The sequence below is a fragment of the Micromonospora arborensis genome (assembly GCF_003205615.1).
Classification (GTDB): Bacteria; Actinomycetota; Actinomycetes; order Mycobacteriales; family Micromonosporaceae; genus Micromonospora; species Micromonospora arborensis.
Genome location: NZ_PYBV01000034.1, coordinates 1 through 50,642 on the forward strand (window position 1 = coordinate 1; position 50,642 = coordinate 50,642).

Consider the following 50,642-nt stretch of genomic DNA (forward strand, 5'->3'; position numbering starts at 1 on the left):
ACCTGACCGACCCCCACCCCACCCACCCACCCCACCCACCCACCCCACCCCGCCCGCGCTGTCCGCGCTGCCCCCCTTTCCCCGGTTGATCAAGAGCTTTCCGTCATGCCGAGCCCGATTTCTGACCCAAACCTCTTGATCAACAGTGGGGGCGGGGGAGGGGGTGAGGGGAGGGGGAGAGGGGGGTGGGGGTGGGGCGCGGGGCACTTGCCGGGTACGGCGGATCGCCGTACGTGAGAGAGAGGCGTGCCCCGCGCCGCCGCGGTCCGGGCGGTCCGAGCGCCCGGGGGTGGCCCGATGAGGTCGGGCCTGGTCACGGGGTCAAGGATGGGGCCCGCGTCGGCCTGACGGCAACGTATTTAGCCGCGACGGCGGTGAGATTCCCACCGTCATCGTATTGACCGCCTTGATCGGCCGGGACGACACTTTGCGCACTCGCACGCGGAACCACCTCAGGGAGGTGTGCAGTGGCAACGACCCCCGTGCCAACCGCCGAGCAACCGATGGACGACGACGCCCGACGGCTCGCCGAACTCGGCTACAAACAGGAGCTGCGCCGCAAGTGGAGCGGCTTCTCCAACTTCGCCATCTCGTTCTCGATCATCTCGATCCTGGCCGGCTGCTTCACCACCTTCGGTCAGGCGTGGAACAACGGCGGGCCGGTCGCCATCTCCTGGGGCTGGCCGCTGATCTCGCTGTTCATCCTGATCATCGGTTTCTGCATGGCGGAGTTGGTCTCGGCGTACCCGACTGCGGGCGGGATCTACTGGTGGGCGGCCACCATGGGTCGCCCGGTGCACGGCTGGTTCACCGGCTGGTTGAACCTGATCGGCCTCGTCGCGGTCACCGCCTCGGTCGACTACGGCTGCGCGACGTTTCTCAACCTCACCCTGTCGGCGCTCGTCGACGGCTGGGCCGGGACGCTGCGTCAGGCGTTCGTCCTGTTCGTGATCATCCTGGCGCTGCACGGTCTGATCAACATCTTCGGGCACCGGATCATCGACGTACTCCAGAATGTCTCGGTCTGGTGGCACGTGGCCGGCGCGGCCGTCGTGGTGGCCATCCTGGTCTTCGTGCCGGACAACCACCAGAGCTTCCAGTTCGTGTTCACCGAGCGGTTCAACAACTCCGGCTTCGGTGCCGGGGACACCGGTGGTCTGACGTTCTGGTTCTACGTGTTGCCGCTGGGCTTCCTGCTGACCCAGTACACGATCACCGGCTTCGACGCCTGCGCGCACGTCTCCGAGGAGACCCGGGGCGCCTCGCAGGCCGCGGCCCGTGGGCTCTGGCAGTCGATCTTCTATTCGGCGATCGGTGGCTGGATCCTGCTGCTGGCATTCCTCTTCGCGGCCACCGACGTCGAGGCGGTCAACGCCGCGGTCGGCTTCTCCGGTGCCATCTTCGAGTCCGCGCTGACGCCGGTCTTCTTCAAGATCGTCATCATCATCTCCACCATCGGCCAGTTCTTCTGTGGCATGAGCTGCGTGACGTCGATGAGCCGCATGGCGTACGCGTTCAGCCGCGACCGGGCGGTGCCCGGCTGGCGGCTCTGGTCGACGGTCGACCGCAACGGCACCCCGGTCAACGCGATCATCGGCGCCACCCTGGCCGGCCTCGTGCTCACCCTGCCGGCCCTCTACGAGAGCGCGGCCGGCATCCCCATCGCCTTCTACGCGGTGGTCTCCGTCGCGGTGCTCGGGCTCTACCTGTCCTTCCTCATCCCGATCGCGCTACGACTGCGGATGGGCGACAGGTTCGTTCCGGGGCCGTGGACGCTGGGACGGAAGTACAAGCTGCTCGGCTGGATCGCGGTCGTCGAGATCGCGGTCATCGCGGTCTACTTCGTGCTGCCGATCGTGCCCTCCGGGGTGCCCGGCAACGACGGGTTCACCTGGTCGGCGGTGAACTACGCGCCGCTGGCCGTCGGCGGGGTGCTGCTGGTGGTCGCCGTCTGGTGGTACGCCTCGGCCCGTCGCTGGTTCACCGGCCCGGTCCGTACCGTCGAGGAGCCGGCCGCCAGGTCAGAACCGGCGGCGGCCGACGGGTCCGATTGACCCGTGCCCGGCCGGGTCAGGGCCGTGTGGGGTTCGCGCGACGGAATCCGGCGCGACCGGCGGGCGGCGGCTGCCGCTCGCCGGTCGTGAACCGGAGGATGCGATCGTCCGGTGGCCTCGGCGTGCCATTGCCGTCGCGGTTGCTGGTGGCCACCCACAGCGAACCGTCCGGGGCCACCTCCACGGTACGAAGCCGGCCGTAGGCACCCACCAGCTCGGCGGACGGTGTGCCGACCGTGCCGGCGGGGCTGACCGGAACGGCCCACAGCCGAGCTCCCCGCAGCGCGGCGACGAACAGCGTCCCGCCTGCGAAGGTGGCACCGCTCGGCGACGCCTGTGCCGGGGGCCAGACGACCACCGGGGCACGGAACCGGGGGTCGCTGCTCGGGCCCTCCACGATCGGCCAGCCGTAGTTGCCACCGGCGACGATGCGGTTCACCTCGTCCCACGTGTTCTGGCCGAACTCGGTGGCGAACAGTCGGCCCTGCGCGTCCCAGGTCAGACCCTGCACGTTGCGGTGGCCGTAGCTGAACACGGGCGAGCCGGGGAACGGATTGCCCGCCGGGATGCGCCCGTTCGGCCGGATCCGCAGGATCTTGCCGTTCCGGCTGGCCAGGTTCTGCGCGTTGGCAGGGACGCCCGCGTCACCGACGCCGACGTAGAGCAGCCCGTCGGGGCCGAAGGCGATCCGGCCGCCGTTGTGGATCGACGCCCGCGCGAGGCCGCTGAGGATCACCTGCTGGTACTGCGGCGCGTTCAGTCGGAACCGCGCGATCCGGATGTCGGACGCGGTGGTGAAGCAGACGTAGACCCACCGGTCGAGGCGGTACGTGGGCGAGACCGCCAGGCCGAGCAGACCCCCCTCGCCGCCGCCGACCACTCCGGTGATCCGGGCGACCGGCGCGGGTGGTCGACCCGGTCGTATTCGCAGCACGGTGCCCTGGTCGCGCTGGGCCACGAGTGCGCTGCCGTCGGGCAGGAAGTCGAGCCCCCAGGGGACTTCGAGCCCGCTCGCGACGACCTCCGGTTGGGCGAAGTCGAAATCGCCCGCGCCCAGTGCGAGGACCGACCCGCCCTCCGGCCGACCGCCCGCCGAGACCCCCGCCGTGCCCGCCCCGGCGCTCGCTGTCGTGCCTGCCTCGCCACTCGCCGTCGTGCCTGCCTCGGCGCTCGCTGTCGTGCCCAGCCCGAGGGCGAGGAGAGCGGTCAAGATGACTCGAAGACGCATGACTTCTCCTCGCGTGGTTTGCCGTCGGCCGGGCCGGGGGCATTGACGGTGATCCGGATTGCCAGTAGACCTTGGTGATGGAGGCCCGCTGATGAGCAGAACGCCGTTTTCGCTGGAAGAGTTGCGGGTCGCCGTCCAAGCCGGTGAGATCGACACCGTGGTGCTGGCCCTCGTCGACATGCAGGGCCGCTTGCAGGGCAAACGGTTCCACGCGCCCTACTTTCTCGACCAGGTGGTCGCCAACGGCAGCGAGGGTTGCAACTATCTGCTCGCCGTCGACGTCGACATGAACACCGTCGACGGGTACGCGATGTCGAGCTGGGAGCGCGGCTACGGTGACTTCGCGATGGTGCCGGATCTCGGCACGTTGCGCCGGATGCCCTGGCAACCGGGCTCCGCGTTGCTGCTGGCCGACCTGACCTGGCTCGACGGGTCGGGTGACGTGGTCGCCTCGCCCCGGCAGATCCTGCGCCGCCAACTGGACCGGCTGGCCGAGCACGGGCTGACCGCGTACGCCGGCACCGAGCTGGAGTTCGTGCTGTTCCGCGACTCGTACGAGGACGCCTGGCGGCGCGGCTACCGCGACCTCACCCCGGCCAACCAGTACAACGTGGACTACTCGCTGCTCGGCACCGCCCGGGTGGAGCCGCTACTGCGCCGGATCCGCACCGAGATGGCCGGCGCCGGGCTGACGCCGGAGAGCGCCAAGGGTGAGTGCAACCTCGGCCAGCACGAGATCGCCTTCCGCTACGACGAGGCGGTCGCCTGCGCCGACCACCACGTGATCTACAAGAACGGCGCCAAGGAGATCGCCGCCCAGGAGGGCATGGCGATCACCTTCATGGCCAAGCCGAACGCGCGGGAGGGCAACTCCTGCCACATCCACTTCTCGCTGCGGGACACCACCGGGGCCTCGGCGATGCTCGGCGACGGGCCGGCGCACCTGTCGCAGACCGGGCAGCGGGTGCTCGCCGGGCTGCTCGCCACCATGCGGGAGTTCAGCCTGCTCTTCGCCCCCAACATCAACTCCTACAAGCGTTACCAGCCGGGTTCGTTCGCCCCGACTGCGCTGCGCTGGGGTGTGGACAACCGCACCTGCGCCCTGCGGGTGGTGGGGCACGGGCAGGGCATGCGGGTGGAGAACCGGGTGCCCGGCGCCGACGTCAACCCGTACCTGGCCATCGCCGGGCTGGTAGCGGGCGCGCTGCACGGCATCGATGGCGAGCTTGCGTTGGGGGAGGAGTGCACCGGCAACGCGTACGACGACCCGGAGGCCGAGCGGGTCCCCGGCACCCTGCGCGACGCCCTGACCCTGTGGGAGGACTCCACGGTGGCTCGGGACGCGTTCGGCGCCGAGGTGGTGGCCCACTACGCCAACCAGGCGAGGGTGGAACTCGCGGCCTTCGACGCCGCGGTGACGGACTGGGAGCTGACCCGTGGCTTCGAACGCCTCTAGAACCCCCACCCCCGCGATCTTGCATTTTGTGTCGTCGAGCTGTGGTGAATCGTCGCTGATGTCGGGGCAGCAACTGCAAGATCGCGCGGAGGAAGGGCGGGTCAGGACGTGACGGTTGTGGTGGATCCGGCTTCTGGGGTTGGGTTTCGGGAGGTTCCGGGGGCCTCCGCCGACGAGGTCGACGCGGCGATCGCGCGAGCCGCGAAGGCCTTCGAGACGTGGCGGAACGTGGCTCCGGGGGACCGGGCGCGGCTCCTGCGGCGGTTCGCCGCTGTCGTCGACGCGCGGCTGGACGAGTTGGCCGCGTTGGAGGTCCGCAACGCGGGTCACACCATCGGCAACGCCCGGTGGGAGGCCGGCAACGTCCGCGACGTCCTGGACTACTACGCCGGGGCGCCGGAGCGGCTGACCGGGCGGCAGATCCCGGTGCCCGGCGGGCTGGACGTCACCTTCCACGAGCCACTCGGCGTGGTCGGGGTGATCGTGCCGTGGAACTTCCCGATGCCGATCGCCGCGTGGGGGTTCGTCCCGGCCCTGGCCGCCGGCAACACGGTGGTGCTCAAACCCGCCGAGTTGACGCCGCTCACCGCGCTGCGGCTGGCCGAGTTGGCCCGCGAGGCGGGCCTGCCCGACGACGTGTTCATCGTCGTACCGGGTGCGGGCGCGGTGGTGGGTGAGCGGTTCGTCAGCCACCCGGCGGTCCGCAAGATCTGCTTCACCGGCTCCACCGAGGTCGGCACCCGGATCATGGCCGGTTGCGCCGCCCAGGTGAAGCGACTCACCCTGGAGCTGGGCGGCAAGAGCGCCAACATCGTGTTCGCCGACGCCGACCTGGAACGCGCCGCCGCGACCGCGCCGGGCGCGGTCTTCGACAACGCCGGCCAGGACTGCTGCGCACGGTCGCGGATCCTGGTCCAGCGTTCGGTGTACGACCGCTTCCTGGCCCTCCTCGAACCAGCGGTACGCGCGGTGCGGGTGGAGGACCCGTCCCGGGAGACCGCCGAGATGGGTCCCCTGATCTCCGCGGCTCACCGGGACCGGGTCGCCGGCTACCTGGCCGGGGCGACTGTCGCCTTCGCCGGCTCGTGCCCCGACGGCCCCGGCTTCTGGCACGCGCCCACCGTGCTGCTGGCCGACTCGCCGGCCGACCGGCACTGGCGGGAGGAGATCTTCGGCCCGGTGGTCTCGGTGCTGCCGTTCGACGACGAGGCCGACGCGGTCCGGCTCGCCAACGACACCGAGTACGGGCTCTCCGGCTCGATCTGGACCCGGGACGTGGGTCGCGCGCTGCGCCTGGCCCGCGCCGTCGAGTCGGGCAACCTCAGCGTCAACTCGCACTCCTCGGTGCGCTACTGGACCCCGTTCGGCGGGATGAAGCGCTCCGGGCTCGGCCGTGAGCTGGGCCCGGACGCGCTGCACTCCTTCACGGACGTCAAGAACGTGTTCATCGCGACGGAGGAGTGACGCCAGTGCAGGGTCGTTTGCAGGACCGGGTGGCCGTGGTCACCGGGGCGGGCAGCGGGATCGGGTTGGCCACCGTGCGGCGGTTCGCCGCCGAGGGGGCCCGGGTGGTCTGCGTGGACATCGACACGACCGCCGGCGAGAAGGCCGCCGAGGAGTGCGGCGGCGAGTTCGTGGCCACCGACGTCGCCGACGAAGCAGCGGTACGTGACCTGTTCGACGGGGTGGCCGACCGGCACGGGCGGGTCGACATCGCGTTCAACAACGCCGGCATCTCCCCGCCGGACGACGACTCCATCCTGGACACCGGCCTCGACGCCTGGGAACGGGTGCTGCGGGTCAACACCACGAGCGTCTACCTCTGCTGCAAGTACGCCATACCGCACATGCGCCGTCAGGGCCGAGGATCGATCATCAACACCGCCTCGTTCGTGGCGTTGATGGGTGCCGCGACGTCGCAGATCGCGTACACCGCCAGCAAGGGCGGCGTGCTGGCGATGACCCGGGAGCTGGGCGTGCAGTTCGCCCGTGACGGCATCCGGGTCAACGCGCTCTGCCCCGGCCCGGTGGCCACTCCGTTGCTGCTGGAACTGTTCGCCGCCGACCCGGAGCGGGCTGCCCGTCGACTGGTGCACGTGCCGATGGGTCGCTTCGGGCAACCGGAGGAGATCGCCGCCGCGGTGGCGTTCCTGGCCAGCGACGACGCCTCGTTCATGACCGCCGCGCAGTTCGTGGTCGACGGCGGCATCACGGGCGCGTACGTCACCCCGCTGTGAGCGCGGAGAGTGAGCCGGTTCTGCGAGCCCCGCAGTCGCGAACGGTGCCGGCCCTGTGAGCGCGAGGAGTGAGCCGGTTCTGCGAGCCCCGAAGTCGCGAACGGTGCCGGCCCTGAGGCGGCGGCCACTGATCGGGATCAGCGCGTACGTCGAGCCCGCCGACTGGGCGGTCTGGCGGGGCGTGCCGGCGGTGCTGGTGCCCGAGGCGTACGTGCGGGCGGTCACGGCCGCGGGTGGCCGGGCGGTGGTCCTGCCGCCGGACGACGTGGACGGCGACGTGCTGGCCGTCCTCGACGGGCTGCTGCTGGCCGGGGGCGCCGACGTGGGCCCGGGGCGGTACGGCCAGCCGCCGCACCCGCGTACCGAGGACCGACCGGATCGGGATGCCGGTGAGCTGACTCTGCTGACCGGCGCGCTCGCCGTCGAGCTGCCGCTGCTGGGCGTGTGCCGGGGCATGCAGCTGCTCGCCGTGGCCTACGGCGGCACCCTGCACCAGCACCTGCCGGAGGTGGTCGGTCACGACGCGCACCGTCCGGCACCCGGCGTCTACGGCTCCCACGGGGTGCGGTTCGCGGCGGGCAGTCTCGCGGCGACGGTGTTGGCCGGGGTGGACCGGGTCAACTCGTACCACCACCAGGCGGTCGCCGACGCGGGCCGGCTCGCCGTCACGGGTTGGGCCGAGGACGGCGTGATCGAGGCGGTGGAGGACCCGGCCCTGCCGTTCGTGCTCGGCGTGCAGTGGCATCCGGAGAACGAGCCGGACCCGCGTCCGATCACGGCGCTGGTCGAGGCGGCTGCTCGGCGCGCGTCGGTCGTCGCGGCCCGGGACGAAGCCGTACGCCTCGCGCGGCGTCACCGGGTGTGACGCACATCGCACCCGTCCGGTGAGCGGGCCGGTGGGAGGATCGCCGCATGGGGAAGGTCTATCCGGAGATCGACGGTCGCCTACGGGATTTCATCGTGGGTCAGCCGGTCTTCTTCGTGGCCACCGCGCCGTCCGGCGCCGAGGGGCACGTCAACGTCTCACCGAAGGGCATGCGGGGCACGTTCGTGCTTCTCGGCCCGCACCGGGTGGCCTACCTCGACTATCACGGCAGCGGGGCGGAGACCATCGCCCACCTGCGGGACAACGGTCGGATCACGCTGATGTTCTGTGCCTTCGACGGGCCACCGAAGATCGTCCGGTTGCAGGGCCGGGGCAGCAGCGTCGCGGTGACCGAGGAGACCTTCGCCGACCGGATCGCCGAGTTTCCCGCACCGCCGGACGTGCACGCCGTCCGGGCGGTGATCACCGTCGAGGTGGACCGGATCAGCGACTCCTGCGGCTACGGGGTGCCACTGATGGACTTCCGCGCCGATCGTGACCTGTTGCTCACCGCACACTCCCGTCGTACCGCCGACGATCTGGCGATCTATCGGGCCACCAGGAACGCGGCGAGCATCGACGGGCTACCGGTCTTCTGACTCGTCAGGGCGCTCCGGCGACCGCCGCTCGACATCGTCGGCACCCGCTCTGTCCGGTGCCCGACCGCGCAGGTGTACGTAACCAGCGTCCAAAGGTCCTGATGCGTTACGTTGCTGGTCCGCTGGGGTACAAGTCGAAGCACGGCGGGGTGAAGATCAACGGTCGCGGGGTACGGCCGGAGCGGGGAGGCTGCATGAGCTCGGCCCAGGGGGGTGCGGACATCGGGCATCCCGTCGCGCCTGCCCGGGAGACCCCCCCGATGCTGACGGCCGCGTTCGCGGCCGGCGGCGAGATGGGCGAGCTGCTGAGCGGCTTCGACTGGTCCACCGGCCCGCTGGGCGGGCCCGGTAGTTGGCCGGCGGCGCTCTGCAACGCGGTCGGCATGATGCTCGCCTCCAGCGCCCAGATCGTCATGTTCTGGGGCGACGAGCAGCTCGCCTTCTACAACGACGCCTACCGGCCGACCATCGGCGACAAACATCCGGAGGTGCTCGGCCAGCCGGCCCGTCTGCACTGGTCGGAGACCTGGGCGGTGCTCGGCCCGCTGCTCGACGGCGTCCGGAGCACCGGGCGTTCCTATCGCGGCGACGACCACCCCTTCCTGCTGGACCGGCACGGCTATGTCGAGCAGACCTACTTCAACGTCTCGTACGACCCGATCCGGGGTGACGACGGCTCGGTCAGTGGCGTCTACTGCATCGTCAACGAGACCACCGGCCGGGTGCTCGGCGAACGCCGGCTGCGGGCACTGGCCGAACTGGGTGCCGAGCTGAACGACATCGGCAGTGCCGCCGAGCTCGGCCGGACCGCCGCCGGGGTGCTCGGCCGGCACCGGGCGGACGTGCCCTTCGCCTTGATCTACCTGACCGATGAGAGTGGTCGTCTCACCCTGGCCGGGCCCACCGGTGCCGCCCCGGCCGCCGTCGGCGACAGTGCCGAGCTGCTGGCCCGGGCTATCGTCGATGCCGCGCCCGCCGAGGTCGACGTCGCCGATCTGCTCGACCGGCCGCCGGTCGACGCCGCCGACCAGGCCCTCGTGCTGCCCCTCATGGCGAGCAACCAGAAGGTCGGCGCGCTGGTCGTCGGCGTGGCCCGCCTGCTGCCGCTCAGCGACGACTACCGCAACTTCCTCGAGTTGGCCGCCGCGCAGATCTCCCGTGCGGTCGGCACGCAGCGGGCCTACGAGCATGAGCGGGCCCGCGCCGCCGAGCTGGCCGCGCTGGATCTGGCGAAGACCAGCTTCTTCGCCAACGTCAGCCACGAGTTCCGCACCCCGCTGACCCTGGTGCTCGGCCCGCTGGAGGACATGCTGGCCGACCCGGCTCTACCCGCGGAGGAGACCAACCGGCTCACCGTGATGCACCGCAACGCGCTGCGCCTGCTCAAACTGGTCAACACCGTGCTGGACTTCTCCCGGCTGGAGTCTGGTCGGCTCGCCGCCCGCTACCAGCCCACCGACCTCGCCGGCTACACTGCCCGGCTGGCCAGCACCTTCCGCTCAGCCACCGACCGGGCCGGGTTGCGGCTGGTGGTGGACTGTCCGCCGCTGCCGGCGCCGGTCTTCGTCGACCGGGACATGTGGGAGAAGATCGTCCTCAACCTGGTGTCGAACGCGGTCAAGTTCACCTTCGACGGCGACATCCGGGTGCGGATCCGGGCCGTCGACGGCGCGGCCCGGCTGGAGGTGACGGACACCGGCATCGGCATCGTGCCGGACGAACTGCCGTACGTCTTCGAACGGTTCCACCGGGTGCCCGGGGCGCGGGCGCGCACGCACGAGGGCACCGGGATCGGCCTGGCTCTGGTCCGGGAGCTGGTCGAGATGCACGGCGGCGAGGTCGGGCTGACCAGCCAGGTCGACGAGGGCAGCACCTTCACGGTGACCGTGCCGTTCGGGTCGGCACACCTGCCCGCGGACCGGGTGGCGGCGTTCGGTCCGTTGTCCGCGGACGAGTCCGAGCAGGCCCGGCTCCACGTGGCGGAGACCGCGCTGTGGATCGGCGTCGAGCCGGCACCCGAGTTCGACGGCCGACCGACGACGGACGTACCGGCCGGCCGGATCCTGGTCGTCGACGACAACGTGGACCTGCGCGAGCACGTCACCCGCCTGCTCTCCCCGACCTGGGACGTGGTCACCGCGAGCGACGGGCTGGCTGCCCTGCCGCTGGCCCGCGAGGGCGGGTTCGACCTGGTGCTCACCGACGTGATGATGCCCCGACTCGACGGTTTCGGGCTGGTGAGCGCGCTGCGCGCGGACCCGCGTACCCGGCACGTGCCGATCGTGCTGCTCTCGGCCCGGGCCGGCTCCGCGGAGGCCGTCGCCGGCCTCTCCGCCGGTGCCGACGACTACCTCACCAAGCCGTTCTCCAGCCAGGAGCTGATCGCCCGGGTCCGGGCCAACGTCGAGCTGGGCCAGCTCCGTGGGCAGATCATCCGTCGGCTCCGGGCACTGGCCGACGCGGCGGTGGCCGTGAACACCGCCCGCTCGACCGGCGACGTGCTCCAGGTCGCCGCCCGGCACGCGCTGAGCCTCGCCGAGGCCGCGCGGGTGGTGGTGACCACCCCCGGGGCCCGGTCCGAGGCGGACGCCGGCGGCGCCACCGCCACCGATCCGTCCTTCGTGGCCGAGCTGACCGGCACCACCGGCGGCCCGCTCGGCGAGTTGCGGGTCTGGCGGCCGGCCGGCGACGACGCGCAGGCCGACGAGGCCGCGTTGACCCAGCTGGCCCGGCTGGTCGGGGTGCGGCTGGAGAACGCCCAGCTCTACGAAGCCGAACACCGCATCGCCACCACGCTGCAGCACAGCCTTCTGCCCCGGTCGCTCCCGCAGCTGCCCGGAGCGGTGTTGGCCGGCCGGTACCTGCCCGGCAGCGCCGACGTCGAGGTTGGCGGTGACTGGTACGACGCGATCGTCCTCTCCGACGACGACCTGGTGCTGGTCATCGGGGACGTGGTCGGTAAGGGCGTCCAGGCCGCCGCGGCGATGGGGCAACTGCGCAACGCGCTGCGGGCGTACCTGCTGGAGGGCTACGACCCGGGCGAATCGCTGACCCGGCTCAACCGACTGGTCGGGTCCACCGACCACCGCTCCTTCGCGACGGTGGTCTGTCTGCTGTTCAACCCGCGCACCGGCCGGCTGCGGTACGCGAGCGCCGGTCACCCGTCCCCACTGTCGATCAGAGGAGGTGACGTGGCGTTCCTGCACGACCGTGCGCTCGGCCCACCGGTCGGGGCCATCCCGGGCGCGACGTACGAAGCGGTCGAGGGGGAGTTGGCAGCCGGCAGCCGACTGCTGCTCTACACCGACGGCCTGATCGAGGACCGTCAGCTCGGCATCGACGCCGCGCTGGCCCAGCTCCGTGTCGACGCGGCGACCCCCAGTGAGCACGTGGCGGACCTGATCGACGCGGTCGTCGAGCGGGTCAACGGGCGGCCGCGCCGCGACGACGTGGCGCTCCTCGCCCTCGAGGCGGCCGAGCCGAACCGTTTCGCGTTGCGGCTACCGGCGGACCCGACCCGGCTGAGCGTGCTGCGCAAACGCCTGGAGGACTTCCTGGTCGCGCACGCGGTCGACGAGACGGACGTGTTCGACCTGACCGTCGCGGTCTCCGAGGCCGCGGCGAACGCCATCGAGCATCCGGTCCACCCCGTCGAGGCCGTGATCAGCGTGGAGGTGTCCATCGAGGATCGGACGGTGACGGCCACCGTGCGTGACAGCGGGCAGTGGCGTGAGTCGACCGGCTCCGGATTCCGGGGGCGTGGCCTGGCCCTGATCAGGGCGTTGGGCGAGCTGACGGTGCGGCGTACCGATGAGGGCACCGAGGTGACGCTGCGCCGGCAGCTGCGGGGCTGACCGTGCGCCCGACGGCGTCGGGGTTTCTCAGGCCGGCCTGAGCCAGCTCTGCTCGCCCAGGCCGGAGATCTCCAGCACCCGGCGGACCTGCCGCGACGGCAGGACGGTGAGCGTGCCCGGAAACTGCTGGGCGAGCCGGACCAGGGCATGGATGGCGGCCGAGTCGAAGAAGGTGACGGCACTCAGATCGAGGGTGATCCGCTTGGCGGGCTCGCGGAGCGCGGTCTGGAGCATGGTGTCGGCGGTCGCCATGTCCACCTCGCCGGCCACCAGCACCTGGAGGTGGTCACCGTCCATCTCCGCGCTGGCGGAGAAGACGGGCGGTGCTCCCCCTTGATCCACGCTCACACCATGGCACAGCCGACCTGGCAGGGCAACAACCCCTCCGGAGCGCCCGTGGCGCGGATCACCAGCCGCCCCGGCGATAGGCTTGCGGCATGACCGTCCGTCCGCCGCTGACACCAGGCGCGCTCTCCCCGATGCGACAGGTGCCACCCCAGATCGCCCGACCGGAGTACGTGGGCAAGAAGCGCCCGCAGGAGTGGCGCGGCTCGCACGTGCAGACGCCGGAGACCATCGAGAAGATGCGGATCGCCAGCCGGCTCGCCGCCCAGGCGACCCAGCTCGCCGGCGAGCACTGCAAGCCCGGCGTGACCACCGACGAGATCGACAAGGTGGTGCACGAGTTCCTCTGCGACCACGGCGCGTACCCGTCGACGCTGGGCTACCGGGGTTTCCCGAAGTCCTGCTGCACCAGCCTCAACGAGGTCGTCTGCCACGGCATCCCGGACTCCACCGTCCTGACCGACGGCGACATCATCAACGTCGATGTGACCGCGTACATCGGCGGGGTGCACGGTGACACCGATGCCACCTTCTGCGTCGGCGAGGTCAGCGAGGAGGCCCGGCTGCTCGTCGAGCGGACCCACGAGGCCATGATGCGCGGCATCCGCGCGGTCGCCCCGGGTCGGCAGATCAACGTGGTGGGCCGGGTCATCGAGTCGTACGCCAAGCGGTTCGGCTACGGCGTGGTCCGCGACTTCACCGGCCACGGCATCGGCGAGTCCTTCCACAGCGGGCTGTACGTGCCGCACTACGACAGCCCGCGCCCCACGGACGTCATGGAGCCGGGGATGACGTTCACCATCGAGCCGATGATCACGCTCGGCACCTACGAGTACGACATGTGGGACGACGGGTGGACCGTGGTCACGAAGGACCGGAAGTGGACGGCCCAGTTCGAGCACACCATCGTGGTGACCGACGATGGCCACGAAATCCTGACCCTTCCGTGAGCGCGAGGAACGCAGCGAAGCGAAGTCCCGCAGTCGTGAACGAAGGGCAGGCGCCGTGACCGAAACCCCGGCGGCGCTGCGCGAGGCGCACCACGCGGACGTCTCCGGCGGCTGGCTGCGCCCGGCCGTCTTCGGCGCGATGGATGGTCTGGTCACCAACATCGCCCTGATCGCCGGTGTCGGCGGCGGTGGTGTGTCGTCGCACAGCATCGTGCTCACCGGTTCGGCCGGTCTGGTGGCCGGTGCGATCTCGATGGGGCTCGGCGAGTACACCAGCGTGCGCTCCGCCAACGAGCAGGTCGCCGCCGAGGTGGCCAAGGAGCGACGGGAGTTGGAGCGGCACCCCGAAGCGGAGGCCCGGGAGTTGGCCGACGCCTGGGTGGCGCGCGGCCTACCGCGGGACCTCGCCACCCAGGTCGCCGAGGCGGTGCGGCGCGACCCGGAGGAGGCGCTGCGCGTACACGTCCGCGAGGAGTTGGGCGTCGACCCCGACGACCAGCCCAGCCCCTGGGCCGCGGCGATCTCGTCGTTCGTGTTCTTCTCGCTGGGCGCGCTGGTCCCGCTGCTGACGTACCTGTTCGGTTCCACCGAGCTGTGGCTGGCGCTCGCCGTCGGCGGGCTCGGCCTGTTCGCCGCCGGTGCGGTGGTAGCTCGCTTCACGCGGCGGCCCTGGTGGACCAGCGGGCTGCGCCAACTGTTGCTGGGCGCGGCGGCGGCCGGAGCCACCTACCTCATCGGCTCGCTGATCGGCGTACAGGGCGGGCTGTGACGCCGCAGCCTAGCCAGCCGACGGCGCGGGCCACTCGCTGACGAACGCCGGCGACGTCAATCGAGCTGCCGCTCGATCGGCAGTCGGGCGCGGGTGAACAGGCCCGCCCCGAGCATCGACACCACCGGCACCAGCACCAGGACCCCGAGCGCGGGCCACGGCACCAGAAACGGGTACGGATCGGGTACCGGCCAGCTGGTCGCGTACTGCCGGTTGACCGAGAACAACACGATCGCGGCGGTGCCCAGCCCGGCCACGATGCCGAGCACCGAACCCAGTCCGGCGATGACCCCGGCCTGGCAGATCGCCAGCATTCGGCGTACCGCCGGTGCCGCGCCGACGGCCGCGAGAGTGGTCAGCTCGGCGCGTCCCTCGGCGGCAGCGAGCGCGGTGGCGATCCCGGCCGCACCCAGCGTGATCACCCCGGCGGCCGCCGCGAGCAGCAGGAGCAGTGGCGAGATGTCGCGGGGGCCACCGCCGTACTCCACGCTCAACGAGACCGTGCCGACGTTCCGCAACGCGGCGACGAACCGCTCCTGTCGATGCCGGTCCGGCGGTGTCGAGGTGCCGATCACCCAGCCGGAAGGTGACCAGGTCAGGCCGAGTTGCCGGGCTGCCGCCGGGGAGAGCAACAGTTGCGCCTGGCCGATCGGTTCCGGCAGCGCGTACCCGGGAAGGTCGGCGGCAGCGGTTGGCCGGTCCGTCCCGGGATCCACCTGGTTCACCCGTACGGTCACCAGGCCGTCGTGCAGGTAGCGCGGGTCGGTCACCACCACGCCCCCGGCGCGCAGCACCGCCGTGGCGGCGGCGGTGGCGGCCGGGTCCGCGCCGGTGAGCAGTGGCAGCGCGCCCCCGTCGTCCACCCCGGTCTGCACGTAGCCGCCGTAGTAGTCCGTCGCATGGGCCCGGCAGCGCGGGTCGGCCCGAGCCTGCCGCCGGTGCGCCGCGGAGAGGTTGTCCCCGGGCTGCCAGGGGCAGGTCTGCTCCGGCGGCAGCGCCGGCGCGACGTCGCAGTAGCCCATGCCGGGCGGCGCGCACCTGACCGCGTGCAGTGGGGCGATCGCGTCCGTACCCAACTGGTCCCGGGCTGCGGTGGCGACCTGGGCCAGCGTGGGCTGCCGGGCCGGATCGTGAAGGTGGACCAGCACATGACCCGCCGGCAGCATCGGCCGGTAGGCGCGCGAGTCGCGGGCGTCGTCGCTGGCCAGGAACCCGCCGAGCGCCACGCTGCTGGCGACGGCGGCCATCACGGCGCAGATGGCGGGCGCGGCGGACGCCCGGTTGCGGCTGGCGTCGCGCAACGCGATGCGCGGCGCCAACGGCAACACGCGACCGAGCCGGGCAAGTGCGCCGATCAGCGTGGGTGTGCAGCACACCAGGCCCAACTCGCCGAGGATCAGGCCGGTGAGGATCACCGCCGAGGAGGTGCGGGCGGCCCCGAACGCCGCCAGCCCCGCCCCACCGGCCACCAGCGACAGCCCGAAGGCCAACCACCGGATCCGGGACACCGGTGGGGTGCGTCGCCCGGCGAGCCCGGCGCTGACGTCCTGCCGTGCGGCGGTCCACGCCGGTGCCAGCGCGGCGAGCACCCCGGCCAGCACCGCGACCCCGCCGAGCAGCACCAGCGCGGCCGGCCAGCAGCGGTACCCACCGAAGCGGGCGCCGTAGACGTACTGCTCCACCAGCGGACGACCGACGAACGCCGCGCCGCCGCCGACCAGCAGGCCGGCGGCGGCGCCCAGCACACCCAGCACCACACCGTCCGCCAGCACGACCCGACGAAGCTGGGCGGCGTCCCCACCGGCCACCGCGACGAGCGCCAGATCCCGGCGTCGACGACGGACGCCGACCGCGAAGGCCGGCCCGACCAGCAGTACCACCTCCAGCAGCCCGAGGCCGGCGATCAGCACGCCGGTGCTCAGATCGTTGCCGCTCGGGTCGATGGAGCCGAGCCACGTCCTCGTCCGCTCCGACGTCGAGTCGGCCGGAGGGCGCGCGGCCACCACCACCCCCCGGTCGTTGAGTCGGGACACCAGTGCGGCATCGACGGTGCCGGGCACGTCCGCCAGCCAACTGCTCTCCGTCCCGGGACCGGTCGAGGGCGCGGCCCCCGGGTGCAGCGCCACCACCGTGCCGAGATAGTCGGGGAACTCGACCACCCCGACCACGGTGTACGCCCGGCTCCCGTCCGCGAGGGCCACGGCGTGACCGAGGCGCAGGTCCAGGCGGCGTAGCGCCGCGGGGCTCACCGCGACCTCGCCGGGTTGCTGGGGCGCCCGACCGGCCCGGAACCGCACGAGCCCGCGGGCCAACGGGTCGCTGAGGTCCAGCACCCGCCCTTCGACGTCCTCGTCGCGGTGTGGACCCCGCAGGGTCAGCGGGAGGTCGGTGCGAACCTCGGTGACCCGGCTGCCCGGTCCGAGCAGCGCGGTCACCTGAGCGGCGGTGGCCGGAGCAGTGGGTTGCCGCTCGCCCTCTCGCGTGTACCAACCCTCGCCCCACTCGTCCTGCCCCACCGGGGTGTCGGCGATCCAGCGCAGTTCGGCGTCGGCCACCCCGAGGCGGCGGTCCAGGCGTTCCTGCGGGGTCAGCTCGGCCATGTCGTAGCTGACCGCCAGGAACGCCAGCGCGGCCACCGGCAGGGCGATCATCGCGAGCACCAGGGCGGTTCGTCGCATGGCCCGGCGGGACTCCCGCCGAGCGATTCGTAACGCCGCCCGCCAGGAGCCGGCCAGCTCGGCGATCCGCCGCCGGCCGCGGTGGGCGGGTGCCACGATCGGCCGTGCCACACCGGTGTCGACCCGGCCAGGGTCCCGCATCGTACGGCGGGTGGTCACCGCTCGCTGCCGGACAGCAGCTGCTCGACGCTCCCCAGGGGCGCCGTCGTGTCGACCAGCACGCCGTCGCGGAGGAACACCACCCGATCGGCCCAGCCGGCATGTCGCGCCTCGTGCGTCACCAGCACCCCGGCGGCACCCGCGTCGATCCGGCGGCGCAGGAGGTGCAGCACCGCCTCACCGGTCTGCGAGTCCAGAGCCCCGGTGGGTTCGTCGGCGAGCACCAGCCGGCGCTCGCCCACCAGCGCGCGGGCGATGGCCACCCGCTGCTGCTGCCCGCCGGAGAGCTGGTCGGGAAAGCGGTCACCCAGTGCGGGCAGGCCCACCTCGGTGAGCGCCGCCATGGCCAGCGCGCGGGCCCGGCGTCCGCTGGCGCCGTCGAGCTCCAGTGGGAGCGCCACGTTCTCCACTGCGCTGAGGCTGCCCAGCAGGTTGAGTTGCTGGAAGATGTAGCCGATCCGGCGGCGGCGCAGCTGGGCCAGCCCGCGCCGGTCCAGTTCCCCCAGCGGTTGCCCCTCGACCCGGACCTCGCCGCTGGTCGGGCGGTCCAGCCCTCCGGCGAGGGCCAGTAACGTCGACTTGCCGGAGCCGGACGGGCCCATCACGGCGACCAGCTCGCCGGGCCGAACCACCAGGCTGACGCCGCGCAACGCCTGCACCGCCGCCGGTCCGGCCCCGTGGGTGCGGTGGACGGCGCGTAGTTCCAGCACCGCGTCGTCCGATCCGCTCACCGTCGTGCCTCCTCGCCGGCCCATCGCGCCGCATGACTCGCGTCGGCGTCCGCCGGGAGGGGAGGGGGAGGCGCCGGGTCACTGGGCTGGTGCCGGACCAGGCTGGTCTCGCAGTGGTCCAACCAGCGCACCTCAGCCTCGGCCTGGAACACCATCGAGTCCAGCACCAGGCGCCAGGGGAGGTCCTGCGGTCGGTCGCTGCCGTACTTCAACCGGGTCAGCTCCTGCAGAGCCCGGATCGTCGCGCTGCGCTGGGCCTGCACCACCGAGCGGACGTCCACTCCGGGGGTGGTCAGCGCCAGCGCCAGCTTGATCGCCAGTTCGTCGCGGGGCCGGTCGGTACGGCTGACCGGGGTGGTGAACCAGAGCGTCAGGTCGGCCCGGCCGGCGTCGGTGATCTCGTACGGGCGCTGCCCGGCCTCGCTCTCCGGCAGCGGGCGCACCAGACCGTCCCGTTCCAACCGGGACAGCGTGGTGTAGACCTGCCCGATGTTCAGCGGCCAGGTCGAGCCGGTCGACTCCTCGAACGCGGCCCGTAGCTGGTAGCCGTACATCTGGCCGCGTTCGAGCAGGGCGAGCAACCCGTGACGGATGGACATGGCAACGGAGTATGCATACCTGGTATGCGTATCGCAACCGGAGCGGGCCGGTTCAGGTCGGTCGACCGGGAAACGGGACAGTCAGCGGGGTCAGCCCGGCCGTCTTGCGCCACCGGGTGGCCCGTACCGCGTACTCGACCAGGGCGGCCAGGGCCTGGTCCCGGTCGGCGCCGGTGGTGGACGCCAGAGCCGCCCGCCAGTGCGCGGCCGTGCGCTCCTCCACCTCCGCGGCGAGCCGTAGTGCGCTGGCCCGGTCGGTGACCGGGAACGGCAGCGCGTACCCGGCGCGGTCCGGCGGCACGACGCCACCGGCCGTACTCAACTGCACCACCAGCGTGTCGCGCCGGTTGCGATGGGCGGCCTCCGCCTGGCGTGCGGCGTCCCGCGGCGCCCCGGTGAGCCGGACACCGATCCGCCCGTAGGCGTAGATGGCCGCGTACTCGGCGGACAGGGCGGCGGACAGCGCCTCCCCGGCGGACGGCTGCCTCACTTCAGTGCCTCCTGGTGGGTGGCTCGGGCCGCGGTGATCGACCCGAGCAGTGCGGCCCGTTCCGCGGGCGCCGCCGCGCAGGCGGCGGTGGCGGACTGCTGGGCGGTCTTCTCGAGCCGGCGCAGGGCGGCGAGCGCGCCGGCCGGGTCGTTGGCCGGGTCGGTGGGGGCGGCGGCGACCGTCGACGGTAGGGCGACACCGATCACCCGGGCCAACTCGGTGGCGTGCGCGGTGTGCGCCTCGGCGATCGGGCCGAGCCGGTCGGCCAGGTCCGGATGCGCGGTCGCGCTCGCCTTGTACGCGGCGGCCAGCCCGAGCGCCTCGTCGACCATCGGCCGTAGCGGGTCCGGTGGTGGCGCTGGTTGGTCGTCACGGTCGAAAAGATCACAGCCGGTCAGCGGCGCTGCGGCACCGCCGAGTGCCAGTAGCGCCCCGGCGCGCAGGAGCTTTCGCCGGGAATGTCCGGATGCTTGGTCGCGCTGTGTCGTTCTGCCGGTCCCCACCGGGCAAGTCAACACCATCCGCGCCGGCGTGGGGGCCACCGACGTCGGTGCGCCGCCCGGTCCGCCGCCGGGCAGGCGCGTTACGCTCTGCGCAGCCACCGGCGCGTCCGCTCCGGTGGCGTGCCGGCATGGCGGGACGACCGAACGCCGTCGACCAGGGAGAGGTGCGGAGATGACGCAGCGTGGCCGTGCCACCAGGTCGACAGGTAGACCCCGTGATGGCGCGGGCCCCCGCGGCGGTGACCTCGCCGCGCGGCGAGCCCGGCTGCGGACCGTGATCGAGCCGGTGGTCAACGACGCCGGCTACGACCTGGAGGACCTGACGGTTTCCCGGGCCGGCCGACGACACGTGGTGCGGGTGCTGGTGGACGCCGACGGCGGGATCGACCTGGACGCCGTCGCGGACGTCTCCCGCGCGGTGTCGACCGCGCTGGACGCTGCGGAGGAGACCGGTGGCGACATCGTCGCCGGGGAGTATCAGCTCGAGGTCAGCTCACCGGGCGTCGACCGGCCACTCACCCTGCCCCGCCACTGGCGGCGCAACGTGAGCCGGCTGGTCAAGGTCACTGTCCGGGGCGCTGCCGCGTTGCCCGGCCAGCGTGGCGAGCAGCCCGCCGGTGACCGCCAGCTGACCGGCCGGGTGGTCGCGGCCGACGACGAGGGCGTGCAGCTGGAGACCGAGAGCGGCCGGGCTTCCCTGGCGTACGCCCAGCTCGGCCCGGGCCGCGTGCAGGTCGAGTTCACCCGGCTCGCCGAACTCGGCGAGCCGGACGAAGAGTTCGACGACGCGGACGATTCAGACGAGATCGACGATTCAGACGACATCGACGACGAAGATGATGTGGAGGACGAGGAGAGGTGAACATCGACCTCGCGGCGCTGCGCGCACTCGAGCGCGAGCGGGAGATCCCGTTCGACACGATTCTCGCGGCGATCGAAACCGCGCTGCTGACCGCCTACCGGCACACCGACGGCGCCGAACCGCACGCCCGGGTGGAGATCGACCGCAAGTCGGGCGCCGCCCTGGTGTACGCGCAGGAGATGGACTCCGACGGCAGCCTGGTGCGGGAGTGGGACGACACCCCGCACGACTTCGGTCGGATCGCCGCCATGACCGCCAAGCAGGTGATCCTCCAGCGCCTGCGGGAGGCCACCGACGAGGTGCACTTCGGTGAGTACGTGGGTCGCGAGGGCGACCTGGTCACCGGCGTGGTGCAGGCGCACGAGACGCGTACCGAGAAGGGCATCGTCAGCGTCGACCTCGGCAAGCTGGAGGGCGTGCTGCCGCAGTCCGAGCAGGTGCCCGGCGAGCGGTACGCGCACGGCGAGCGGGTCCGCTGCGTCGTGGTGCACGTCGCCAAGGGCATGCGCGGGCCGCAGATCACCCTGTCCCGGTCGCACCCGGCGCTGGTCAAGAAGCTGTTCGCGCTGGAGGTGCCGGAGATCGCCGACGGCACGGTGGAGATCGGCGCGATCGCCCGTGAGGCAGGTCACCGCACGAAGATCGCCGTCCGCTCCACCACCCCCGGAGTGAACGCCAAGGGCGCCTGCATCGGCCCGATGGGCCAGCGGGTGCGCGCCGTGATGAGTGAGCTGCACGGTGAGAAGATCGACATCATCGACTGGTCGGACGACCCGGCCACCTTCGTCGGCAACGCGTTGTCGCCGGCCAAGGCGTTGCGGGTCGAGGTGGTCGACCTGGCCGGTCGAGCCGCCCGGGTGACCGTTCCGGACTTCCAGCTTTCGCTCGCGATCGGCCGGGAGGGGCAGAATGCCCGACTGGCGGCGCGATTGACCGGTTGGCGGATCGACATTCGGTCCGACGCGGAGCAAACCGCCCCGGCCGCGCGGGAGGCAGCTGATCACGTGCGGGAGCCGGGCGGCGCGATCTCGGGCAGCTAGGGGTAGACTTCCTCCAGTGGTACGACGCGCAATGCCGGAACGCACCTGTGTGGGTTGCCGGCAACGTGCGCCGGCCAGCGAATTGCTGCGGATCATCGCGGTCCGGGACGAGGCTGGTCTCAGTCTCCGGCCTGATCCGCGCCGCAGGCTGCCGGGTCGGGGAGCGAACATGCACCCGGATCCGGCCTGCTTCGCGCTGGCGGTGCGTCGCCGCGCCTTCGGGCGCGCGCTGCGCATCACCGAGGTCCTCGACCACGGTTTGCTGGCAGAGCACGTCGATGCGCCAACCACTACGTCCGGTCAGCCCGACCGGGCGAGGGTCGCTAGCAGGGTAGGACGACCGACATGAGCACACGATGAAGTCCCTGAAATGACCAGGCTTCAAGTGCACGAGTGAGGTCGCTGCGGGTGCTGCCCGCACGACCTCGGAGTGAGGAGTGCAGTGGCAGGCAAGGCCCGCGTACACGAGCTTGCAAAAGAGCTCGGGGTCGAGAGTAAGACCGTTCTCGCCAAGTTGAAGGAAATGGGCGAGTTCGTGAAGTCCGCGTCCAGCACCGTCGAGGCGCCCGTCGCCCGGCGGCTGCGTAACGCATTCGTCGCGTCCGCCGGTGCTCCGGCACCGGCCGCCCCGTCGGCGCCCGCGTCGACGCCGGCTTCGAATCCGACCCCGACGCTGTCCCCGACCCCGGGCGCGCCCCGGGTCTCGGCCAAGCCGATGCCGCCTCGGCGGCCGGCCGCGCCGGCACCCGGTCCGAAGCCGAAGGGTCCGGTGCCCGCCGCGCCGCAACCGGCGGCCCCGGTCGCCAAGCCGGCGAGTGCCCACGACATCGAGGTGGCGGCCGCGGAGGCGCGTGCCGCCGCGCTGAAGGCTGAGCAGGAGGCCGCGGTCAAGGCCGCGCAGGCCGCCCGCCAGCAGCAGCGGGACAACCCCGTTCGCCGGGAGCCTCCGGCAGACGGCAACCGTCCCGGCCCCGGCCCTCGGCCGGGTCCCGCCGCGATGCCCCCTCGTCCCGGTTCACCGGCAGCTCGTCCGAGCACGCCGGCACCGGGTCCGGGTGCCCGGCCGGGCGGTCGCCCGCCGGCGCGCGGCGCCGGTAACAACCCGTTCGGCATCCAGGGTGGCCAGCAGCAGCAGCGGCCCCCGGCCGCCGGTGCGGGTGGCCCCCGGCCCAACACCCCGGCGGGTATGCCGCCGCGGCCGAGCCCGAACTCCATGCCGCCGCGGCCCAGCCCGGCGTCCATGCCGAGTCAGCGTCCGGCTGCCGGTCGTCCCGGTCCCGGTGGCGCTGGTCGCCCCGGTGGCGGTGGCGCTGGTCGTCCCGGCGGTGGCGGCGGTGGTTTCCGTGGCGGTCCCGGCGGTGGCGCCGGCGGCGGTGGCGGTTACCGCGGCGGCCCTGGTGGCGGCGCGGGTGCCGGCGGTGGCGGTGGCTACCGTGGCGGTCCCGGCGGCGGTGGCGGTGCCCCCGGTGGCGGTTTCCGTCCGGGTGCTCCGTCCGGTGGCGGCGGTCGTCCGGGTGCGGGCGGTCGTGGCCGTGGCGGCGGCGCCGCGGGTGCCTTCGGGCGTCCGGGTGGCCGGCCGACGCGCGGTCGCAAGTCCAAGAAGCAGCGCAGACAGGAGTTCGACAACCTGTCGGCTCCGACCATGAGCTCGGGTGCTCCCCGGGGTCAGGGTCAGGTCGTCCGGCTCTCCCGTGGCGCCTCGCTGTCCGACTTCGCCGACAAGATCAACGCCAACCCGGGTTCGCTGGTCCAGGAGATGTTCAACCTGGGCGAGATGGTCACCGCGACCCAGTCCTGCTCTGACGACACCCTGCAGCTGCTGGGTGAGCACCTGGGCTTCGACATCCAGATCGTCAGCCCGGAGGACGAGGACCGCGAGCTGCTCGCGCAGTTCAACATCGACCTCGACGCGGAGGTGGCCGAGGAGCGTCTGGTCAGCCGTGCGCCGGTGGTGACCGTCATGGGTCACGTCGACCACGGTAAGACCAAGCTGCTCGACGCGATCCGTAAGGCGAACGTCGTTGCCGGTGAGGCGGGTGGCATCACCCAGCACATCGGTGCGTACCAGGTGCACGTTCCGCACGATGGTGTGGACCGCGCGGTGACCTTCATCGACACCCCGGGTCACGAGGCGTTCACCGCCATGCGTGCTCGTGGTGCCCAGGTGACGGACATCGTGATCCTGGTGGTCGCGGCCGACGACGGCGTGATGCCGCAGACCATCGAGGCGTTGAACCACGCCAAGGCGGCCGATGTGCCGATCGTGGTCGCGGTCAACAAGGTCGACAAGCCCGACGCGAACCCGGACAAGGTCCGCCAGCAGCTCACCGAGTACGGCCTGGTCGCCGAGGAGTACGGCGGCGAGACCATGTTCGTCAACGTGGCAGCCAAGCCGGGCATCGGCATCGAGGAGTTGCTCGAGGCTGTCCTGCTGACCGCCGACGCGTCGCTGGAGCTGACCGCTCCGATCGACGGGCCGGCGCAGGGTGTGGCCATCGAGGCGCACCTGGACAAGGGTCGCGGTGCGGTGGCGACGGTGCTCGTGCAGAAGGGCACCCTGCGGGCGGGCGACTCGATCGTCGCCGGCGGGGCGCACGGCCGGGTCCGGGCCATGCTCGACGAGAACGGCAACCAGCTCTCCGAGGCTGGGCCGGCCCGTCCGGTCATGGTTCTGGGTCTGACCGCGCCGCCCGGTGCGGGTGACACGTTCCTCGCCGCGGCGGACGACCGCACGGTGCGGCAGATCGCCGAGCAGCGGCAGGCGCGGCGGCGGGCGGCGGCATTCGCCAACTCCCGTGGTCGGGCCACTCTTGAGACGCTCATGGAGCAGCTCAAGGAGGGCGAGAAGACGTCGCTCAACCTCATCCTCAAGGGCGATGTCTCTGGTTCGGTGGAGGCCCTGGAGGACGCGCTGTTCAACCTCGACATTCCCGAGGAGGTCCAGCTCAAGGTCCTCGACCGGGGTGTCGGCGCGATCACCGAGAGCAACGTCATGCTCGCGAGTGCCTCGTCCGAGCCGGTCACGATCATCGGCTTCAACGTGCGGGCCTCGAACAAGGTCCGTGAGATGGCCGACCGCGAGGGCGTGGAGATCCGGTATTACACCGTCATCTACCAGGCCATCGAGGAGATCGAGGCAGCGCTCAAGGGCCTGCTCAAGCCGGAGTACGAGGAGGTCGAGCTGGGCAGCGCGGAGATCCGCGACGTCTTCCGCTCGTCCAAGATCGGCAACATCTCCGGTTGCATCGTCCGGTCGGGCATCATCCGACGCAACGCGAAGGCTCGACTGCTTCGGGACGGGACGGTCGTGGCGGACAACCTCACGATCACCTCGCTCAAGCGGTTCAAGGACGACGCCACCGAGGTCCGCGAGGGCTTCGAGTGTGGTCTGACCCTGGGTGGTTACAACAACGTCCAGGTCGGCGACGTCATCGAGACCTTCGAGATGCGGGAGAAGGTTCGCGCCTGATCCGGCAGTGACACGCTGATCAAGGGGTTTACGCCGAACGGCGTAAACCCCTTGATCATGCGGGGCGGGTTGGCGGTATCGTCCGGGGCGATGTTTACCGGAACCGCGGTCTTCGACCTGCTGCTGCCGGGTGACTCCCGGTCGCTCAAAGCCAAGAGATCATATGTACGGCCGATCGTGGCGGCGCTACGCCGCTTCGAGGTGTCGGCCGCCGAGGTGGGGGCGCTCGACCTGCATGGTCGAGCGCAGATAGCGGTGGCCGTGGTGGCCGCCGAGACGGGGCACGTCCGCGAGGTGCTCGACTCCTGTGAGCGTCTGGTGGCCGGCCGCCCCGAGGTCGAGTTGTTGTCGGTGCGGCGCCGGCTGTACGGCGTGGACGACGACTGACCACGGTGCCGGCTGTGCCGGGCGACCGGTGCGGCCGCGAAGGTAGTGTTCGAGATGTTGGCCGGTCGGCCGGCGGCCTCCGGGTCGCCGGGTCGACCGGGAGCAGGACGCCGTGGAGGTGGCGAGATGTCTGATCCGGCCAAGGTACGCCGGCACGCGGAACGGGTGCGTGAGCTGGTCGCGTCGGTGGTGCGGAGCCAGATCAAGGACCCGCGGCTCGGGATGATCACCATCACCGACGCCCGGATCACCGCGGACCTGCGTGACGCGACGGTCTTCTACACCGTGCTCGGTGACGCGGTGGCCCAGGCGGACACCGCCGCGGCGCTGGAGAGCGCCAAGGGGCTGTTGCGCAGCACGGTCGGCAAGGCGCTCGGGTTGCGGCATTCGCCGACGCTCACGTTCGTCCTGGACGACGTGCAGGACCAGGTCAAGCACATCGACGACCTGCTCGCCGCCGCGCGCAACGCCGACGCCGAGGTGCAGCGGCTCGCCGCCCAGGCGAAGTACGCGGGTGAACCGCAGCCGTACCGGGTGGATGACGAGACGGATGAGGCCGATGAGACGGAGGAGGCCGACGAGGCCACCGACGTCAAGGACACCCCGCGGGGTGGGGAAACGCGGTGACCAGCACCGCCCGTGTCCCGCTCGCCGGGGCGGCCGGGGCCGGCCCCGTCGAGACGGACTGGGCTGCGGCCGAGGCGCTGGTGCGGGCTCTCCCGCCGAGCGGTCGGGTGCTGCTGATCTGTCACGTCAACCCGGACGGCGACGCGCTGGGCAGCATGCTCGGCTTCGGTCTGGGTCTGCGGCAGTTCGGCGTACGCGAGGTGCAGGCAACTTTTCCCGGGCCGCCGGAGGTGCCCGAGCCGTTCCGCGGGCTGCCCGGGCTGGACCTGCTGGTCCCGGCGAGCGCCGCGGATCCGGCACCTGATCTGGTGATCTGCTTCGACGCGGCGAGCGAGTCACGCCTCGGTGAGCTGGCCGGGCGGTTGTCGACCGCTCCGGCGGCGCTGGTGCTCGATCACCACGCCTCCAACGCCGGCTTCGGCACGGTCAACCTGGTCGACCCGGGTGCCGCGGCGACGTCGGTGGTGGCCGAGCAGTTGCTGGCCCGGCTCGGGGTGGTGGTGGATCCGGCCATCGCCGAGTGCCTCTACGTGGCGCTGACCACGGACACTGGTTCGTTCCGGTTCGAGGCGACCACGCCGGCGGTCCACCAGTTGGCCGCCCGGTTGCTGGCGACCGGCATCTCGCCCGGTGACATCTCCCGGCGGGTCTTCGACACCCGGCCCTTCGGCGCGGTTCGCCTCTTCGGTGAGGTGCTCGGGCGGGCACAGTTGGAGCCGGCCGCTGCTGACGGCCGAGGGTTGGTCTGGACCTTCGCCACCCTGGACGACCTGGCCCGGCACGACCAGAGGCCGTACGTGCTGGAGGCGTTGATCGATTCGGTACGGTGCACCGCCGAGGCGGATGTGAGCTGTGTGTTGAAGCAGACCACGCCCGGCGAGTGGGCGGTGTCGATGCGCAGCAAGGGCGCGGTGGACGTCAGCCGGGTCGCGGTCACGCTGGGCGGTGGTGGTCACCGGTTCGCGGCCGGTTTCACCGGTCGGGGCAGCGCCGAGCAGGTGGTCGAGTCGATTCGCGGCCAACTGGACGCGGCACTGATCCACCCCCGCGGCTGACACCGGCGAATCGAATCGCCGCCGTCGATCGGTTGGCCCGGAAGATCAGGGTCAGTTCCGGGGAGTGTTGGTCTTCCCGCGCTCCGTGAGACCGGGAAGAATTGCGGGATGGAGCAGCCGCACGACCTCACCGTGGAGGCCCCCCGCGCCTGGGACCGGCCCGCCGTCTCCGTTCCCGTCCTCGTCTGTCTGTCGCTCGTCGGTGGTCGGTTCGTCTCGTTCTCCACCGAGGCGAATTTGTTCACCCTCGGCACCGGTGGGGTGCTGATCTGGCTCGGTCTGAGCAATCGGGTGCCCCGCCGACCGGCGCCGCGTCGCCTGGGCGCCGGGGCGGTCTGGTGGGCGGTGCCGGTGGTGGTCTTCGGGGTCTTCGAGGGCGTGACCTTCGTGCTGGCGGTTGGTGACGACTTCCCCACCTTCTCCCGGCTGGCCGACCCTCTCCTGGAGGATCACCTGACCCGGTCGGCGGCGTGGTTCGCCTGGCTGGCCGCCTTCTGGGGGCTGGTGCGGCGATGATGCGAGCGCTCGCGATAGGCGGTTTCCTCACCGCGCTGGCCCTCTTCGCGTTGGTGGAGTGGATGGCCCGGCGGGAGGGCTCCCGGATCCCCACCCTGGGTGAGGTCTGCGCGTACGTGATGCGCTATGAGGTCGGCCCGGTGCCGGTGGGCCGGATCGGTCTGTTCGGGTTCTGGTGGTGGCTGGGGTGGCACTTTTTGGCCCGTTGAGCCGGGTCGCCACCTGTCCAAATGGCGGGAACCGGAAGCAGCATGTGGACCTGAACGATAACTTGGGAGACGGGCCGGTGCCGCGTGGCGGTGCAGGTCATGGGTGGTGGTGCCACACCTCGTGCCGCCTCCCTCCAGGGTCGGACCGACCCGGGCTCACGTTGCCCAGCCGGCTGCTCCGGTAACCCCGGACCGCCGTGGGGCGCTCAGCACGACCGCCCGCGAGGGTCGCCGCGTGTCGGCGGCTCGCGCCCTGGAAGGAGCGCCACCATGCCGAACAAGCCCAAGCCCGAGACCAGCACCGACGACGCCCGTGAGCAGGCTCGCCGCGCCCTGCAGACCTCGATGGACACCCGTCAGTAGGCCAAGTCCGCGGTTGACCGCCACCCACCGACGGGAGTAAGCCCTCGGCGGGATTGCGATCCTTACCGCGCTCGTGCCAGGATCGGCGGCGATGAGCCACACCGCCACCGCTGCCGCCCAGCGATCCGCCTCGCCTCGCCGGATCGCCAGCCTCGCCCTACCGGCCCTCGTGGTGCTCGCCGCCGAGCCGCTCTACGTGCTTGTCGACACGGCCGTGGTCGGTCACCTCGGCCGGGTGCCGCTCGCCGCGCTCGCCGTCGGCGGCACGGTGCTGACGCTCACCGCCTGGGTCGGCACCGTCGTCGCGTACGGCACGACCGGGCGCGCGGCCCGCCGCTTCGGCGCAGGCGACCGGGCGGCCGCGGTGGCCGAGGGCGTCCAGTCGTCCTGGCTGGCGTTCGGTGTCGGTCTGCTGGTCGCGATCGGGATGCAGTTCGGCGCGGGCGCGCTCGCGCGTACCCTCGCCGGCGGTGGTGGCGACGTGGCCGACGCCGCCGCGCACTGGCTGCGGATCGCGGCCCTCGGCGCCCCCGGTCTGCTGCTCGCCGCCGCCGGCAACGGCTGGTTGCGCGGTGTGCAGGACACTCGCCGCCCGTTGTTCTTCGTGCTCGGCCCCAATGTGCTCTCCGCGCTGCTCTGCCCGCTGCTGGTCTACCCCGGTGGCCTGGGCCTGGTCGGTTCGGCGGTGGCCAACGTCGTCGCGCAGACGCTCTGCGGGGTGCTCTTCGCCGCCGCGTTGGTCGCCGAGCGGGTGTCGCTGCGGCCCCGGCCCCGCGTGATCCGCCAGCAGTTGGTGCTCAGCCGGGACCTGCTGATCCGGGGGCTGGCGTTCCAGGCCAGCTTCCTCTCCGCGACCGCCGTCGCCGCCCGCTTCGGCGCCGCCGCCGTCGGGGCCCACCAGATCGCCCTGCAGCTCTGGTTCTTCGCCGCGCTGGTGCTCGACGCGCTGGCCATCGCCGCGCAATCGCTGGTCGGCGCCGCGCTCGGCGCCGGCGACGACGCGGCCGCCCGGGCGCTCGCCCGCCGGATCGGGCTGCTCGGCGGCGTCTGCGGCGTCGGCTTCGCGCTGCTCGTCGCCGCCGGCGCCGGCGTCGTGCCGTCGTGGTTCAGCTCCGATGCGGCGGTACGCGAGCAGGCCATGGTGGCCTGGCCGTGGTTCGTCGTCATGCTGCCGCTGGGCGGAGTGGTGTTCGCCCTCGACGGTGTGCTGATCGGCGCCGGCGACGTTCGGTACCTGCGCAACCTCACCATCGTGGCGGCGTTCGGCGGCTTCCTGCCGGCCATCTGGCTGACGTACTGGTTGGATCTCGGGCTGGGCGGCATCTGGGCCGGGCTCACCCTGTTCGTGGTGATCCGACTGGTCGCGCTGCTGCTGCGCCTGCGTAACGGCAGCTGGGCGGTGACCGGCGCGGTCCGCTGACGCCGCCGCCCCGCCGGTCAGCAGCGCGTGGTCGTCGGCGCGGGCGCGTCGAGGTCGAAGATCGTGCCCGGGTCACCCGCGGGAATCCGGTCCCGGTGCACGTCGGCCACCCAGAACTGCTCGTGTACCCAACCGTCCCGCAGCGCGTCACAGTCCGCGTTCCAGGTCACGGCATCTGCCGAGGTGATCCAGAGGCCTCGGGCGGAGGCCGGCACGTCGTCCGGGTGCGGCACCTGCCACACCACGCGGTCGCGCAGCGCCACCACGCTGGCGCCGGCGGGTGCCCGCAGGTCCACGTCGAACGGGTACGCCCAGACGAACTCCGTGGAGACCTCCAGTACCCGGATGCCGTTCGCCTTGGTGGCCCGGTAACTGATCCGGCCGTCGGCGCGGGCACCAGGCTCCCACTCCGACGGCGACGCCATCCGGGTCGCGTACCGCAGGAAGCTGTTGTTGGAGAAGTCCGCCCGGATCTGCTCGCGGGTGTCCGGGGCGAGCAACGCGAGGAACGGCTCCGGGTCGCCCATGAACATCGAGATGTCGATCCGGCTCTCGACCAGTGCCTTGCGCACCGATTCCAGCGCGGTCCGCACCTGGGTCTCGGTGAACGGCCCGGTCCCCTTGGCCGCCGGCATCCGCACGGCCTCCTCGGCTGGCGCGAAGGAGGCCGCCGGCGACCCGGCGAACAGGTCCCGTGGCTCGCCGACCCTGCTCAGCGGTGGCGTCGGGCTCGCTGTGGGGCTCGCCGAGGCGGACGCGCCGCCGCCACCGGTGATCCGGCCGACAAGCACCACGCCGCCGACGACCATCAGCAGCGCCAGCACCAGCCCGAGGCCGACCAGCAGTGCCCCGTTGTGCCGGGCCGAGAAGAAGCGGACGCGGTCCCATCCGGTGGGTTGGTGCTCGGTCTGCGAGGACCGCATCCACTCCGGTAGCTGCACCGGGTTGACCTGCGCGACCGCGGCCGGTGGCGGCTCGACCGGGTCCTTCGGCGTGGGCTCGTTCGGCGACGTGTGTTCCATCGTTCCTCCGTCAGTATTCGCCGCTGGTGGCCAGCGCAAGCAGGTAGTAGGCGCCGGTCACCAACGCGGTCCCGAGGACGGCGGCCACGACGAACGACAGCACGGCGACGAGGTTCGGATGCGATTCGCTCCACCGGGTCCGGTCGCGCCAGTGCCACACGGCCCGGCGCACGGTCCGCAGCGCCGGCCAGCTCTCGATCAGGTCGTCGACGTAGCGCGCCGGGGTCCGTCGCCTCCGCGCCGGATGCCGCATCCACTCCGGCAGGTCGACCCGCACGCGGTGCTGATGGGCCGGACGGCGGTCGGGGCTCATCGGCGGTCCGATCTTGGGTCGACGTCAACGGGCGGATGATCTTCGCACCCGTAGGGTCGGCCGGATGCCCCTGCCTGACAAACCGCCTGATCGACGCCTCGTCCCGACAAAGCCGCTCACCCCGCAGGGCGGAGGCTCGGGTCACGCCGGGCGTGCCCAGGCACTCCCGGGTACGGGCCATCTGGCAGGCTTGGCCGACGTGAGCACCGATGGTCTGATCGTGGTCGACAAGCCCGGCGGCATGACGTCGCACGACGTGGTGGCGCGGATCCGCCGGTTGGCGAAGACCCGCCGGGTCGGGCACGGCGGCACCCTCGACCCGATGGCCACCGGCGTGCTGGTGATCGGTGTGGGCCGGGCCACCCGCCTGTTGACCTACGTCATCGGCGCGGGCAAGAGCTACACCGGCACCATCCGGCTCGGTCAGGCCACGGTCACCGACGACGCCGAGGGCGACGTGATCGCCACCACGCCGACCGGTCAGATCACCGACGAGGCGATCCGGTCGGCGCTGGGCGCACTGCGCGGCGAGGTCGACCAGGTGCCGAGCGCGGTCAGCGCCATCAAGATCGACGGGCAGCGGGCGTACAAGCGGGTCCGCGACGGGGAGAGCGTCGAACTGCCCGCACGGCGGGTCACCATCTCCCGGTTGGAGGTGCTGGCCATCCGCCGCACCGAGCCGGACGTGGTGGACGTGGACGTCGACGTGACCTGCTCCTCCGGCACGTACATCCGGGCCATCGCCCGGGACGCCGGCCTGGCGCTCGGCGTCGGTGGGCACCTGACGGCGTTGCGGCGGACCGCGGTGGGTGGCTTCACCCTCGCCGAGGCGGCGACCCTCGACGAGTTGGAGCAACGCGCCCCGGACGTGGTGAACCTGCCGCTGGACGCGGCGGCCGACCGGTTCTTCGCCCGCCGGGAGGCCACGCCCGACGAGGCCCGGGTGCTCGCCCACGGCGGACCGCTCGACCCGACCGGCCGCACCGGGCCGTACGCCGTCTTCGGACCGGCGGGCGGCCTGATCGCTATCGTCAGCGAGCGGGACGGACGGGCCCGCGCGGAGATCGTGCTCGCCCCGGCCTGACGGTGGGGGCGTAGGTCCGTCGGCCCGTGGCCGACGGAGTCGACCCGCCGGCCGGTGGGACAGCAGGGGAGGAACGGCATGCAGCGGTGGCGGGGGTACGACGCGGCGCCCGGTGGGTGGGGGCGCTCGGTCGTCACCATCGGCGTCTTCGACGGCGTACACAAGGGGCACCAGGCGACCATCGGGCACGCCGTGGCCCGAGCCCGGGAGTTGGGTGTGCAGTCGGTGGTGGTCACCTTCGACCCGCACCCGGCCGAGGTGGTTCGCCCCGGTTCGCATCCGGCGGTGCTCACCGAGCCGGCCCGCAAGGCGGAGCTGATCGAGGCGCTCGGTGTGGACGTACTCTGCGTGGTGCCGTTCTCCCCGGAGTTCTCCCGGCTGACGGCCGAGCAGTTCGTGCACGACATCCTGGTCGAGCACCTGCACGCCGCGTTGGTGGTGGTCGGCGGCAACTTCCGCTTCGGGCACCGGGCCGCCGGCGACGTGGCGTTGTTGGAGCGGCTCGGTCAGACCTTCGGCTTCGGCGTGGAGGGCAGCCCGCTGGTCGCCGAGGACGGCACTGTCTTCTCCTCCACGTACATCCGCTCCTGCGTCGACGCGGGTGACGTCGGCGCGGCCGCCGCCGCACTGGGCCGCCCACACCGGCTGGAGGGCGTGGTGGTCCGCGGCGACCAGCGGGGACGGGAGCTGGGCTTCCCCACCGCCAACCTGCTCTGCCACCGGTACGCGGCGGTCCCGGCCGACGGGGTGTACGCCGCCCGACTGATCCGCCGTGGGCAGCACGAACCGCTGATGGCGGCGGTGTCGGTGGGCACCAACCCGACCTTCTCCGGCCGGGAGCGGCGGGTGGAGGCGTACGCGCTCGACTTCTCCGGCGACCTCTACGGCGAGCGACTTGCCCTGGACTTCGTGGCGCACCTGCGCGGCCAGATCCGGTACGACTCGATCGAGCCGTTGATCGCCCAGATGAACCAGGACGTCGCGCGTGCCCGGAGCGCTCTGGCCTGATCGTCGCGGGGTGACGTGGCCCCGCCGAGGCCCTTGGCCGGGTGTTACCGGTGAGTGCTGGTAGTCTTGCCGAGACGTCGGGTGACCGGCGTGGGGCCTCGCGTGCCTGCTCGACGCCGCGGGTGCGAGGTACCGGTCCGTTCCCGGTCCACCGGGACGACGGACATTTACTGATCAACCCACCGAAACAGGGAGAACATGGCGCTCGATCAAGAAGCCAAGGCCAGCATCCGCGCGGAGTACGCGACCGCCGAGGGCGACACCGGTTCGCCGGAGGTTCAGGTCGCGGTCCTCACCAAGCGGATCGCCGAGCTGACCGAGCACCTGAAGGTGCACAAGCACGACCACCACAGCCGTCGTGGTCTGCTGCTGCTGGTCGGCCGGCGCCGTCGGCTGCTCAACTACGTCCAGAAGAAGGACATTGCCCGCTACCGGTCGCTCATCGAGCGGCTCGGCCTGCGCCGGTGACGTGACGGGGGAGTGGCCGGACGGCCGCTCCCCCGTACGGCGTCCCACCTGAAGAACACGGGCCGCGCGACCACCCGAGAGGGAGCCGGTCAGCGTACCGGTCTCCGGTAGTGGCCCCCGGGAACCCGGCATTTCTGCCGACCACCCGGGCGCTTCGATCGAAGACCGGCCGGCTGAGCAGCTCCCCGACGTCGTGGGCCCACGACGCGAAGGAGCACGACAGCACATGACCGAGACCAAACTCGGCACCGAATCCCGTACCGCCGTGATCGACAACGGGGCCTTCGGCACCCGCGAGATCACCTTCTCCACCGGTCGGCTGGCTCGCCAGGCCGCCGGTTCCGTCATCGCCCAGCTGGGCGAGACGGTCGTTCTCTCCGCCACGACCGCCGGTAAGCACCCGAAGGAGCAGTTCGACTTCTTCCCGCTGACCGTCGACGTCGAGGAGCGGATGTACGCCGCCGGCCGCATCCCCGGCTCGTTCTTCCGCCGTGAGGGCCGGCCCAGCGAGGACGCGATCCTCACCTGCCGGCTGATCGACCGGCCGCTGCGCCCGTCCTTCGTCAAGGGCCTGCGCAACGAGGTCCAGGTCGTCGAGACCATCCTCGCGCTCGACCCGCAGCACCCGTACGACGTCGTGGCGATCAACGCGGCCTCGATGTCGACCAAGCTCTCCGGCCTGCCGTTCTCCGGCCCGATCGGTGCGACCCGCGTCGCCCACATCGACGGCCAGTGGGTTGCCTTCCCGACCCTGGAGGAGCTGGCCCGGGCCACCTTCGACATGGTCGTGGCCGGCCGCACGCTCGAGGACGGCGACGTCGCGATCATGATGGTCGAGGCCGAGGCCACCCCGAACGCCGTCGCCCTGATCTCGGCCGGTGCCACCGCCCCGACCGAGGAGATCGTGGCCAGCGGCCTGGAGGCCGCCAAGCCGGCGATCCGTGAGCTGTGCCGCGCGCAGAGCGAGCTGGCCGAGGTCGCCGCCAAGCCGGTCACCGAGTTCCCGGTCTTCCTGGACTACCAGGACGACGTGTTCGCCGCCGTGGCCGACCTGGCCCGTGGCGAGGTGGCCGAGGCGATCACCATCGCCGGCAAGGCCGACCGCGAGGAGGCCCTGGACCGGGTCAAGGCCCGCGTCGCCGAGGAGCTGGGTGCCCAGTTCGAGGGCCGGGAGAAGGAGCTCAGCGCTGCCTTCCGGTCGCTGACCAAGTCCGAGGTGCGCAACCGCGTGCTGCGCGAGCAGGTCCGCATGGACGGGCGCGGCCCGCGCGACATCCGGGCGCTGACCGCCGAGGTCGGCGTGCTGCCCCGGGTGCACGGTTCGGCGCTGTTCGAGCGGGGCGAGACCCAGATCCTGGGCGTCACCACTCTGAACATGCTCCGCATGGAGCAGATGGTGGACACGCTGTCCCCCGAGAACCGCAAGCGCTACATGCACAACTACAACTTCCCGCCGTACTCGACCGGTGAGACCGGCCGGGTCGGCTCGCCGAAGCGTCGCGAGATCGGCCACGGTGCTCTCGCCGAGCGTGCGCTGATCCCGGTGCTGCCGTCGCGCGAGGAGTTCCCGTACGCCATCCGGCAGGTCTCCGAGGCGCTCGGCTCCAACGGCTCCACCTCGATGGGTTCGGTCTGCGCGTCGACGCTGGGCCTGCTCTCCGCGGGTGTCCCGCTGAAGGCGCCGGTCGCCGGCATCGCGATGGGGCTCATCTCCGACGAGGTGGACGGCAAGACCCAGTACGTGACGCTGACCGACATCCTCGGTGCCGAGGACGCGTTCGGTGACATGGACTTCAAGGTCGCCGGCACGCCGGAGTTCGTCACCGCGCTCCAGCTCGACACCAAGCTCAACGGCATCCCGTCGGACGTGCTGGCTGCCGCACTGCAGCAGGCGAACGAGGCCCGGCAGATCATCCTCGGGGTCATGAAGGCGGCGATCGAGGCTCCGGCCGAGATGTCGGACTACGCCCCGCGGGTCACCACCGTCAAGATCCCGGTGGACAAGATCGGCATGGTAATCGGCCCGAAGGGTCAGACCATCAACGCGATCCAGGACGAGACCGGCGCCGAGATCTCCATCGAGGACGACGGCACGATCTACGTCGGCGCCACCAACGGCCCGTCGGCCCAGGCGGCCGTCGACCGGATCAACGGGATCGCCAACCCGACCCTGCCCAAGCAGGGTGAGCGCTTCCTCGGCACGGTGGTCAAGACCGCCGCGTTCGGCGCGTTCATCTCCCTGCTGCCGGGCCGCGACGGCCTGCTGCACATCTCCAAGGTGGGCGACGGCAAGCGCGTCGAGCGCGTTGAGGACTTCCTCAACGTCGGCGACCGCGTCGAGGTCGAGATCGCGGACATCGACGCCCGCGGCAAGATCTACCTGGACAAGGTCCGCCCGGAGGGCGCCGAGGCGCCGGCCGCCGGCGAGGCCGCCGGTGGCGACCGGCCGGCTGGTCGGGACCGGGGCGACCGTGGCCCGCGTGACCGCGGTGACCGCGAGCGCGGCGGCGACCGGGGCGCACGTGGCCCGGAGCGCGGCGGCGAGGGCGGCAACGGCGGCGGCGGCGAGGGTGGCGAGGGCGGCGAGCGTCCGCGCCGCCGGACCCGGCACAGCTGATCCTCGTACATCGCATCACCCACCCCTCGTCGAACCGGGAGCACCACGTGAGTCGGGCCTTCAGCGCGCCGTTTCCACCGGATCGACGGGGGGTGGCTGCGTCCCCGGGGAATGGGACGGGCCGCTCCGGCGGCACCGCCCGCGCGGTGACCCGGACGCTCAGCGACGACCCGCTGGGTGGCACGGTACGACGTACCGTGCTGCCCAGCGGCCTGCGCGTCCTCACCGAGGCGATTCCGGCGATGCGCAGCGTCTCGTTCGGCATCTGGGTGGCGGTCGGCTCGCGTGACGAGACCGGCCCGCAGGCCGGTGCCGCGCACTTCCTCGAACACCTGCTGTTCAAGGGCACCAACAAGCGCACCGCGCTGGAGATCTCCTCGCAGATCGAGGCCGTGGGCGGCGAGACCAACGCCTTCACCACGAAGGAATACACCTGCTACTACGCCCGCGTGCTGGACGAGGATCTGCCGCTGGCGATCGACGTGATGTGCGACCTGGTCGCCGATTCGCTGATCGAGCCGGCCGACGTCGAGACCGAGCGTGGCGTGATCCTGGAAGAGATCGCCATGCACGACGACGAGCCCGGTGACGAGGTGCACGACCTCTTCGTCCAGGCCGTCTACGGCGACCACCCGCTGGGTCGGCTGATCTCCGGCACCGCCGAGACCGTCACGCCGATGACCCGCAAGCAGATCCAGAGCTTCTACCGCGGCCGCTACACCGCGCCGCAGATCGTCATCGCCGCCGCCGGCAACCTCGATCACGCCGCGGTGGTCAAGCTGGTCCGCCAGGCGGTCCGTGGCACCCCACTGGACAGCGACCCGGCGACGCCGGCGCCGCACCGGGCGGCAACCCCGGCGGTACGCACCAAGCCGGCGACCACCCTGGTGGAGCCGAAGGAGACCGAGCAGGCGCACGTCATCCTCGGCTGCCCCGGCATCGACCGGCTCGACGATCGGCGCTTCGCCCTCGGGGTGCTCAACAACGTGCTCGGCGGTGGCATGTCCAGCCGCCTGTTCCAGGAGATCCGCGAGCAGCGCGGCCTGGCGTACTCGGTCTACTCCTACGCCAGCCAGTACGCCGACACCGGCCTGTTCGCCGTCTACGCCGGCTGCGCGCCGGGCAAGGTCGACGAGGTGCTGGCCCTGACCCGCGCCGAACTGGCCCGGGTGGCCGCCGACGGGTTGACCGAAGCCGAGGTCGCCCGGGGCAAGGGGATGAGCAAGGGCTCGTTCGTGCTCGGCCTGGAGGACACCGGCTCCCGGATGAGCCGGTTGGCCAAGGGCGAGCTGCTCTACGGTGATCTGATGCCGGTGGACGAACTGCTCCGCCGGGTCGACGAGGTCACCGTCGCGGACGTGAACACCCTCGCTGCCGAACTGCTCAGCCGGCCCATGTCGCTGGCCGTGGTCGGCCCGTTCGGCGAGGGCGACTTCACGGTCTGAGGTTCGCCGCGCGGCGCGGTCGACGGCGCCCCGGTCGGGGCGTCCCGGCCGGTGGAGCGCACCGGATCCGGCCGGAAGGGCACGTCCCGATTGGGATAGGTTGTGCCGCGTGACTGACGAGCAGGAGAAGACCCCGGCCGGATCGTTGCGGGTCGGCGTGCTGGGCGCCCGAGGCCGGATGGGCATCGAGGTCTGCAAGGCGGTCGAAGCCGCCGACGGCGTCGAGCTGGTCGCCGCGATCGACCAGGGTGACGACCGCTCCGCCGCCGCCAACGCCCAGGTGGTCGTCGATTTCACCACGCCGGACGTGGTCATGGACAACCTGCGGTGGTGCATCGACCAGGGCATCAGCGCCGTTGTCGGCACGACGGGCTTCAGCGAGCAGCGGCTGGAGCAGGTGCGCGAGTGGCTGGCCCACAAGCCCGAGGTGGGCGTGGTGATCGCCCCGAACTTCGGCATCGGCGCGGTGCTGATGATGCAGTTCGCCGCGCGGGCCGCCCGACACTTCGAGTCCGTCGAGATCATCGAGCAGCACCACCCGGCCAAGCTGGACGCCCCCAGTGGCACCGCCACGCACACCGCGCGGCAGATCGCCCGGGCCCGCGCCGAGGCCGGCCTCGGCCCGGTGCCGGACGCCACCAAGGACGAGGTGCCGGGCGCGCGCGGCGCCGACATCGACGGGGTACGCGTCCACGCGGTGCGTGCCACCGGGCTCGTCGCCCACCAGGAGGTGCTCTTCGGCGCCACCGGGGAGACCCTGACCATCCGGCACGACTCGTACGATCGGGCGTCGTTCATGCCGGGCGTCCTGCTGGCCGTCCGTGCGGTGCGCAACCGCCCCGGCCTCACCGTCGGCCTGGACGCACTGCTCGACTGACCGCGCCTGCGGCGGCGCTCGCGAGCTGGTCGCCGTGCCGGTGGGCGTTGCACCGGTGGTCGCCTGGCCTCGCCGTGGCGGGAGGCCGGGCGGAACCGGGTCGCCGGCTGGCCGGGTCCCTCCTACGCTGCCGCCATGATCGATAGTGGACACCTGGACCGTCTCGGGCGGCCGGTCACCCTGCGCCCGGTTGACGACGACAACTGGCGTGCGGTGGCTGATGTCGCCCCGCGTGACGACCAGCGGCGGTTCGTGGCCGCGCTGGGTGCCCGCTACCTGCTGGTCAGCACCCGCTCCGAGGTGTGGACCTCACTCGCCGTGTACGCCGACGAGACCGTCGTCGGCCACGTCATGTGGGGCGTGGACGACGACGGTTCGCACTGGATCGGTGGCATGCTGATCGACGCAGCCGAGCAGAACCGTGGCGTAGGCAGAGCGACAGTGCGGACCCTGGCAGCCTGGCTGGGTGCCAAGGACGGCAAGCCCCCGGTCCGCCTCTCGTACCACCCGGACAACCTCCCGGCCGCCGCCCTCTACACGTCCCTTGGCTTCCACCCGACCGGCGCAATGGACGACGAAGAACTGATAGCCGAACAAGCTTCCTAACCCCCGAGAACGCCCCTAGACCGTTTCGTCCCGTCTTGCGGGTCTCCTCGCGACCCGGCCCGCTGAAGCCGGCGCATGATCCACTCCATATCGCCGATATTGCGCTTTCCGGCCGCTGGGATGCCGCCATGTCGCCGACATGGAGTCGATCACGACCGGCTGGTCAGTACGGGGCACGCGCGGGACGAGCGCCCCCGCCCCGGTCGCCCTGCCCTGGGTCGACCATGGAGTTGTGGTGCCCGGCAAAAGGGGCGTATGTGGAGGTAATGCCCACCACAACTCCATGATCGATCGGGGTTGGGGTTGGGGTTGGGGCTGGGGCCGGGCTCGGCCGGGACCGGGGCTGAGGCCGGGCTGGGACCGGGACCGGGACCGGGGTTAGGACCGGGACCGGGGTTGGGACTGGGACCGGGACTGGGGATGGGGCTGGGGGTTAGTGGGGGCGAGGGCTTGGCTGGCGGCGTTGGGTGGGGAGGGTTGGGGTTACGGAGGTGGGGAGGCCGTTTACCGTGGCTTGGCCGGTGCGATCTACCGCCACGTCGACCGGGGTGTTGGCCACGCGGAGGCCGTTGACGGTGACTGCGCCCAGCTCGGGTCCGGCCAGTGGGGTCAGCCGGACCGTCCCGCCTGGCACGTCCGGGTAGAGGCCGGTCGCCGCCTGGAGCAGGAGCACCGCGCCCGCTGCGGCCCAGGCTTGCGGCCGGCACGCAGCCGGGTACGGCACCGGGCGGTTCACCAGCGAACGGTCGTCGCCGCCGTACAGCTCCGGCATCCGGTAGTCGAAGGCCTCGGCGGCGCTGAGCAGCCCTTCGGCGAGGCCGAGCGCGGCTTCGCGGTGCCCGGCGCGGGCCAGCCCGGCGAGCACGATCGCGGTGTCGTGCGTCCAGATCGAGCCGCAGTGGTACGACAGTGGGCTGAAGCCGGCGTCTTCGGTGGACATGGTCCGCAGCCCGAAGCCACCGGCGAGGGTGTCGGTGGTGAGCAGCTTGGCGACCTGGTCCTCCTCCTCGCGGCTGAGCAGACCGGTGCCGAGCAGGTGACCGATGTTGCTGGTCAGCGAGTCGACGGGCCGCTTGTCCCGGTCGAGGGCGAGCGCGGGTTGCGGACCGTACCGGCCGTCGACCCAGAAGCTGTCCCGGAACCGGCGGGCCAGCGCGCCTGCGTGCTCGCGCCAGCGGTCGGCACCCGGTCGGCCGAAGGCGTCCAGCAGGGCGGCGCCGTTCACCGCCGCCTCGTGCGCGTACCCCTGCACCTCGGCCAGCACGATCGGCGCGGTGGCCAGGCTGCCGTCGTGGAATCGGACCGCGTCGCCGGAGTCCTTCCAGCCCTGGTTGGACAGGCCGTGGCCGGTGGTGTCGATGTACTCGACCAGGCCGTCGCCGTCCGGGTCGGCGTGTTCGCCGAGCCAGCGCAGGGCCGCCTCCAGGTACGGCAGCAGCGGTTCGATCTGCTCGGCAGACAGGCCCCAGCGCCACGCGTCGTGCAGCAGGTTGACCCAGAGCATGGTGGCGTCGACGGTGCCGTAGTAGGCCGGTGGTAGGCGCAGCCCGTGCTCGGGCAGCGCCAGCTCGTGGCGGCGCAACTCGTGCAGGATTTTGCCCGGGGCTTCACCGGTGGCGGGGTCGATCCGGGTGCCCTGCCGCCGGGCGAGCACCCGCAGGGTGCCGGCGGCCAGGTCGGTGCCGAGCGGCAGCATCATCCGGGCGGCCCAGAGGCTGTCCCGACCGAAGAGGGTGAGGAACCAGGGCACTCCGGCGCCGAGAAACACGTCCTCCGGGGCGCCGGTTTCGGCCAGTCGCAGGGCGCGCAGGTCATCCAGGCTGCGGTCGAGCAGTCGGACCAGGCGCCGGTCGTCCGCGGTCACCTCGGGTCGTGACCACTCCGGATCGCCGGTTGGGCCGAGGACGACGGCGCGGGGGTCCTCGACGGTCAGCTGCCAGCGCAGCACCGTCTCGCCGCCGGGGGGCAGCTCGACCGGCCAGGCCAGCCGGGGTGCGGTGGTCCGCTCACCGGTGGCGAGCACGTCGGCGCCCGACGCGGTGACGGTGACGGTGATCCCCTCCGCCGACCAGGTGAGCACGCCCGGTTGGCCGGTCTTGGCCTCCAGCGCGGCGGCGGCGCCACCGGACTTGACGACCTCGATGGGTGCCAGGTCGCAGCCGAGGTCGATGGTGACGGTGGCGCGTACGCCGACGGTGGCGGTGGAGACGATCCGTAGCTCCTCGGTGAGGCCGTTGCGGGTGGCCCGGCGGAGCCGGTCGACGCGGACGGTGGGGTCGGGCACGGGGTCGCCGAGCCAGCGCGCCAGGCCCACGAAGTGAGCGCCGTGCGGGCCGTCGTCACCACGGGTCAGACTCTCCAGCTCCCGGTCGTCGACCCGCAGCTCGGCTCGGGAGAGCACGCGGGCGTCGGCGTGGAAGACGCCCTGGACGCCGGTCGGACGGATCTGCCCGGTCGCGTCCCCCAGCGCGCTGGTCGGGGCGAAGACCGCCCCCACCAACTCGTGCAGGAGGGGTTGCAGCTGGCGTTCGATCACGGTTGTGGCTCCAGATCATCGGGGTGTGGGGGCGGACGTCTTGACAACGTGTCCTCGGCGGTGCAAAGTGCGAAACATTCCAGAAACTTGAACGATCTAATCCTGCACTATCCGAATTGGATCGTTCAAGACGGCGAGAGGGATTAAGTGTCCGAAAAGGTGACCATCGCGACGGTGGCCCGGCACGCCCGAGTCAGCCGGCAGACGGTGTCCAACGTGCTCAACGCCCCACACATCGTGCGGGAGGAGACCCGGCTGCGGGTCGAGGACGCGATCAACACACTCGGCTACCGGGCCAACCAGGCCGCCCGGCAGATGCGCACCGGCCGGTCCCGACTCATCGCCGCCCGGATCGAACCCACACGCGACGGCATCAACGGCTCGGTGCTCGACCGCTTCCTGCACGGTCTCACCGAGACCGCGGACGCCGCCGGCTACCGGGTGCTGCTCTACACCGCCAGCGACGACGAGCGGGAGATCTCGACCTACGACGACCTGCTCGGCACGTACGAGCTGGACGCCTTCGTCCTTGTCGGGACGAAGCACGGCGACCCGCGTACCGCCTGGCTCGCCGAGCGGGACGTGCCGTTCGTGACCTTCGGCCGTCCGTGGGACGCCCTCGACGCCCACCCCTGGGTGGACGTGGACGGCGCCGCCGGCACCGCCGGAGCCACCCGGCACCTGCTGGCAGCCGGGCACCGACGGATCGCGTTCATCGGCTGGCCGGCCGGTTCGGGCGTCGGCGACGACCGGCGCGCCGGCTGGCGCGACGCGCTGCACGAAGCGGGTGTCGACCCGACCGGGCTGCACCGGGAGACCGAGGACGGCATCGCCGAGGGCGAACGGTTGATGCGCGACCTGCTCGCCGCCGTGGCGCCGACCGCCGTGGTCTGCGCCAGCGACTCGCTCGCCCTCGGCGCCCTCCAGGCGATCCGCGGCACCGACCCGCCCGTGTCGGTGATCGGCTTCGACGACACGCCGGTGGCCGCCGCGGTCGGGCTGGCCAGCATCAGCCAACCGCTCGGCGAGGCCGCCGCCCGCTGCGTGGACCTGCTCACCGGGGTCCTCGACGGCAACCACGAGACCCCCACCCACGTGTTGCTCCAGCCCTCGCTGGCGTTGCGGCACACCGCGTAGTCCCACCCCCACCAGGAGAGAACATGGCACCTCACACCATCGCCCGGGCGGCGGTGGCCGGCTTCGCCGCCGTCGCCCTGCTCGGCTCCGCGGCCTGCGGCAGCGGCTTCGACGACTCGTCCGGCGACGCCGCCCAGTCCAGTGGCCCGGCCAGCCTGCAGATCCTGATCGGCTCCTCCGGTGAGGCCGAGACCAAGGCCGTGCAGGAGGCTGCCGCGAAGTGGGCGACCAGCTCCGGCAACACCGCCACGGTCACCCCGGCACAGGACCTCACCCAGCAGCTCGGACAGGCACTCGCCGGTGGCACCCCGCCGGACGTGTTCTACGTGGACGCGGCCCAGTTCGCCGACTACGCCAGCGTCGGTGCCCTGGAACCGTACGGCGACAAGATCAGCAATTCGGGCGACTTCTACGAGAGCCTGCGCACCGCGTTCACGTACGACGGCAAGCTCTACTGCGCGCCCAAGGACTTCTCCACCCTGGCCCTGCAGATCAACACCGACCTGTGGGCCAAGGCCGGACTGACCGACGCCGACGTGCCGACCACCTGGGAGCAGCTCACCGCGGCCGCCCAGAAGATCAAGGCCAAGGGGCAGGTCCCGCTGGCCCTCGGCGACACCCGGGATCGGATCGGCGCCTTCATGGTGCAGAACGGCGGATGGCTGCTGAGTAAGGACGGTAAGCAGCCCACGGCCGACACCCCGGAGAACCTCGCCGCCCTCCAGTACATCAGGACCATGCTCACCACCGGCCTGGCGAAGTACCCGAAGCAGCTCGACGCCGGCTGGTCCGGTGAGGCGTTCGGCAGGGGCAAGGCCGTGATGACCATCGAGGGCAACTGGATCACGGGCGCCCTGAAGAACGACTTCCCGAACGTGAAGTACAAGGTCGTGGCGCTACCAGCCGGCCCGAAGGGGCAGGGCACGCTCTCCTTCACCCAGTGCTGGGGCATCGCGGCCAAGAGCAGGTACAAGGACCAGGCGATCAAGTTCGTCGAGGCGATGACCAGCGGCGAGCAGCAACTGATCTTCGCGAAGGCGGTCGGTGTGATGCCGTCCCGGCAGTCGGTGCGTGACCAGTACACCGCCGCCAACCCCGAGGACAAGCCGTTCATCGACGGCGCCGCGTACGCCCAGGGCCCGGTGAACGCCCCGAAGATGGACAGCGTTCTCAAGGATTTCGACACCGGTCTGCAGGGGTTGGCCAACGGCGACCCGAAGACCGTGCTGCAGAACTTCGACAAGAACGCCAAGGCGGCGCTCGGCACCAGCTGACCTGACGGCAGGGGCCCCGGCACGCACGGGGCCCCTGCCGCACCCGTCGGCCCGATAAAGGGAGGGAGGGGAGATGGCAACCGAGACACTCACCGCCGCGGCGACCGCGCCCGGGGCGAGCCCCCGCCGCCGCCGGGGCGGCACCCGCAGCAACGAGAACCTCGCCGGCTGGCTCTTCGTCGCACCAGTGATCGCCATTCTGGGGTTGTTCCTGCTGCTGCCGATCCTGATGGCGTTCTGGGTCAGCCTGACCGACTGGAACGGCCAGGGCAGCCCGTTCACCGGCGACGTCCCGTTCGTCGGCGCGCACAACTACACCCGGTTGTTCACCGAGGACGGGCTGGCCCGCCGGGACTTCATGACCAGCATCCGCAACAACATCTACTACGTGGCGATCGTGGTGCCGGCACAGACCGCTCTCGCGCTCGGATTGGCGCTGGTCGTCAACAACCGGATGCTCAAGGGCAAGAGCTTCTTCCGCAGCGCCTTCTACTTTCCCTCGGTCACCAGCTCGGTCGCGATCAGCGTGGTGTTCCTGTTCCTCTTCGCCAACTCCGGCGCGGTGAACGCGCTGCTCGGCTTCTTCGGGATCGACGGCCCGGAGTGGTTCGCCGATTCCCGTGGCGTGCTGCACCTGCTGTTCGGGGTGGTCGGCGTCGACTCGCCCCCGGCGGCGCTGACCGGCGGCGGCCCGCTCGGCCTGAGCTGGTGGGACTGGCTCGCCGGCCCGAGCGTGGCGATGATTTCGATCATCACTCTGGTCGTCTGGACCACCTCCGGCACCTTCATGCTGATGTTCCTCGCCGGCCTGCAGAACGTGCCGGTGGCACTGGACGAGGCGAGCACCCTCGACGGCGCGTCCCGATGGCAGCGATTCCGGCACGTCACCCTGCCACTGCTCAGGCCCACCACCTTCCTGGTGCTCACCCTCGGCACGATCGGCTCCTGGCAGGTCTTCGACCAGGTGTACGTGATGAGCCAGGGCGACCCGGCCAAGACCACGCTCACCCCGGCCTACCTGTCGTACCGGACCGCTTTCCGGGACTTCGACTACGGCTCCGGCGCGGCGATCTCGTTCGTCCTGTTCCTGATCATCATCGTGCTCACGCTGATCCAGCGCCGGGTGCTGGCCGAGCGGGACACCGATCGGCCGCGCCGCGGCTGGTGGCGTCGGCGCGTACCGGAGAGGTCCTGAGATGGCCCTGCTGACCGACCGCCCGGCGGCGGCCCCCGCGCGGCGCGACGAGCGCGCGGCCCGCACCCTGGCCACCCGCTTCCTGGGGTACGCCACGCTGGTCTTCTTCGGGCTGGTGTTCCTCTACCCGTTCGTCATCCAGATCGGCAACTCGCTCAAGACCGAGGCCGACGCGGCGGCGGACCCGCTCTCGCCGTTCCCGGACCCGCTCACGCTGGCCAGCTTCGAGCGGGTCTTCGCCGGCACCAACTTTCCGCTCTGGTTGGGCAACTCGCTGCTGGTCACGGTGCTGGTGACCATCGGTCGGGTGTTCTTCGACTCGCTCGCCGGGTACGCGCTGGCCCGGCTGCGGTTCCGGGGGCGCAACGGGTTGTTCGCCGCAGTCGTCGCGGTGCTGGCGGTGCCCGGGGTGGTGCTGCTGATCCCGAAGTTCCTCGTGCTCAACCAGCTCGGGATCTACAACAGCTACGCCGGTCTGGTGGTGCCGCTGCTGGCCGACGCGGCGGGTGTGTTCATCATGAAGCAGTTCTTCGAGTCGATCCCGGTCAGCGTGGAGGAGGCCGCCCGCATCGACGGGGCGAGCATCTTCCGCACCTTCTGGTCGGTGGTGCTGCCGATGGCGAAACCGGCGCTGATCACCCTGACCATCCTGTCGTTCCAGAGCTCGTGGAACGAGTTCCCGCACAGCCTGGTGTCGGTGCAGGACCCGGACCTGTTCACCCTGCCACGCGGGCTGGCCGACCTGGTCAGTGGTTCACTCGGCAGCGGCACCCAGTACCCGCTCAAGCTCGGCGCCGCGCTGCTGGCCACCATCCCCGTGGCGATCATCTTCGTGGTGTTCCAGCGGTACTTCGTCCGCGACGCCAACGACGGCTCGGACAAGGGCTGACCCGCCGGTGTGGCGGCTCCGCGTCGGGGCCGTCGCACCGGATCAGCCGGGGGGAACGTCCTCGGTCACCTTCTCGGTCGGGACGCCCACGTGCAGGCGCACCTGCGGCACCAGCATGTCGTCGACGTCCAGCGCGCGGGCCGCGCCGTCGGGCTCCCAACCCGTGCTGGTGAGGAATTTGCGGGTCGCCTCGTCACCGTCGAACGCCCACGCCACCGCGCGACTCAGGCCGTCTTCCCGCCACAGGTCGACGGCCGCTGCGAGCAGCCGGCTGCCGTGCCCACGCCGACCCCAGCGCGGCTCCACCAGCAGGTCGGTCACCGCCGCCACGTCCGGGCCGAGCGCGTCGGCGGGCTCGCCCGGGGCCAGCGCCTCGCTGTCGGCCGGCCCGGAGGCGGCGAACCCCACCAGATACGATTGCTCGGCCTGTTCGACGGCGACCAGCACCCGGTGCGCGGCCGAGGGCGGCTCCAGCACCGCCGCGCTCCACCGCCGGGCGAGGAACGCCTCGTCCAGGTTGTCGAGCACGTGCCGAGGCAGGATCCGGCGGTACGCAACCCGCCAGGTTGCGAGCTGGATGCGTGCGATCTCGCCGGCGTCCTCGGGACGCGCCGGGCGGACGTACCCGAGAGCCATGGGACGGAAGCCTACGCAGGGCGAGGGGGACGACGGTGGCGCAGGGTGCCAAGAGGACGACCGCGCAGGTCGTCGGGGTGGTGGTGCTCGCCGCGGCGGTCGCCGCGTTCCTCGCCGTCGCCGCCGTACGGCACGGATTCTTCGACCTCAAGGTCTACTACGGCGCGTTGACCTGGTGGGTGCACGACGGCGGGGAGATCTACGACTACCTCAAGCCCAACACCCAGTACGGCTTCACCTATCCGCCGTTCGCCGCGCTGGTCATGCTGCCGATGGCGTACCTGCCGTGGTCGGCCGCGATCGTGGTGAGCGTGCTCGCCAGCGTGGTCACCACGGCGGTGCTGATCTGGTGGCTGGTCGACCCGATCGCCCGCCGCGCCGGCTGGACCAGGTGGTTCGCCCTCGCCGTGGCGCTCTGCCTGGCCGCCGCGTTCGAGCCGATGCGCGAGACCGTCAACTTCGGCCAGGTCAACACGTTGCTGCTCTTCCTGGTGGCGGTGGATCTGCTGCGGTTGCTGCCGGCCGGCAACCGGTGGGCCGGGGTGGGCATCGGGCTCGCCACCGCGATCAAACTGACCCCGGGCGTCTTCATCGTCTACCTGTTGCTGACCGGGCGATGGCGGGCGGCTCTCACCGCCAGCGGCACGGCCGCCGGGGTGTCACTGCTGGCCGGGGCGCTTTTCCCGGACGCGTCCCGGGAATTCTGGACCGCGGCCCTGTGGAACACCGGACGGGTGGGGGAGCTCGCCTTCGTCTCCAACCAGTCGCTGCGCGGGGTGGTCGCCCGGCTCGACCCGCAACACCCGAGCACCCTGCTCTGGCTGCTGCTGGTGCTCGGCACCCTGGCGTTGTGGGCCTGGCGATCCAGGGCCGCCGTCGCGGTGGGCGACGAGGCGACCGGGCTGGCACTGACCGGCGCGGTGATGTGCCTGGTCAGCCCGGTCACCTGGGTACACCACCTGGTCTGGCTGCTGCCCGCGCTGATCCTGCTGGTCGACAACGCGATGGCCGCGCCGGCCGGCCGTCGACGGCGGGTCCTGCTGATCGCCGCGACCATCGGGTACGCGCTGCTGATCAGCCGGACCGTCTGGTTCTGGGAGAAGGACTTCACCGGCGTCGACGGTTTCCTGGGCAGCAACGCCTACGTGTGGATCAGCCTGGCGCTGCTGGCCTTCCTGCCGATCCGCCGCTGGCTGGCTCCGCCCGGGTCAGTGGTCGAGGCGTCCGGCGTACCGCAACTCGACCAGCCCGACCGGCCCACGCCCGCCGGCGAGCGGCACCTGATAGGTCGACTGCTCACCGTCCGCTGACAGCCCGGCCCGCTCGCAGAACCGGCGGGCCCGCCGGTTGTCCGCCAGCACCCACGCCCGGTACCCGGTCCAGCCCCGCTCGCTGAGCCCGGCCCGGGCGGCGGCCAGCAGCGCGGCGGCGGTCCCGTCACCCCAGCACGAAGGCTCCACGTAGAGCGCCACCACCTCGCCGACCGTCGGGTCCAGGTCGTCCCGGTCCTGGTTGCGGCGGTACGGCCCGAAGGTGGTGAAGCCGACGACCAGCCCGTCCACCTCACCGACCAGGGTGGTGAACGGATGCTCCGGATCGGCGGTGCCGACGTCCCGGCGGCGCTGCGCCCAGGCCATCACGTTCAGCCGCCCGAGCACCTCGTCCGGCATGAAACCGGCGTAACCCGCCTGCCAGCCGTGCACGTGCACCCGGGCGACCGCCTCGGCGTCGTCCGGCTCCTCCCGACGGATGGTCAGCATTGCACCGTTCTATGCCCCGATGGTCGTCGCGTCCAGCTTCCCGCACCGACGTCGTACCGATGAATTAAGGTCGCCGACGATGACCGCACCGGAATCACTCTCGCTCGCCCAGGCCCGGCGGGTGGCGCTCGCCGCCCAGGGCTTCGCCGACCCGGCGCCGGTCGGCGTGCCCACGCGGCGGCACCTGCGCCGGGTGCTCGACCGCGTCGGGTTGATCCAGATGGACTCGGTCAACGTGCTGCAACGCGCGCACTACCTACCGCTGTTCAGCCGGCTCGGGCCCTACCCGACCACGCTGCTCGACCAGGCCGCCTACCGGCGCCCGCGTGAGCTGTTCGAATACTGGGGCCACGAGGCGTCGCTGATTCCGGTCGCCTTGCACCCGATGCTGCGCTGGCGGATGGCCCGGGCGCAGAGCGAATCCTGGGGCGGGATGCGGCGGATCGCCCAGGAGCAGCCGGCGTTGGTCGCCTGGGTCCGTGACGAGGTGGCCGCCCGGGGTCCGCTGACCGCTGCCGAGATCGAGCACGACGCGCCCCGGGAGACCGGCAACTGGGGGTGGAACTGGTCGGCGGTCAAGCGGGCGTTGGAATTCCTCTTCTGGGCTGGGGAGGTGGCCGCCGCCGAGCGCAGCACCTCCTTCGCCCGCCGCTACGACCTGCCCGAGCGGGTGCTGCCCGCAGCGGTGCTGGCCGCGCCCACCCCGACCGACGCCGAGGCGTACCGCACGCTGGTGGCCCTTGCCGCGCGGTCGCTCGGGGTGGCCGCCGAGCCGGAGCTGCGCGACTACTTCCGGCTGCCGCTGGCCGGTGCCCGGCAGGCCGTCGCGGAGCTGGCCGAGGCCGGTGAGCTGGTGCCGGTCACCGTTGCGGGGTGGCGCCAGCCGGCGTGGCTGCACGCGTCCGCCCGGCTGCCCCGCTGGGTTCGAGGTAACACCCTTGTCAGCCCTTTCGACCCGCTGATCTGGGAACGAGCCCGCACCGAGCGGCTGTTCGACTTCAACTACCGGATCGAGATCTACGTGCCCGCGCCGCAGCGGGTCTACGGCTACTACGTGTTGCCCTTCCTGCAGGGCGACCGGTTCACGGCCCGGGTCGACCTGAAGGCCGACCGCAAGGCGGGGGTGCTGCTGGTGCCGGCCGCCTGGATCGAGCCCGGCGCCGAGCCGGGGGAGACCGCGGCGGCGCTCGCCGCCGAGCTGTACCGGCTCGCCGGCTGGCTCGGCCTGGACGCGGTGGCACCACCGCTGGCCGGCGACCTGGCCGGTCCGCTCACCGCCGCGTTGGCCAGCGTGTCCGGTGTACCGTGAGCGCGTGACGAGCGCTCCCGGTCCGGTCGACCAGCCGCAGCCCGCCCCCGGGGCGGTCCACACGGTGCCGGCCGATGCGGCCGGCGCGGGTCCGGCCGGCGGGGTCTCGGCTGGCGGGGTCTCGGCCGGCGCGGGTCCGGTCGAGGCGGGTCCGGTCGGTTGGCCGGCGACTCCGCCGGGTGGCTACCCGGCCCCCGAGCCGGACCGGATCACCCGGTTCGTACTGCGGCTCTACGAGCGTTCGCCGCGGTGGACGGTGCCGCTGGCCGCGGTCGGCTGCGTCGCCGCCGGCATGGGCTACGCGTTGATCAGCGATCCGGCCGACGCCAGCCCGGACGCCACGCCCACCTGTCTGCTCAAGCTGACCACGGGGCTGGACTGCCCGGGCTGCGGCGGCACCCGCGCGCTCTGGTACGTGCTGCACGGCGACCTGCCGGCCGCCGCCCGGCACCACTTCCTGTTCGTCTTCGCGCTGCCGTTCCTCGCGTACCTCTTCGTGGCCTGGGCGGGCAACCAGGCGTTCGGCTGGCGACTGCCCGAGCTGCGGATCAGCTCGAAGGTCATCGGCGGCTTCCTGGCCGCGTGGCTCGCCTTCTCGGTGCTGCGCAACCTGCCCTGGGCGCCGTTCACCTCGCTCTACGTCTGACCTGCTCGCATCGCGGCCTCTCGACGGCCGGAATCGGGCGGTGCAGAGCCAGCGTGGTCGCCCAGGGCGGGGCAGGGCCTTGCGGTGTTCCTGTAGAGCTGCCCCGAATTTGGGGCAGAGGGGCTTCAGTGTGATCTGCCGGGGCGCGGGGCAGGGCCTTGCGGTGTTCCTGTAGAGCTGCCCCGGATCTGGGGCAGAGGGCTTGGTCGACCTGCCACCCGCGACGAACCGGCGCAAAGCGCGCGGTGCCGGGCCGCCAGAACTCCGCTGGGATGGTGCTCGGATGTGGTGCGCGGGGGCCGTGCTCGGACGTGGAGCGCGAGGCGGGCCGGCTCGTCGGCGGGGACTCGGCCGG

Annotated in this window: 45 protein-coding genes; 33 read left to right on the forward strand and 12 right to left on the reverse strand. The window is 71.9% G+C overall.

Annotated elements, in window-relative coordinates; translation table 11 throughout:
• Window positions 1–467 precede the first annotated feature (467 nt).
• Entirely contained in the window at window positions 468–2,054 is a 1,587-nt protein-coding gene (locus tag C7C45_RS24775) for an amino acid permease (protein WP_110566114.1), read from the forward strand.
• A 16-nt stretch (window positions 2,055–2,070) separates the two neighbouring features.
• On the opposite strand, the gene C7C45_RS24780 is transcribed toward C7C45_RS24775, so the two are convergent.
• Entirely contained in the window at window positions 2,071–3,282 is a 1,212-nt protein-coding gene (locus tag C7C45_RS24780; RefSeq protein ID WP_110566115.1) for a PQQ-dependent sugar dehydrogenase, read from the reverse strand.
• Window positions 3,283–3,373: 91 nt separating this feature from the next.
• Between C7C45_RS24780 and C7C45_RS24785 the strand changes: the two genes are divergently transcribed.
• The 6 genes from C7C45_RS24785 (at window position 3,374) to C7C45_RS24810 (ending at window position 12,293) form a co-directional block, all read left to right on the forward strand.
• Complete coding sequence (locus C7C45_RS24785; protein WP_110566116.1) at window positions 3,374–4,738, forward strand: glutamine synthetase family protein; 1,365 nt, start codon at window positions 3,374–3,376, stop codon at window positions 4,736–4,738.
• 108 nt (window positions 4,739–4,846) lie between these two features.
• Window positions 4,847–6,202, forward strand: a complete 1,356-nt coding sequence (locus tag C7C45_RS24790; protein WP_110566117.1) for an aldehyde dehydrogenase family protein — start codon at window positions 4,847–4,849, stop codon at window positions 6,200–6,202.
• A 5-nt stretch (window positions 6,203–6,207) separates the two neighbouring features.
• Window positions 6,208–6,975, forward strand: coding sequence for a 3-oxoacyl-ACP reductase (locus tag C7C45_RS24795; RefSeq protein WP_110566118.1), 768 nt, complete (start codon window positions 6,208–6,210; stop codon window positions 6,973–6,975).
• Between the two features lie 103 nt (window positions 6,976–7,078).
• A complete protein-coding gene (locus C7C45_RS24800) occupies window positions 7,079–7,840 on the forward strand; it encodes a gamma-glutamyl-gamma-aminobutyrate hydrolase family protein (RefSeq protein WP_244200549.1) in 762 nt (253 codons plus the stop codon).
• Between the two features lie 47 nt (window positions 7,841–7,887).
• Window positions 7,888–8,439, forward strand: a complete 552-nt coding sequence (locus tag C7C45_RS24805) for a pyridoxamine 5'-phosphate oxidase family protein (protein WP_110566119.1) — start codon at window positions 7,888–7,890, stop codon at window positions 8,437–8,439.
• Window positions 8,440–8,633: 194 nt separating this feature from the next.
• Entirely contained in the window at window positions 8,634–12,293 is a 3,660-nt protein-coding gene (locus tag C7C45_RS24810; RefSeq protein WP_110566181.1) for a SpoIIE family protein phosphatase, read from the forward strand.
• 27 nt (window positions 12,294–12,320) lie between these two features.
• Here C7C45_RS24810 and C7C45_RS24815 read toward each other — a convergent pair whose 3' ends face one another.
• Entirely contained in the window at window positions 12,321–12,635 is a 315-nt protein-coding gene (locus C7C45_RS24815; protein ID WP_208641316.1) for an STAS domain-containing protein, read from the reverse strand.
• 95 nt (window positions 12,636–12,730) lie between these two features.
• Between C7C45_RS24815 and map the strand changes: the two genes are divergently transcribed.
• Together map and C7C45_RS24825 are read left to right on the forward strand one after the other, a co-directional pair.
• Window positions 12,731–13,588, forward strand: a complete 858-nt coding sequence (gene map / locus C7C45_RS24820) for a type I methionyl aminopeptidase (protein WP_110566120.1) — start codon at window positions 12,731–12,733, stop codon at window positions 13,586–13,588.
• Window positions 13,589–13,643: 55 nt separating this feature from the next.
• Window positions 13,644–14,357: a VIT1/CCC1 transporter family protein gene (locus C7C45_RS24825; protein ID WP_110566121.1), complete on the forward strand. Its 714-nt coding sequence runs from the start codon at window positions 13,644–13,646 to the stop codon at window positions 14,355–14,357.
• A gap of 56 nt (window positions 14,358–14,413) precedes the next feature.
• Here C7C45_RS24825 and C7C45_RS24830 read toward each other — a convergent pair whose 3' ends face one another.
• The 5 genes from C7C45_RS24830 to C7C45_RS24850 are packed head-to-tail and all read right to left on the reverse strand — an operon-like array spanning window position 14,414 to window position 19,535.
• Complete coding sequence (locus C7C45_RS24830) at window positions 14,414–17,194, reverse strand: FtsX-like permease family protein (RefSeq protein ID WP_244200550.1); 2,781 nt, start codon at window positions 17,192–17,194, stop codon at window positions 14,414–14,416.
• Complete coding sequence (locus C7C45_RS24835; RefSeq protein ID WP_244200551.1) at window positions 17,191–17,925, reverse strand: ABC transporter ATP-binding protein; 735 nt, start codon at window positions 17,923–17,925, stop codon at window positions 17,191–17,193. The genes C7C45_RS24830 and C7C45_RS24835 overlap by 4 nt, the downstream gene beginning before the upstream one ends.
• Window positions 17,922–18,524, reverse strand: coding sequence for a PadR family transcriptional regulator (locus tag C7C45_RS24840; RefSeq protein ID WP_110566123.1), 603 nt, complete (start codon window positions 18,522–18,524; stop codon window positions 17,922–17,924). The genes C7C45_RS24835 and C7C45_RS24840 overlap by 4 nt, the downstream gene beginning before the upstream one ends.
• Window positions 18,525–18,576: 52 nt before the next feature.
• The gene (locus C7C45_RS24845; protein ID WP_110566124.1) at window positions 18,577–19,014 is read right to left on the reverse strand and encodes a ferritin-like domain-containing protein; all 438 of its coding nucleotides are present in this window, start codon (window positions 19,012–19,014) and stop codon (window positions 18,577–18,579) included.
• On the reverse strand, window positions 19,011–19,535 hold the full coding sequence (locus tag C7C45_RS24850; protein ID WP_244200553.1) for a hypothetical protein: 525 nt from the start codon (window positions 19,533–19,535) through the stop codon (window positions 19,011–19,013). Before C7C45_RS24850 ends, C7C45_RS24845 begins: the two co-directional genes overlap by 4 nt.
• Before the next feature lie 154 nt (window positions 19,536–19,689).
• Here C7C45_RS24850 and rimP point away from each other — a divergent pair, with 154 nt between their 5' ends.
• The 10 genes from rimP (at window position 19,690) to C7C45_RS24900 (ending at window position 29,465) form a co-directional block, all read left to right on the forward strand.
• Complete coding sequence (gene rimP, locus C7C45_RS24855; RefSeq protein ID WP_110566125.1) at window positions 19,690–20,379, forward strand: ribosome maturation factor RimP; 690 nt, start codon at window positions 19,690–19,692, stop codon at window positions 20,377–20,379.
• Window positions 20,376–21,419, forward strand: a complete 1,044-nt coding sequence (gene nusA / locus C7C45_RS24860) for a transcription termination factor NusA (RefSeq protein WP_110566126.1) — start codon at window positions 20,376–20,378, stop codon at window positions 21,417–21,419. The genes rimP and nusA overlap by 4 nt, the downstream gene beginning before the upstream one ends.
• A 16-nt stretch (window positions 21,420–21,435) precedes the next feature.
• A complete protein-coding gene (locus C7C45_RS24865) occupies window positions 21,436–21,768 on the forward strand; it encodes a YlxR family protein (RefSeq protein ID WP_110566127.1) in 333 nt (110 codons plus the stop codon).
• A 93-nt stretch (window positions 21,769–21,861) separates the two neighbouring features.
• Complete coding sequence (gene infB / locus C7C45_RS24870) at window positions 21,862–24,888, forward strand: translation initiation factor IF-2 (protein ID WP_110566128.1); 3,027 nt, start codon at window positions 21,862–21,864, stop codon at window positions 24,886–24,888.
• Between the two features lie 90 nt (window positions 24,889–24,978).
• Window positions 24,979–25,275, forward strand: coding sequence for a DUF503 domain-containing protein (locus C7C45_RS24875; protein WP_110566129.1), 297 nt, complete (start codon window positions 24,979–24,981; stop codon window positions 25,273–25,275).
• A 126-nt stretch (window positions 25,276–25,401) separates the two neighbouring features.
• Entirely contained in the window at window positions 25,402–25,902 is a 501-nt protein-coding gene (rbfA, locus tag C7C45_RS24880) for a 30S ribosome-binding factor RbfA (protein WP_110566130.1), read from the forward strand.
• Window positions 25,899–26,957 carry a DHH family phosphoesterase gene (locus tag C7C45_RS24885; protein WP_110566131.1) on the forward strand — a complete coding sequence of 353 codons (1,059 nt, stop codon included), beginning with the start codon at window positions 25,899–25,901 and terminating at the stop codon, window positions 26,955–26,957. The genes rbfA and C7C45_RS24885 overlap by 4 nt, the downstream gene beginning before the upstream one ends.
• A 108-nt stretch (window positions 26,958–27,065) precedes the next feature.
• The gene (locus C7C45_RS24890; protein ID WP_110566132.1) at window positions 27,066–27,473 is read left to right on the forward strand and encodes a hypothetical protein; all 408 of its coding nucleotides are present in this window, start codon (window positions 27,066–27,068) and stop codon (window positions 27,471–27,473) included.
• Window positions 27,473–27,682: a DUF6186 family protein gene (locus tag C7C45_RS24895; protein ID WP_184188765.1), complete on the forward strand. Its 210-nt coding sequence runs from the start codon at window positions 27,473–27,475 to the stop codon at window positions 27,680–27,682. The genes C7C45_RS24890 and C7C45_RS24895 overlap by 1 nt, the downstream gene beginning before the upstream one ends.
• A gap of 454 nt (window positions 27,683–28,136) precedes the next feature.
• Complete coding sequence (locus tag C7C45_RS24900) at window positions 28,137–29,465, forward strand: MATE family efflux transporter (RefSeq protein ID WP_110566134.1); 1,329 nt, start codon at window positions 28,137–28,139, stop codon at window positions 29,463–29,465.
• Window positions 29,466–29,482: 17 nt separating this feature from the next.
• Here C7C45_RS24900 and C7C45_RS24905 read toward each other — a convergent pair whose 3' ends face one another.
• Window positions 29,483–30,487 (reverse strand): hypothetical protein, encoded by a 1,005-nt coding sequence (locus C7C45_RS24905; protein WP_110566135.1) that lies wholly within the window; start codon window positions 30,485–30,487, stop codon window positions 29,483–29,485.
• 10 nt (window positions 30,488–30,497) lie between these two features.
• Window positions 30,498–30,800, reverse strand: a complete 303-nt coding sequence (locus C7C45_RS24910; RefSeq protein WP_110566136.1) for a hypothetical protein — start codon at window positions 30,798–30,800, stop codon at window positions 30,498–30,500.
• A gap of 199 nt (window positions 30,801–30,999) precedes the next feature.
• Between C7C45_RS24910 and truB the strand changes: the two genes are divergently transcribed.
• The 7 genes from truB to C7C45_RS24945 all read left to right on the forward strand — a co-directional run bounded on the left by truB (window position 31,000) and on the right by C7C45_RS24945 (window position 38,905).
• The gene (truB, locus tag C7C45_RS24915) at window positions 31,000–31,884 is read left to right on the forward strand and encodes a tRNA pseudouridine(55) synthase TruB (RefSeq protein ID WP_110566137.1); all 885 of its coding nucleotides are present in this window, start codon (window positions 31,000–31,002) and stop codon (window positions 31,882–31,884) included.
• A gap of 78 nt (window positions 31,885–31,962) precedes the next feature.
• A complete protein-coding gene (locus C7C45_RS24920) occupies window positions 31,963–32,892 on the forward strand; it encodes a bifunctional riboflavin kinase/FAD synthetase (protein ID WP_110566138.1) in 930 nt (309 codons plus the stop codon).
• Window positions 32,893–33,090: 198 nt separating this feature from the next.
• Entirely contained in the window at window positions 33,091–33,360 is a 270-nt protein-coding gene (rpsO, locus tag C7C45_RS24925) for a 30S ribosomal protein S15 (RefSeq protein WP_030337594.1), read from the forward strand.
• Between the two features lie 226 nt (window positions 33,361–33,586).
• Window positions 33,587–35,977, forward strand: a complete 2,391-nt coding sequence (locus C7C45_RS24930) for a polyribonucleotide nucleotidyltransferase (protein WP_110566139.1) — start codon at window positions 33,587–33,589, stop codon at window positions 35,975–35,977.
• 47 nt (window positions 35,978–36,024) lie between these two features.
• On the forward strand, window positions 36,025–37,422 hold the full coding sequence (locus tag C7C45_RS24935; protein WP_110566140.1) for a M16 family metallopeptidase: 1,398 nt from the start codon (window positions 36,025–36,027) through the stop codon (window positions 37,420–37,422).
• Window positions 37,423–37,531: 109 nt separating this feature from the next.
• Window positions 37,532–38,299 (forward strand): 4-hydroxy-tetrahydrodipicolinate reductase, encoded by a 768-nt coding sequence (gene dapB / locus C7C45_RS24940; protein ID WP_110566141.1) that lies wholly within the window; start codon window positions 37,532–37,534, stop codon window positions 38,297–38,299.
• A gap of 135 nt (window positions 38,300–38,434) precedes the next feature.
• The gene (locus C7C45_RS24945; protein ID WP_110566142.1) at window positions 38,435–38,905 is read left to right on the forward strand and encodes a GNAT family N-acetyltransferase; all 471 of its coding nucleotides are present in this window, start codon (window positions 38,435–38,437) and stop codon (window positions 38,903–38,905) included.
• Window positions 38,906–39,338: 433 nt separating this feature from the next.
• Here C7C45_RS24945 and C7C45_RS24950 read toward each other — a convergent pair whose 3' ends face one another.
• Complete coding sequence (locus C7C45_RS24950) at window positions 39,339–41,441, reverse strand: amylo-alpha-1,6-glucosidase (RefSeq protein WP_110566143.1); 2,103 nt, start codon at window positions 41,439–41,441, stop codon at window positions 39,339–39,341.
• 147 nt (window positions 41,442–41,588) lie between these two features.
• Here C7C45_RS24950 and C7C45_RS24955 point away from each other — a divergent pair, with 147 nt between their 5' ends.
• The 4 genes from C7C45_RS24955 (at window position 41,589) to C7C45_RS24970 (ending at window position 45,936) form a co-directional block, all read left to right on the forward strand.
• On the forward strand, window positions 41,589–42,578 hold the full coding sequence (locus C7C45_RS24955; RefSeq protein WP_110566144.1) for a LacI family DNA-binding transcriptional regulator: 990 nt from the start codon (window positions 41,589–41,591) through the stop codon (window positions 42,576–42,578).
• A 23-nt stretch (window positions 42,579–42,601) separates the two neighbouring features.
• Complete coding sequence (locus C7C45_RS24960) at window positions 42,602–43,852, forward strand: sugar ABC transporter substrate-binding protein (protein ID WP_110566145.1); 1,251 nt, start codon at window positions 42,602–42,604, stop codon at window positions 43,850–43,852.
• A gap of 73 nt (window positions 43,853–43,925) precedes the next feature.
• Window positions 43,926–45,047, forward strand: a complete 1,122-nt coding sequence (locus C7C45_RS24965) for a carbohydrate ABC transporter permease (protein WP_110566146.1) — start codon at window positions 43,926–43,928, stop codon at window positions 45,045–45,047.
• A 1-nt stretch (window position 45,048) separates the two neighbouring features.
• Window positions 45,049–45,936, forward strand: a complete 888-nt coding sequence (locus C7C45_RS24970) for a carbohydrate ABC transporter permease (protein ID WP_110566147.1) — start codon at window positions 45,049–45,051, stop codon at window positions 45,934–45,936.
• 42 nt (window positions 45,937–45,978) lie between these two features.
• Here the strand turns inward: C7C45_RS24970 and C7C45_RS24975 are convergent, their stop codons facing one another.
• Window positions 45,979–46,572 carry a GNAT family N-acetyltransferase gene (locus C7C45_RS24975; RefSeq protein WP_110566148.1) on the reverse strand — a complete coding sequence of 198 codons (594 nt, stop codon included), beginning with the start codon at window positions 46,570–46,572 and terminating at the stop codon, window positions 45,979–45,981.
• Window positions 46,573–46,607: 35 nt separating this feature from the next.
• On the opposite strand from C7C45_RS24975, the gene C7C45_RS24980 reads away from it, so the two are divergent.
• Window positions 46,608–47,882: a glycosyltransferase family 87 protein gene (locus C7C45_RS24980; RefSeq protein ID WP_110566149.1), complete on the forward strand. Its 1,275-nt coding sequence runs from the start codon at window positions 46,608–46,610 to the stop codon at window positions 47,880–47,882.
• Here C7C45_RS24980 and C7C45_RS24985 read toward each other — a convergent pair.
• Window positions 47,781–48,332 (reverse strand): GNAT family N-acetyltransferase, encoded by a 552-nt coding sequence (locus tag C7C45_RS24985; protein WP_110566150.1) that lies wholly within the window; start codon window positions 48,330–48,332, stop codon window positions 47,781–47,783. The two genes, C7C45_RS24980 and C7C45_RS24985, sit on opposite strands and share 102 nt — an antisense overlap.
• 79 nt (window positions 48,333–48,411) lie before the next feature.
• On the opposite strand from C7C45_RS24985, the gene C7C45_RS24990 reads away from it, so the two are divergent.
• Together C7C45_RS24990 and C7C45_RS24995 are read left to right on the forward strand one after the other, a co-directional pair.
• A complete protein-coding gene (locus tag C7C45_RS24990; RefSeq protein ID WP_110566151.1) occupies window positions 48,412–49,641 on the forward strand; it encodes a winged helix-turn-helix domain-containing protein in 1,230 nt (409 codons plus the stop codon).
• 64 nt (window positions 49,642–49,705) lie between these two features.
• The gene (locus C7C45_RS24995) at window positions 49,706–50,287 is read left to right on the forward strand and encodes a DUF2752 domain-containing protein (RefSeq protein ID WP_110566184.1); all 582 of its coding nucleotides are present in this window, start codon (window positions 49,706–49,708) and stop codon (window positions 50,285–50,287) included.
• The last annotated feature ends 355 nt before the right edge of the window (window positions 50,288–50,642 follow it).

Excerpts from the sequence above, each read along its gene's own strand:
- C7C45_RS24945 (WP_110566142.1), top strand. The coding sequence starts at position 38,435 with ATGATCGATAGTGGACACCTGGACCGTCTCGGGCGGCCGGTCACCCTG.
- C7C45_RS24990 (WP_110566151.1), top strand. The coding sequence starts at position 48,412 with ATGACCGCACCGGAATCACTCTCGCTCGCCCAGGCCCGGCGGGTGGCG.
- C7C45_RS24975 (WP_110566148.1), bottom strand. The coding sequence starts at position 46,572 with ATGGCTCTCGGGTACGTCCGCCCGGCGCGTCCCGAGGACGCCGGCGAG.
- rbfA (WP_110566130.1), top strand. The coding sequence starts at position 25,402 with ATGTCTGATCCGGCCAAGGTACGCCGGCACGCGGAACGGGTGCGTGAG.
- C7C45_RS24780 (WP_110566115.1), bottom strand. The coding sequence starts at position 3,282 with ATGCGTCTTCGAGTCATCTTGACCGCTCTCCTCGCCCTCGGGCTGGGC.
- C7C45_RS24965 (WP_110566146.1), top strand. The coding sequence starts at position 43,926 with ATGGCAACCGAGACACTCACCGCCGCGGCGACCGCGCCCGGGGCGAGC.
- C7C45_RS24805 (WP_110566119.1), top strand. The coding sequence starts at position 7,888 with ATGGGGAAGGTCTATCCGGAGATCGACGGTCGCCTACGGGATTTCATC.
- C7C45_RS24900 (WP_110566134.1), top strand. The coding sequence starts at position 28,137 with ATGAGCCACACCGCCACCGCTGCCGCCCAGCGATCCGCCTCGCCTCGC.
- rimP (WP_110566125.1), top strand. The coding sequence starts at position 19,690 with ATGACGCAGCGTGGCCGTGCCACCAGGTCGACAGGTAGACCCCGTGAT.
- C7C45_RS24970 (WP_110566147.1), top strand. The coding sequence starts at position 45,049 with ATGGCCCTGCTGACCGACCGCCCGGCGGCGGCCCCCGCGCGGCGCGAC.
- C7C45_RS24910 (WP_110566136.1), bottom strand. The coding sequence starts at position 30,800 with ATGAGCCCCGACCGCCGTCCGGCCCATCAGCACCGCGTGCGGGTCGAC.
- C7C45_RS24840 (WP_110566123.1), bottom strand. The coding sequence starts at position 18,524 with ATGTCCATCCGTCACGGGTTGCTCGCCCTGCTCGAACGCGGCCAGATG.
- C7C45_RS24785 (WP_110566116.1), top strand. The coding sequence starts at position 3,374 with ATGAGCAGAACGCCGTTTTCGCTGGAAGAGTTGCGGGTCGCCGTCCAA.
- C7C45_RS24930 (WP_110566139.1), top strand. The coding sequence starts at position 33,587 with ATGACCGAGACCAAACTCGGCACCGAATCCCGTACCGCCGTGATCGAC.
- rpsO (WP_030337594.1), top strand. The coding sequence starts at position 33,091 with ATGGCGCTCGATCAAGAAGCCAAGGCCAGCATCCGCGCGGAGTACGCG.
- C7C45_RS24895 (WP_184188765.1), top strand. The coding sequence starts at position 27,473 with ATGCGAGCGCTCGCGATAGGCGGTTTCCTCACCGCGCTGGCCCTCTTC.
- C7C45_RS24850 (WP_244200553.1), bottom strand. The coding sequence starts at position 19,535 with ATGGTGTTGACTTGCCCGGTGGGGACCGGCAGAACGACACAGCGCGAC.
- C7C45_RS24810 (WP_110566181.1), top strand. The coding sequence starts at position 8,634 with ATGAGCTCGGCCCAGGGGGGTGCGGACATCGGGCATCCCGTCGCGCCT.
- map (WP_110566120.1), top strand. The coding sequence starts at position 12,731 with ATGACCGTCCGTCCGCCGCTGACACCAGGCGCGCTCTCCCCGATGCGA.
- C7C45_RS24875 (WP_110566129.1), top strand. The coding sequence starts at position 24,979 with ATGTTTACCGGAACCGCGGTCTTCGACCTGCTGCTGCCGGGTGACTCC.
- C7C45_RS24920 (WP_110566138.1), top strand. The coding sequence starts at position 31,963 with ATGCAGCGGTGGCGGGGGTACGACGCGGCGCCCGGTGGGTGGGGGCGC.
- C7C45_RS24985 (WP_110566150.1), bottom strand. The coding sequence starts at position 48,332 with ATGCTGACCATCCGTCGGGAGGAGCCGGACGACGCCGAGGCGGTCGCC.
- C7C45_RS24890 (WP_110566132.1), top strand. The coding sequence starts at position 27,066 with ATGGAGCAGCCGCACGACCTCACCGTGGAGGCCCCCCGCGCCTGGGAC.
- C7C45_RS24960 (WP_110566145.1), top strand. The coding sequence starts at position 42,602 with ATGGCACCTCACACCATCGCCCGGGCGGCGGTGGCCGGCTTCGCCGCC.
- C7C45_RS24905 (WP_110566135.1), bottom strand. The coding sequence starts at position 30,487 with ATGGAACACACGTCGCCGAACGAGCCCACGCCGAAGGACCCGGTCGAG.